At 69.0% G+C, this 44,268-nt stretch carries 42 protein-coding genes and 1 pseudogene; 20 read left to right on the top strand and 23 right to left on the bottom strand.

What is annotated here, in order from left to right:
• The first annotated feature begins 54 nt into the window (after nucleotides 1-54).
• Nucleotides 55-387, top strand: a complete 333-nt coding sequence (locus DI526_RS23405; protein WP_369692006.1) for an FAD-dependent oxidoreductase — start codon at nucleotides 55-57, stop codon at nucleotides 385-387.
• Here DI526_RS23405 and DI526_RS13020 read toward each other — a convergent pair.
• Both DI526_RS13020 and DI526_RS13015 read right to left on the bottom strand, forming a co-directional pair.
• The gene (locus DI526_RS13020; protein ID WP_304278518.1) at nucleotides 384-1,451 is read right to left on the bottom strand and encodes a SidA/IucD/PvdA family monooxygenase; all 1,068 of its coding nucleotides are present in this window, start codon (nucleotides 1,449-1,451) and stop codon (nucleotides 384-386) included. The genes DI526_RS23405 and DI526_RS13020 overlap by 4 nt on opposite strands.
• Nucleotides 1,452-1,506: 55 nt before the next feature.
• Nucleotides 1,507-3,045 carry an acyl-CoA synthetase gene (locus DI526_RS13015; RefSeq protein ID WP_304278515.1) on the bottom strand — a complete coding sequence of 513 codons (1,539 nt, stop codon included), beginning with the start codon at nucleotides 3,043-3,045 and terminating at the stop codon, nucleotides 1,507-1,509.
• A 36-nt stretch (nucleotides 3,046-3,081) separates the two neighbouring features.
• Here DI526_RS13015 and DI526_RS13010 point away from each other — a divergent pair.
• Nucleotides 3,082-3,195: pseudogene (locus DI526_RS13010) on the top strand (hypothetical protein); the annotation flags it as partial.
• 9 nt (nucleotides 3,196-3,204) lie between these two features.
• On the opposite strand, the gene DI526_RS13005 reads toward DI526_RS13010, so the two are convergent.
• Nucleotides 3,205-4,872: a GMC family oxidoreductase gene (locus tag DI526_RS13005; protein WP_304278513.1), complete on the bottom strand. Its 1,668-nt coding sequence runs from the start codon at nucleotides 4,870-4,872 to the stop codon at nucleotides 3,205-3,207.
• 164 nt (nucleotides 4,873-5,036) lie between these two features.
• On the opposite strand from DI526_RS13005, the gene DI526_RS13000 reads away from it, so the two are divergent.
• The 4 genes from DI526_RS13000 (at nucleotide 5,037) to DI526_RS12985 (ending at nucleotide 9,131) form a co-directional block, all read left to right on the top strand.
• Nucleotides 5,037-6,371 carry a cytochrome P450 gene (locus tag DI526_RS13000; protein ID WP_304278511.1) on the top strand — a complete coding sequence of 445 codons (1,335 nt, stop codon included), beginning with the start codon at nucleotides 5,037-5,039 and terminating at the stop codon, nucleotides 6,369-6,371.
• A gap of 226 nt (nucleotides 6,372-6,597) precedes the next feature.
• The gene (locus DI526_RS12995; protein WP_304278509.1) at nucleotides 6,598-7,482 is read left to right on the top strand and encodes a crotonase/enoyl-CoA hydratase family protein; all 885 of its coding nucleotides are present in this window, start codon (nucleotides 6,598-6,600) and stop codon (nucleotides 7,480-7,482) included.
• 541 nt (nucleotides 7,483-8,023) lie between these two features.
• Nucleotides 8,024-8,443 carry a MucR family transcriptional regulator gene (locus DI526_RS12990; RefSeq protein ID WP_304278507.1) on the top strand — a complete coding sequence of 140 codons (420 nt, stop codon included), beginning with the start codon at nucleotides 8,024-8,026 and terminating at the stop codon, nucleotides 8,441-8,443.
• A gap of 193 nt (nucleotides 8,444-8,636) precedes the next feature.
• Nucleotides 8,637-9,131 carry a PAS domain-containing protein gene (locus tag DI526_RS12985; RefSeq protein WP_304278536.1) on the top strand — a complete coding sequence of 165 codons (495 nt, stop codon included), beginning with the start codon at nucleotides 8,637-8,639 and terminating at the stop codon, nucleotides 9,129-9,131.
• A 23-nt stretch (nucleotides 9,132-9,154) separates the two neighbouring features.
• Here DI526_RS12985 and DI526_RS12980 read toward each other — a convergent pair whose 3' ends face one another.
• Genes DI526_RS12980 through DI526_RS12970 form a run of 3 tightly spaced genes read right to left on the bottom strand, consistent with a single transcriptional unit; the run spans nucleotide 9,155 to nucleotide 11,205 of the window.
• On the bottom strand, nucleotides 9,155-10,069 hold the full coding sequence (locus DI526_RS12980) for a ribokinase (RefSeq protein WP_304278505.1): 915 nt from the start codon (nucleotides 10,067-10,069) through the stop codon (nucleotides 9,155-9,157).
• 33 nt (nucleotides 10,070-10,102) lie between these two features.
• On the bottom strand, nucleotides 10,103-10,903 hold the full coding sequence (gene fliP / locus DI526_RS12975; RefSeq protein WP_304278533.1) for a flagellar type III secretion system pore protein FliP: 801 nt from the start codon (nucleotides 10,901-10,903) through the stop codon (nucleotides 10,103-10,105).
• A complete protein-coding gene (locus DI526_RS12970) occupies nucleotides 10,900-11,205 on the bottom strand; it encodes a flagellar biosynthetic protein FliO (RefSeq protein ID WP_304278502.1) in 306 nt (101 codons plus the stop codon). The genes fliP and DI526_RS12970 overlap by 4 nt, the downstream gene beginning before the upstream one ends.
• A gap of 105 nt (nucleotides 11,206-11,310) precedes the next feature.
• Here DI526_RS12970 and flgB point away from each other — a divergent pair, with 105 nt between their 5' ends.
• The 3 genes from flgB to fliE are packed head-to-tail and all read left to right on the top strand — an operon-like array spanning nucleotide 11,311 to nucleotide 12,507.
• Nucleotides 11,311-11,754 carry a flagellar basal body rod protein FlgB gene (gene flgB / locus DI526_RS12965; RefSeq protein WP_304278530.1) on the top strand — a complete coding sequence of 148 codons (444 nt, stop codon included), beginning with the start codon at nucleotides 11,311-11,313 and terminating at the stop codon, nucleotides 11,752-11,754.
• Between the two features lie 11 nt (nucleotides 11,755-11,765).
• On the top strand, nucleotides 11,766-12,185 hold the full coding sequence (flgC, locus tag DI526_RS12960; protein WP_304278499.1) for a flagellar basal body rod protein FlgC: 420 nt from the start codon (nucleotides 11,766-11,768) through the stop codon (nucleotides 12,183-12,185).
• 10 nt (nucleotides 12,186-12,195) lie between these two features.
• The gene (gene fliE, locus DI526_RS12955) at nucleotides 12,196-12,507 is read left to right on the top strand and encodes a flagellar hook-basal body complex protein FliE (protein WP_304278496.1); all 312 of its coding nucleotides are present in this window, start codon (nucleotides 12,196-12,198) and stop codon (nucleotides 12,505-12,507) included.
• Between the two features lie 20 nt (nucleotides 12,508-12,527).
• Here the strand turns inward: fliE and DI526_RS12950 are convergent, their stop codons facing one another.
• Complete coding sequence (locus DI526_RS12950; protein WP_304278493.1) at nucleotides 12,528-13,511, bottom strand: sodium-dependent bicarbonate transport family permease; 984 nt, start codon at nucleotides 13,509-13,511, stop codon at nucleotides 12,528-12,530.
• A gap of 118 nt (nucleotides 13,512-13,629) precedes the next feature.
• On the opposite strand from DI526_RS12950, the gene DI526_RS12945 reads away from it, so the two are divergent.
• Complete coding sequence (locus tag DI526_RS12945) at nucleotides 13,630-14,502, top strand: LysR substrate-binding domain-containing protein (RefSeq protein ID WP_304278490.1); 873 nt, start codon at nucleotides 13,630-13,632, stop codon at nucleotides 14,500-14,502.
• An 80-nt stretch (nucleotides 14,503-14,582) separates the two neighbouring features.
• Here the strand turns inward: DI526_RS12945 and DI526_RS12940 are convergent, their stop codons facing one another.
• Nucleotides 14,583-14,735, bottom strand: coding sequence for a hypothetical protein (locus DI526_RS12940; protein WP_304278486.1), 153 nt, complete (start codon nucleotides 14,733-14,735; stop codon nucleotides 14,583-14,585).
• A gap of 148 nt (nucleotides 14,736-14,883) precedes the next feature.
• On the opposite strand from DI526_RS12940, the gene DI526_RS12935 reads away from it, so the two are divergent.
• The gene (locus DI526_RS12935) at nucleotides 14,884-15,648 is read left to right on the top strand and encodes an ABC transporter ATP-binding protein (RefSeq protein ID WP_304278483.1); all 765 of its coding nucleotides are present in this window, start codon (nucleotides 14,884-14,886) and stop codon (nucleotides 15,646-15,648) included.
• Nucleotides 15,641-17,188: a glycine betaine ABC transporter substrate-binding protein gene (locus tag DI526_RS12930; RefSeq protein ID WP_304278480.1), complete on the top strand. Its 1,548-nt coding sequence runs from the start codon at nucleotides 15,641-15,643 to the stop codon at nucleotides 17,186-17,188. The genes DI526_RS12935 and DI526_RS12930 overlap by 8 nt, the downstream gene beginning before the upstream one ends.
• On the opposite strand, the gene hutH is transcribed toward DI526_RS12930, so the two are convergent.
• Nucleotides 17,185-18,729, bottom strand: coding sequence for a histidine ammonia-lyase (gene hutH, locus DI526_RS12925; protein ID WP_304278528.1), 1,545 nt, complete (start codon nucleotides 18,727-18,729; stop codon nucleotides 17,185-17,187). The two genes, DI526_RS12930 and hutH, sit on opposite strands and share 4 nt — an antisense overlap.
• A gap of 104 nt (nucleotides 18,730-18,833) precedes the next feature.
• On the opposite strand from hutH, the gene hutC reads away from it, so the two are divergent.
• Nucleotides 18,834-19,544, top strand: coding sequence for a histidine utilization repressor (hutC, locus tag DI526_RS12920; protein ID WP_304278525.1), 711 nt, complete (start codon nucleotides 18,834-18,836; stop codon nucleotides 19,542-19,544).
• A 226-nt stretch (nucleotides 19,545-19,770) separates the two neighbouring features.
• A complete protein-coding gene (locus DI526_RS12915) occupies nucleotides 19,771-20,037 on the top strand; it encodes a hypothetical protein (protein WP_304278477.1) in 267 nt (88 codons plus the stop codon).
• A 73-nt stretch (nucleotides 20,038-20,110) separates the two neighbouring features.
• Here the strand turns inward: DI526_RS12915 and DI526_RS12910 are convergent, their stop codons facing one another.
• Complete coding sequence (locus tag DI526_RS12910) at nucleotides 20,111-23,458, bottom strand: DEAD/DEAH box helicase (RefSeq protein WP_304278475.1); 3,348 nt, start codon at nucleotides 23,456-23,458, stop codon at nucleotides 20,111-20,113.
• Between the two features lie 418 nt (nucleotides 23,459-23,876).
• Here DI526_RS12910 and DI526_RS12905 point away from each other — a divergent pair, with 418 nt between their 5' ends.
• On the top strand, nucleotides 23,877-24,485 hold the full coding sequence (locus DI526_RS12905; RefSeq protein WP_304278473.1) for a YceI family protein: 609 nt from the start codon (nucleotides 23,877-23,879) through the stop codon (nucleotides 24,483-24,485).
• Between the two features lie 91 nt (nucleotides 24,486-24,576).
• On the opposite strand, the gene rutA is transcribed toward DI526_RS12905, so the two are convergent.
• From rutA to rutB, 4 genes are all read right to left on the bottom strand, one after another.
• The gene (rutA, locus tag DI526_RS12900) at nucleotides 24,577-25,641 is read right to left on the bottom strand and encodes a pyrimidine utilization protein A (protein WP_304278469.1); all 1,065 of its coding nucleotides are present in this window, start codon (nucleotides 25,639-25,641) and stop codon (nucleotides 24,577-24,579) included.
• Nucleotides 25,642-25,817: 176 nt separating this feature from the next.
• Nucleotides 25,818-26,621: a pyrimidine utilization protein D gene (rutD, locus tag DI526_RS12895; RefSeq protein WP_304278466.1), complete on the bottom strand. Its 804-nt coding sequence runs from the start codon at nucleotides 26,619-26,621 to the stop codon at nucleotides 25,818-25,820.
• Between the two features lie 7 nt (nucleotides 26,622-26,628).
• A complete protein-coding gene (rutC, locus tag DI526_RS12890) occupies nucleotides 26,629-27,018 on the bottom strand; it encodes a pyrimidine utilization protein C (RefSeq protein WP_304278464.1) in 390 nt (129 codons plus the stop codon).
• Between the two features lie 10 nt (nucleotides 27,019-27,028).
• On the bottom strand, nucleotides 27,029-27,748 hold the full coding sequence (gene rutB / locus DI526_RS12885) for a pyrimidine utilization protein B (RefSeq protein ID WP_304278461.1): 720 nt from the start codon (nucleotides 27,746-27,748) through the stop codon (nucleotides 27,029-27,031).
• Between the two features lie 109 nt (nucleotides 27,749-27,857).
• On the opposite strand from rutB, the gene rutR reads away from it, so the two are divergent.
• Nucleotides 27,858-28,610 carry an HTH-type transcriptional regulator RutR gene (rutR, locus tag DI526_RS12880; RefSeq protein ID WP_304278459.1) on the top strand — a complete coding sequence of 251 codons (753 nt, stop codon included), beginning with the start codon at nucleotides 27,858-27,860 and terminating at the stop codon, nucleotides 28,608-28,610.
• Here the strand turns inward: rutR and DI526_RS12875 are convergent.
• The 9 genes from DI526_RS12875 to DI526_RS12835 all read right to left on the bottom strand — a co-directional run bounded on the left by DI526_RS12875 (nucleotide 28,607) and on the right by DI526_RS12835 (nucleotide 39,374).
• Nucleotides 28,607-29,125, bottom strand: a complete 519-nt coding sequence (locus tag DI526_RS12875; protein WP_304278457.1) for a nitrate reductase associated protein — start codon at nucleotides 29,123-29,125, stop codon at nucleotides 28,607-28,609. The genes rutR and DI526_RS12875 overlap by 4 nt on opposite strands.
• On the bottom strand, nucleotides 29,122-29,895 hold the full coding sequence (cobA, locus tag DI526_RS12870) for a uroporphyrinogen-III C-methyltransferase (RefSeq protein WP_304278454.1): 774 nt from the start codon (nucleotides 29,893-29,895) through the stop codon (nucleotides 29,122-29,124). Before cobA ends, DI526_RS12875 begins: the two co-directional genes overlap by 4 nt.
• Nucleotides 29,888-32,542: a nitrate reductase gene (locus tag DI526_RS12865; protein WP_304278453.1), complete on the bottom strand. Its 2,655-nt coding sequence runs from the start codon at nucleotides 32,540-32,542 to the stop codon at nucleotides 29,888-29,890. Before DI526_RS12865 ends, cobA begins: the two co-directional genes overlap by 8 nt.
• Before the next feature lie 5 nt (nucleotides 32,543-32,547).
• Complete coding sequence (gene nirD, locus DI526_RS12860; RefSeq protein ID WP_304278522.1) at nucleotides 32,548-32,874, bottom strand: nitrite reductase small subunit NirD; 327 nt, start codon at nucleotides 32,872-32,874, stop codon at nucleotides 32,548-32,550.
• A gap of 5 nt (nucleotides 32,875-32,879) precedes the next feature.
• Nucleotides 32,880-35,336, bottom strand: a complete 2,457-nt coding sequence (gene nirB / locus DI526_RS12855) for a nitrite reductase large subunit NirB (RefSeq protein ID WP_304278450.1) — start codon at nucleotides 35,334-35,336, stop codon at nucleotides 32,880-32,882.
• A gap of 11 nt (nucleotides 35,337-35,347) precedes the next feature.
• On the bottom strand, nucleotides 35,348-36,571 hold the full coding sequence (locus tag DI526_RS12850) for a NarK/NasA family nitrate transporter (RefSeq protein ID WP_304278448.1): 1,224 nt from the start codon (nucleotides 36,569-36,571) through the stop codon (nucleotides 35,348-35,350).
• Nucleotides 36,572-36,904: 333 nt separating this feature from the next.
• Nucleotides 36,905-38,164 carry a CmpA/NrtA family ABC transporter substrate-binding protein gene (locus tag DI526_RS12845; protein WP_304278446.1) on the bottom strand — a complete coding sequence of 420 codons (1,260 nt, stop codon included), beginning with the start codon at nucleotides 38,162-38,164 and terminating at the stop codon, nucleotides 36,905-36,907.
• Nucleotides 38,157-38,738, bottom strand: a complete 582-nt coding sequence (locus tag DI526_RS12840) for an ANTAR domain-containing response regulator (protein WP_304278443.1) — start codon at nucleotides 38,736-38,738, stop codon at nucleotides 38,157-38,159. The genes DI526_RS12845 and DI526_RS12840 overlap by 8 nt, the downstream gene beginning before the upstream one ends.
• Before the next feature lie 75 nt (nucleotides 38,739-38,813).
• Nucleotides 38,814-39,374 carry a molybdenum cofactor guanylyltransferase gene (locus DI526_RS12835; protein ID WP_304278440.1) on the bottom strand — a complete coding sequence of 187 codons (561 nt, stop codon included), beginning with the start codon at nucleotides 39,372-39,374 and terminating at the stop codon, nucleotides 38,814-38,816.
• Between the two features lie 364 nt (nucleotides 39,375-39,738).
• Between DI526_RS12835 and DI526_RS12830 the strand changes: the two genes are divergently transcribed.
• Genes DI526_RS12830 through DI526_RS12815 form a run of 4 tightly spaced genes read left to right on the top strand, consistent with a single transcriptional unit; the run spans nucleotide 39,739 to nucleotide 44,121 of the window.
• Nucleotides 39,739-41,124, top strand: coding sequence for an alginate export family protein (locus DI526_RS12830; protein WP_304278437.1), 1,386 nt, complete (start codon nucleotides 39,739-39,741; stop codon nucleotides 41,122-41,124).
• Nucleotides 41,125-41,135: 11 nt separating this feature from the next.
• The gene (locus DI526_RS12825; protein ID WP_304278520.1) at nucleotides 41,136-42,428 is read left to right on the top strand and encodes a CmpA/NrtA family ABC transporter substrate-binding protein; all 1,293 of its coding nucleotides are present in this window, start codon (nucleotides 41,136-41,138) and stop codon (nucleotides 42,426-42,428) included.
• Between the two features lie 14 nt (nucleotides 42,429-42,442).
• Nucleotides 42,443-43,324, top strand: a complete 882-nt coding sequence (gene ntrB / locus DI526_RS12820; protein ID WP_304278436.1) for a nitrate ABC transporter permease — start codon at nucleotides 42,443-42,445, stop codon at nucleotides 43,322-43,324.
• 11 nt (nucleotides 43,325-43,335) lie between these two features.
• Nucleotides 43,336-44,121: an ABC transporter ATP-binding protein gene (locus DI526_RS12815; RefSeq protein ID WP_304278433.1), complete on the top strand. Its 786-nt coding sequence runs from the start codon at nucleotides 43,336-43,338 to the stop codon at nucleotides 44,119-44,121.
• Nucleotides 44,122-44,268: the final 147 nt, after the last annotated feature.

Raw genomic sequence — 44,268 nt, 5'->3', positions numbered from 1 at the left:
ACGGCATCTCCCCCTCCCGCCCTCCCACCTCCTCCTTCTTTCACCCTCTCGCCCTTGCACCCCCTGCCTGGTGCAGACACGGTTGTGGTTGGCGGGACAACGCAGAAGGGCGACTGGGACACCAAGGTACGACAGTCGGACACGGACCTGATCTTGTCCCGTGCGTACGCGGCGGTGCCATCGCTGCGTCGTGCTGAGATCGTCAAGGTCTGGGCTGGACTGCGGCCAGGTCGCTCCTCAGTGCGGCTCGAGGTAGAGCGAATCCGCATCCGTGGCCGAGAGATCCCCGTCGTCCACAACTATGGCCACGGCGGATCGGGCCTTACCATCGGCTATGGCACCGCGGGTGATGCCGTCGAGATTGCCGCGTGCACACTGAATCTCTAGAGGCTTCCGGTGGATGCTGCCTGGGTTGGATCTCCATGAAGAGGCCACGACGGACTCGCCCAGGGAGGCTGGGGACCGCTGAATCGACGATTGAGACGATCGATTGATTGGCGGCAAGACAACGATGGCGAACCCGGAGAGGATAATTGGATCGACGTGATTTCTCCCTGTCTGACCTCGACGTTCTTGGCCCGTCCCAGGACGTCCAGAACGCTTTGCCATACGGCGCCACGGGTCAGGCGTTCGGTGAAGCGTCTTCGATCGTCGAAGCTCAAGGACCGCCAGGCATCCTCGTCCCGGAACACGCGGTTTTCGAACGCGCTGTCCGTGCGAGCGAAAAGCGTGGGGCTGCGCCCCAAGATAACGATCTGATTGGGTATGCCGGCCCTCACAAGCCAACCGGCGCAAGCGGCCGCAGTTCCGCCCGAGCCCAGCACCACGATCGGCGACTCCGGCGCAGCTGCCGCCAAGCCAGGTAAGATGGTCAAAGCGTTCCAGAACGATCGCCCGTCGAAAAGGCGGCGATCTGTAAATGTCGAGATCCGCTTGGCTGGCCCTGTTCCGGTCACTACGACACCGTCGAACCCCTCCTTCGATCTTCGCGTTTTGGAAGCGGTCTCGTAGCCTACGCGCCACAATCCATCGGCGTGATCCAGGCTCACAACATCGCCGCTAACCAATCCCGCCTTGGAGCGCTTGACGCAGAAATCGAGGTAATCGGCGAACTCGCGATGGCTGGGGGGAGGGCGTCCGGAGTCCACCCAATCACCGTAGCGCTCCGTCGAGACCATGAACGCGGCCCAGGAAAAGTTAGCCTGCATCCGACTGGCCACTGCGTCGCCGTAAGTGGCCAGCTCATAGGGAAAGCCCAAATCTCTTTCGGCAGGCGTGCACAGCGATTGTCGGCCGTCGGTATAGCCATGTGAGCCATTCCAGTTCGCGCCGATGCGCGCGCGCTCGAAAATGACTGTTTCGATCTCGATCTTGCGAACGGCCTTGAGGCACGCCGCCTTGGCGGCGATCGCCGCAGCCTTCGCGCCACCGCCAACGATTGCGAGTCTCATGCGCCCCATACCTGATTATGGGGGGCGTTCTATCAATTTTGCAACTATTTGGTGTCTACACGATCCGGCTCTCGCCCTTGCCCCAATAGGCGTCGCGGATCAGGCGCTTGTAGAGCTTGCCGGTCGGGTGCCGGGGCAGTTCGGCCATGAAGTCGATGCGGCGCGGCGACTTCACGTGGCTCAGATTGGCGCGGGCGAAGGTCATCAGCTCCTCGGCCAGGGCGGCCTGGTCGTCGCCGAAGTTCAGCGGCTGGATGACCGCCACGACCTTTTCGCCCATCTCCTCGCACGGCGCGCCGACCACGGCGGCGTCGGCGACCTTGGGGTGGGTGATCAGCAAGTTTTCGATTTCTTGCGGATAGATATTCACCCCGCCCGAGATGATCATGAAGCTCTTGCGGTCGGTGAGGTAGAGATAGCCCTCCTCGTCGACCCAGCCCACGTCGCCCAGGGTGGTCCAGCCGTGCTTGTTGTAGCTCTCGGCGGTCTTTTCCGGGGCGTTGTGGTAGTTCACCGCCGGGCCGTTGGCGAAATAGACCGTGCCCTCGGTCCGCGGCGGGACGGGGTCGCCGTTCTCGTCGCAGATGCGCAGCTCGCCCAAGACGGCCTGGCCCACGCTGCCCTTGTGGGTCAGCCAGTTCTGCGAATTGATCCAGCAGAAGCCGTTGCCCTCGGTGCCGGCGTAGTATTCGTAGATCACCGGGCCCCACCAGGCGATCATCTGCTCCTTGACCGGCACGGGGCAGGGGGCGGCGGCGTGGATCGCCGACGTCATCGACGAGACGTCGTACTTGGCGCGGACGTCCTCGGGCAGCTTCAGCATCCGCACGAAGTGGGTCGGCACGAACTGGCCGCAGGTGACCTTGTGCTTCTCGATGAGAGCAAGGGCCGCCTCGGGCTCGTACTTCTCCATGACGATCACAGTGCCGCCCAGCTTGTGGACGACCATGCACCAGCGTAGCGGGGCGGCGTGGTACAGCGGCGCGGGCGAGAGATAGACGCTGTCGCCGGTGAAGCCGAACAGGCCCTGAGCCATCATCTGCAGGGCGTGGGGCGCGTCGATCGGCTGGTCGCTGAGCGCGGGCTTGACGCCCTTGGGCCGGCCGGTGGTGCCCGATGAATAGAGCATGTCCGAGCCCGCGCTCTGGTCGGCGATCGGCGTTGTCGGCAGGGGCGCGCGGGCGGTCTCGAAGTCGGCGTAGGGGCCGTGGGCGCCGCCGACGGCGTAGAGCTTGAGCCCCGGCAGCGCCTTGGCGATCTCGTCGATGACCGAACCCATGGCCGGCGAGGTGATGAAAACCATCGCCCCGCAGTCCTCGAGGATGTACTGGGCCTCGCCCGCCGTCAGCTTGGTCGAGACGCAGACGAAGTAGAGCCCCGCGCGCTGGGCGGCCCAGGCGATCTCGAAGTAGCGGGCGTTGTTCTCCATCATGATCGCGATCACGTCGCCGCGCCGCAGGCCCAGCGACCGGAACAGATGCGCCCCCTGGTTCGAGCGGGCGTCCAGCTGGCCGTAGGTCACGGTCTCGCCGGAGCCGGCCATGACGTAGGCGGCCTTGTCGGCCTGGGTTTGGGCGTGGTGGAAGGGGTGCATATCAGGGCCTTTGCGTCTGCTTCTCACGCTATTTCGATGTGTCATCCCGGCCGAAGCGGAGCGTAGAGCCGGGACCCAGGGGCGGTGCGCACCGCGCTCTGTCACCCCCTGGGTCCCGGATCGGCCCTGCGGGCCGTCCGGGATGACACGGGTTTGGTGCTAGGCGGCGACCGCCGTCCTCGCCGCCTCGCGGATCATGTCCGAGGCCTTCTCCGCAATCATGATGGTGGGGGCGTTGGTGTTGCCGGAGACCAGGCGCGGCATGACCGAGGCGTCGACCACGCGCAGGCCTTCCAGGCCGCGCACGCGTAGCTGGTCATCGACGACCGCCATCGGCCCGTGGCCCATCTGGCAGGTGCCGACCGGGTGATAGATGGTCGAGCCCGCCAGGCGCGCGAACTCCAAGAGCTGGGCGTCGCTGGCGACGGCGGCGCCGGGGTCCATCTCATGGTCGACGTAAGGCGCCAGAGCCGGGGCCTCGCCGATCTTGCGCGCCCACTTCAGGCCGGCGACGGCGACTTCCTGGTCCAGCGGATCGGCCAGGTAGTTGGCGAAGATGGCTGGATAGGCGCTCGGGTCCGGCGACTTGATGCGGATGTGGCCGCGGCTTTCCGGACGCAGCTGGCACGGCGCGATGGTCAGGCCCGGCGCGGCCTCCAGCTCCATTTTCTGTTCGTTGACCAGCTTATCGAGGTCCATGGTCGCCGGCAGGATGTGGAACTGGATGTCCGGTCCGGCGAGGTCGGGACGCGACTTGCAGAAGGCGGCGATGTGGGCGGCCGAGAGGGTGAGCAGGCCCTTGCGCTGGAAGAGGTACTTCAAGGCCTCGCCCGCCAGGCGGCCGCCCTTGCTCTGCTCGTTGACCGAGACCACGCCCGCCTTCAGGCGGTAGCGCACGCTCATCACGTAGTGGTCCTGCAGGTTCTCGCCGACGCCGGGCAGGTCGGCGACCACCTCGATCCCGTGGCGGTTCAGCAGCTCGCCGGGACCCACGCCTGACAGCTGCAGGAGCTGGGGCGAGTTGATCGCGCCGCCGGCCAGGATCACCTCGGCGTTGGCCATCGCCACGCGGTTGACGCCGTTCTGGCGGAACGCGACGCCGACCGCGCGCTTGCCCTCGAACAGGATCCGACCGGCCAGGGCGTTGGTCTCGACCTTCAGGTTCGGGCGGTTCATCGCCGGATGGAGGTAAGCCACCGCCGCCGAGCAGCGCTGCCCGTTCTTGACGGTCAGCTGATAGTACGTCGCGCCCTCCTGGCTTCCGGCGTTGACGTCGTCGTTGCGCGGGATGCCGGCCTGCTCGCAGGCGGCGATCACGGCGTCGGAGACCGGGTGCTTGGTCGTCACGTCCGAGACATTCAGCGGCCCGCCCGTGGCGTGCCAGTCGCAAGCGCCGCGCTCCTGGTGCTGGGCCCGGCGGAAGTAGGGCGCGACATCGTCCCAGCCCCAGCCCGCGCAGCCCAACTGCCGCCAGCCATCATAGTCCGCGTGCTGGCCGCGGATGTAGAGCAGGCCGTTGATCGAGGACGAGCCGCCCAGCACCTTGCCACGCGGCCAGACGTGGCTGCGGCCGCCGGTGCCGGGGTCGGGCTCGGTCGTGTAGAGCCAGTTGACCTTGGGATCCTTCAGCGTCGACGAGTAGCCGACCGGGATGTGGATCATCAGGTTCGAGGCGAACTGGGAGAGGTTCTTGGTGGGGCGGTCGTCGCCGCCGGCCTCCAGCAGCAGGACCTTGAACTTACCGCCCTCGGACAGCCGCGCGGCCAGCACGCAGCCGGCCGAGCCCGCGCCCACGATGACGTAGTCGGCCTCGATGATCCCGGTCATCGCTTCTCTCCCTTTACTGTCTCGCGTGTAGCCCGCGTGATCAGTGTTCAGTTGGCAGCATGCGCCCAGGTTCGGGGATCGCGCAAGTTGCCGTCGCGGCGCCGTTCCCGCGTCGTCTTTCCGCGCTATCGTCCCGCCATAACAATGTTCCAGGGAGACGCGTGATGGACCTGATCAGCCAGACGGTGGTGGATGGCGTGGCCGGCCCGGGGACGCCCCCGACCTATCCGACGCTGCAGGGCGTCGACCTGGCCGACATCTTCCGCTTCACCAAGGGCCAGCCCTTCGCCGACTTCGCCCGGATGCGCGAGCAGGCGCCGGTCATGTGGCACCCCGAGCCGATGGGCGGCCCGGGCTTCTGGGCCCTCACACGCTACGAGGACGTCCACCGCGTCAACGGCGATCCGGAGACCTTCTCGTCCCAGCGCGGCGGCATCCTGATGTCGATGGGCGCGCCGGAGAAGCGCCACGCCCTGCTGTTCCGCGCCTCGATGGACACGATGATCAACATGGACGCGCCGCATCACCTGCAGCTGCGCCGCGAGCACATGCCGTACTTCACGCCCGCGTACCTGCGCGGCCTGACCGAGCGGGTGAAGGCCGAGGTCACGCGCCTGCTGGACGCGATGGAGCCGAAGCTGGCCGGCGGGGCGGCGATCGACATGGTCGAGCACTTCTCATCGGTGCTGCCGCTGTTCACCCTGTGCGAGATCCTGGGCGTGCCGCCCGAGGATCGGCCCAAGTTCCTGACCTGGATGCACTATCTCGAGCGCGCCCAGGATCTGGCGGTCCAGCAGGCCAACGCGCCGCTGCAGCCGACGCTGGAGCTGATGCAGTTCGTCATGGACTTCAACAACAACGTCGAGGAGATGTTCGAGTACGGCCGCACCATGCTGCACAAGCGGCGGCTGGATCCGAAAGAGGATCTGATGACCGCCATCGCGCGGGCCCAGGTCGACGGCGCGGTGCTGTCGGACGAGTACCTGGACGGCTCGTGGCTGCTGATCGTCTTCGCCGGCAACGACACCACCCGCAACACGCTCTCGGGCGTCATGAAGCTCTTGACCGAGTTCCCCGAGCAGAAGCAGCGCCTGATCGCCGATCCCTCGCTGCTGCCCGGCGCGGTGGACGAGTTCATCCGCATGGTCAGCCCGGTGATCTACATGCGCCGCACGGCGACGCGCGATGTCGAGCTCAACGGCCAGCGCATTCGCGAGGGTGAGAAGGTGATCATGTACTACGGCGCGGCCAACCGCGATCCGGCGATGTTCCCGAACCCCGACCAGCTGGACGTGACCCGCGCCAACGCCGGAAAGCACATCGCCTTCGGCTACGGCCCGCACACCTGCGTCGGTAAGCGCGTGGCCCAGATCCAGCTGGAGGAGGCCTATCGCCAGATCCTGGCCCGCTTCCCGGACCTGACCTGGACCGGCGACATCGAGATCGCGCCGAACAACTTCGTGCACGCGATCAGCAAGCTGGGTGTCCGGCGGGGGTGATCGGGGAGAAGCGCCGACGCGAAGGGGGGCTTCGCGCCGGCGCCTGGGCAAGCGCCCGGTGGGGGCCCGGGCGTCATGACAATGGCTCAGCTTGCCGGGCTTGGCGTCGCGACGCGCTGCCGCAGGTGACCCAGAATGCGTAGCGACGCCTTTGGAGGAAAGCCTTGTGCTCGCGCTCGGCTGAGTCATACGATCGTTTAAAAGCAAAAGCCGGGAGGCCACCGCCATGTCGAAGCCGACTTTCGAGACCCTGCTCTATGACGTCGAGGACGGGATCGCGACGATCACCCTGAACCGTCCCGAGCGGATGAACGCCTTCACCGCCCGGATGATGAAGGACCTGATCGAGGTGTTCGACATCACCGACGCCGACGATGCGGTGAAGGCCGTGATCGTCACCGGCGCGGGGCGGGCCTTCTGCGCGGGCGCGGACCTGGGCGGGGGCGGCGCCACCTTCGACCGTTCCGCGCCCCAGGCGCTGGAGCGTGAGGAGGGCAAGGTGGGCGACATCTATCGCGACGGCGGCGGCCGCGTGACCTTGCGGATGTACGACAGCCTCAAGCCGATCATCGGCGCTATCAACGGCGCGGCGGTGGGCGTGGGCGTGACCATGCAGCTGCCGATGGACATCCGCATGGCCTCGACCGAGGCCAAGTTCGGCTTCGTCTTCGCCCGTCGGGGGATCAATCCGGAAGCCGCCTCGTCCTGGTTCCTGCCGCGCCTTGTCGGCCTGCAGACGGCGCTGGAGTGGTGCTACACCGGCCGGGTCTTCCCCGCGCAGGAGGCGCTGGAGCGCGGCCTAGTCCGCTCGCTGCACGCGCCGGACGAGCTGCTGCCCGCCGCCCGGGCCCTGGCCCGCGAGATCGTCGACAACACCGCGCCGGTTTCGGTGGCGATCACCCGTCAGCTGCTCTGGCGCATGGCCGGCGCGTCCCATCCGATGGAGGCCCACAAGGCCGACAGCCGAGCGATCCAGTCGCGCGGGGCCTCCGGCGACGCCAAGGAGGGGGTGACCTCGTTCCTGGAAAAGCGCGCGCCGGTTTATCCGAACAGGGTGTCGACCGACCTGCCGGACATCTGGCCGGAATGGGCTGACCCGGAATTCCGCTGAGCCGCCCTTAGCGCTTCGGCCCTGCTGCGGACCCCGCCAGCGCCCTTCGGGGTGTGTGGTGGCGCACACTGGCGCCGCCACGGCGGACTCCACCCAAAATGGGTACGATTGCTCGTCTCGCGTCTGCAGGCTTGGGTTGCCGGCCGCCGCCTTGGCGATCAAGTCAGCCTGCGTAATCCGGATGACACCGGTGGTCATCGTGGGGAGGCTTTAAGGGCCAAAAAGGCTCCATAAAGATGACGCGCGCGCGACATTCCAATACTCCGCGGCGAGGGGCCAGCGTTGTCACCGCTGTCAGGCGACTTCGAGACCTGAAATTCCGGATACCGAGGTTTTCTCATATCCGCGTTCTATAGCTTTCAGGAACTCGACTGACGCTTACATCCTGAGAAAGGCGTCAAGTAGCTCTCTTAGACTGGAGGTTTACAGCGCCTGTCCTTGAGCGCCCGTATTGCCCCGGACTAGCAATGTTTGTATGGACGCTGAGATTGCGTGTGTGAATCAGTTGCTAACCGCAAAAATGTTCGACGGGCGAGGGCATATGGAAGATCAATCCGATCTGATCGAGATGACGGCGGGTATAGTCTCCGCCTATGTCGGCAATAACGTGGTGGCGACGGCCGACCTTCCGGCTCTGATCAAGCAAGTGCACCAAGCCCTGGCCACCGTCGGTGCGCCGGCCGCCGAGCCGCCCGCGCCGCCCAAGGAGCCTGCGGTTCCGATCAAGCGCTCGATCACGCCCGATTACCTGATCTGCCTGGAAGACGGCCGCAAGTTCAAGTCGCTGAAGCGTCACCTGCGCACCAAGTACGACATGACGCCCGAGGATTACCGCGCCAAGTGGGGCCTGCCGAAGGACTATCCGATGGTCGCGCCCAACTATGCCGAGGCGCGCTCGAACCTGGCCAAGCAGATGGGCCTGGGGCAGGGCGGTCGGAAGCCGGCCCGCAAGGGCAAGTAGTCGAATCTTTGAAGGTAATCGTCGGAGGGGCCTCCGACATGGAAACGCCCGTCGTCCAGATCGGACGGCGGGCGTCTTTCGTTTCTGTTGACTCCCTGAGGAAAACTTGTCGCGAGGCCTGTTTTTCACTTGCTCGCGATTCGATCCTTAAGCGATAGTGAATCGAAGTGATTCCAAGGGCTTGTTGGGGACTCTGAAGATGTCCGCGCAATTGAGCGCATCTGCCACGGCCGCGCGCGCTCATCAGGAGATGTTCGCCTACTGGGCGTCGCTCCGCCGGGGAGGCAGCCTCCCGGGACGCGGGGATCTGCACCCCTCCAGCATGAAGCGCCTGTTGCCCACGGTGAGCCTGATCGATGTCGTGCGCGAGCCGCGCGACTATCGCCTGCGTCTGGCGGGCACCGGGCTTTACGGCGTCTATGGCCGGGAGATCACCGGCAAGAGCCTGGCCGAGGTCTACAACACCGCCGCCGCCGACTACTGGCGCAAGGAGCTGGACAAGGTCGTCGACGAGCGTCGGCCGGGCGTGGGTGTTCACAGCCTGGCCTGGCGCGGCGCGGCGCACATGTCGATCCTGTGGCTGCGGCTGCCGCTGGCCAGCAACGGCAAGGACGTCGACATGATCCTGGGCTACGACGCGGTGGTCGGCGCCCAGGCCGAAAGCAATTCCGGCATTCGCGCCGCCTGAGGCGTCGCCTCCGGCGCGCCTGCTCAGCCTTCTTCCAGGAAAGCCTCGACCTCGCGGCGCTTGGGCATGGACGGCGCCGCGCCAGGCTTCTGGACGGACAGGGCCGCCGCGGCGTTGGCCATCTCGACGGCCTCGCGCAGGTCCATGTTGGCGGCCAGGGCCGCGGCCAGGGCGCCGCAGAAGCAGTCGCCGGCGCCGACCGTGTCGACCGCCTTGACCTTGCGCCCCTCGACCAGGAAGGCTTCGTCGCGCCGCACGCCCGCCACGCCCGCCGCGCCCAGGGTGACGATGATCGTCTGGTCGGCGCGGCTCATCAGCTTGCGCGCCGCCAGCGAGACCTCCTCCAGCTTGACGGGCTCGTGGGGCAGCTTGGCGTAGGTCGCCAGCTCGGTCTGGTTCAGGATCAGGATGTCGGTCAGCGGGAACAGCGCCGCGCCCTGGGGTAGGGCGGGGGCCGCGTTGAGGATCCGCAGGGCCCCCTTGGCCGCCCCCGCCCGGAATAGCGCCTCGATGGCGGTGGGCGGCGTTTCCAGCTGGCACAGCAGCACCCGCTGGCCCTCGAGCGCGGCGCTCGCCACCTGCTGGGGCGTCACCAGGGCGTTGGCCCCGGCGGTGACGACGATCATGTTCTCGCCGCTGGCGCTGACCCAGACGTGGGCCTGGCCGGTCGGGACGTTCGGCATGGTCTGGACGTCGCCGACCTGGACGCCATAGCCCATCAGCTTGGTCTTCAAGCCCACGCCGCTGTCGTCGTCGCCGACGGCGCCCATCAGACGGGTCGGCGCGCCCATCCGCGCCGCGGCCACCGCCTGGTTTGCGCCCTTGCCGCCCAGAAAGAGCTCGAGCGACAGGCCCGCCACGGTCTCGCCCGGGCGCGGGAGGTCGTCGACCCGCGCGACCGCGTCGAGATTGATGGAGCCGAGAACAAATACCGTCATGGTCGTCTTCTGGTCTTCTTGAAGGCGAGGGGGCTAGCCCGCCCCGCCGCGCTGGAAGCTTTCGACAAGGCTGCCGGCGACGAGTCGCCATCCGTCCACTAGCACGAAGAAGATCAGCTTGAACGGAAGACTGATCGTCGCCGGGGGCAGCATCATCATGCCCATGCTCATCAGCACGCTGGCGACGACCAGGTCGATGACCAGGAACGGGATGAACAGCAGGAAGCCGATCTCGAAGGCGCGCTTCAGCTCCGAGATCATGAAGGCCGGCGTCACCACCTTGATCGGCGTTTCGGCGGCGGTCTTGGGCTGCGGGATCTTGGACAGGCGGACGAACAGGGCGAGGTCGTCGCGGTCGACCTGGCTCAGCATGAACTGCTTGACCGGACCGCTGGCGGCGTCGAAGGCCTCGGGCAGCTCGATCTGCTTGTCCAGCAGCGGCTTGATGCCCGCGTCGTAGGAGCGCTCGAAGGTCGGTCCCATGACGATGGCGGTCAGGAACAGGGCCAGACTGATGATCACCGGGTTGGGCGGGCTGGACTGCACCCCGATGGCGGTCCGCAAGAGGCCCAGCACCACCACGATCCGCACGAACGAGGTGGTCATGATCACGATCGACGGCGCCAGCGACAGGACCGTCATCAGGGCGACCAGCTGCACCACCCGGTCGGTCAGGCCCGCGCCGGTGCCCAGGTTGATGTTCACCGCCGACTGGGCCATGGCCGCGGCCGGCATGACCGCGCAGGCGATGGCCGCCAGGACCGAGATGATCGCGGCGCGACGCAGGTCTTCCGGCTTGGCGCCCGTCAGGGATTTGATCAGGTCGCGCATCAGGCCACGGGCTCCGGAGCGGAAACGGTCGAGGAGGCGGGGGATGGGGCGGGCGTCCAGTCCAGCAGCTTGCCGTCGCCCAGCAGCACCAGCCGCTCCTCGCCGTCCAGGCTGACCACCAGCAGGCGGCGGGTCGGATCGAGGGCGAGGCTTTCGACGACCTTCAGGCGGCGATCCTGGCGCGCGGCGATCAGCCGGCCCACGGCGTCCGGGCCGAACTTGCGCAGGGCCCAGGCGGCCAGGCCGATCAGGCCCAGGGTGATCGCCAGCGCCGCCAGGGCGCGGATGAATTCGATGACGGGCATGACGGCCGAGCGAGACAAGATGGCGCAGGGAAAGGCCCCCGACACCCCTGGTGTGCCTGACGGTTCTTAATGCCGAATTAACCCTGTTTCTTCACCATGATCGCCATGGGTCCGGATGACATTCCTCTTTTCGGCATGCTCAAGAGCCGCCTCGGTTATCTGACCGAGCGCCAGAAGCTTGTCGCCCAGAACGTGGCCAACGCCGACACGGCCGGCTATCGCCCCGGCGACCTGAAGCCCTTCAGCTTTCAGGCTTCGCTGATGAACCAGAGCGCGGGAGCGGTCTATCGCGGCGGCGTCGCCGCGCCGACCAACGGCGTGCGGATGATCGCCACCTCGGCCACGCATCTGGCGCCGTCGAACGCGCCCAGCGCCTGGCGCGCGACGGCGGGGACCGATTCGGAAGTCACCCTCGATGGGAACGCCGTGTCGCTCGAGGACCAGATGATCAAGATGACCGACGCGCGGATGAACTACGACGCGGCGATCAGCTTCTATCAGAAATCCCTGACCATGCTGCGCATGGCGGCGCGCAAGCCGAACGGCTGAGGAGCTAGGCGATGCCGGAGATCAAGTCTCAACCGATGGCGGCGATGTCCGTGGCCGCTTCGGCCCTTCGCGCCCAGCAGGGCCGGATGCGGGTCATCGCCGAGAACATCGCCAACGCCAATTCGACGGCGACGACGGCCGGCGGCGACCCTTACCGTCGCCAGGTGCCGATCTTCCGTCCGACCAAGGTCCAGGGCGCCGAGGGCGTGCAGATGGTCCGCGTCGACCCGGACGAGAGCGCCTTCAAGACCGAGTACGATCCCGGCAACCCGGCCGCCGACGCCAACGGCTACGTCAAGCTGCCCAACGTCAATTCGCTGGTCGAGGCCTTGGACATGAAGGAGGCGCAGCGCGCCTACGAAGCCAACCTCAACGTCATCGAGACGGCGCGCGCCATGGAATCGCGCACGCTCGACATCCTCAAGAAGTAGGGGCTAGGCCATGATCACCGCGCTCGCCGCCGCCAAGGCCTACGCCAACTCCGGCGCCATGTCGGTGGGCTCCGTCGGCTCGATCGGCGGCGGCCAGAAGAACGGCCTCGACTTCGGCGACATTCTGAAGTCGGCCATGACCGACGCGACCAAGGCCTCGAAGGTCGCCGAGCACAAGATCGCCGACCAGGTGGCCGGCAAGGCCGAACTGGTCGACGTCGTCACCGCCATTTCCTCGGCCGAGGCCAGCCTGGAGACGGTGATGTCCGTCCGCGACCAGGTGATCTCGGCCTACCAGGAAATCATGCGGATGCCGATCTAACAGCATCCGCCTGCGTTCCACTACCGGCTGAGTGCGAGCGCCAGCTGGGCGTATAGCGGGATGCCCAGCAGGATGTTGAACGGGAAGGTCACTCCCAGCGACAGCGTCAGGCACAGGCCCGCGTCCGCTTTGGGCAGGGTCAGGCGGATCGCGGCGGGCGCGGCGATGTAGGACGCCGACCCCGCCAGGGCCGTCAGGGCCGCCAGCTCTCCGTTCCTCAGGCCCAGCAGCCAGCCCAGGCCAAGCGCCAGGGCCGCGCCGACCAGCGGCAGCACTACGCCCATCGCCACGACCGCCGGCCGCACCTCGCGCCAGGCCCGCAGCCGCTCGGCCGCCGTCACGCCCAGCTCCAGCAGGAACAGGCACAGCACGCCCTGGAACATCGGGCCGACGAACACATTCAGCTTGGCCGCGCTGGGCGCCGTGGCCACGAGACCGATGGCGAAGCTGCCCAGCAGCACCACGGCGGCCGGGTTCAGCAGGGCCTCGTGCAGCAGCTTGCCGGTCGAGGCCGACCGCGCCTCGTTCGGCGACATCAGCTTGGCCAGGGTCACCGCGACCAGCACGCCGGGCGTCTCCATCAGCGCCAGCACGGCCGACATGTAGCCCGCTGGCTGATGGCCGATCGCGCTCAGGTAGCTTTGCGCCGCCGCGAAGGTGACCACCGACACCGAGCCGTAATGCGCCGCCACCGCCGCGCTGTTCAGGTTTGTAAGGCCGGCCTTCCGCATCGCGCCATAGGCCACGACGGGGAGCAGAAGCGCCAGGGTCAGGCCCGCGACGGCGGCGCTGACGAAGGTCGGGTCCAGGCCGTGGGCGCGGGCCTCGGCCCCGCCTTTGAAGCCGATGCACAGCATCAGGTACATCGACAGGAAGCTCATGGCGCCCTTGGGCAGTCGCAGCGGCGAGCCGGCCAGCGCCGCGCCCGCGCCGAGCACGAAGAACAGCACCGCCGGCTGGGTGAGATTTCCGGCGGCCTGCGCCAGACCCTGCGCCAAATCCATCGTCTCGAGCTCCTTGCCACGCCCCCCACTGAGGCGCGGCGTGCTGTAGCCAAGCTCGATGAATTCGATAAGATAATGGAATGCATCTTTATCATGATGAAATGTAATAGATCGCGCGATGCCGAACACGACAAACCTGGACCTCGACCTCGTCCGCGCCTTCGTGATGGTCAGCGAAAGCCGCAGCTTCACCCAGGCGGGCGAGCGCCTGGGCCGCTCCCAGTCCGCCGTCAGCCTGCAGGTGCGGCGACTGGAGGACCTGATCGGCGAGCCGCTGTTCCGGCGTGACGCGCGCCGCGTCAGCCTGACGGACAAGGGCGAGGTCTTTCTGGCCCAGGCCCGGCGTCTGCTGCGGGTCAATGACGACATCGTCGCCGCCCTGGCGGCGGACGAGGTGGAGGGCGAGGTGCGGCTCGGCGCGCCCGAGGACTTCGCCACCGCCCACCTGCCGGCGGTCCTGGGGGCGTTCGCCCGCAGCCACCCGAGGATCGCCCTGTCGGTGACCTGCGACCTGACCCTTCGCCTGCTGGACCGGATCAGCGCGGGCGAGCTCGACCTGGCGCTGGTCAAGCGCGAGCCCTTGGGCGGCGAACTCGGCGTGCGGGTTTGGCGCGAGCCCTTGGTCTGGGTGGGGCGCGACGGCGAGGACCTGACGTCCAGCCGGGTGGTGTCGCTGATCGCCGCGCCGTCGCCGTGCGTCTATCGCCGGCGCGCGACGACGGCGTTGGACGAGGCGGGCAAGGCCTGGCGCATCGCCTACACCAGCCCCTCGGTGGCGGGGCAGTTGGCGGCGCTGCGGGCGGGGCTCGGGGTCTCGGTGCTGCCGCGCGCCATGGTCCCCGACGACCTGGCGATCCTGGGCGGCGAGGCGCCGGCGCTGGCCGATGGTGAGATCGCCCTGATCCGCCATCGCGAGGCCGGACCGGCCGCCGATCGTCTGGCCGAGCACGTCCTGGCGGCGCTCGACCGGGCGGTCGCCCAGCGCGGCTGACGACAAAAAAGAAGCCGCGTCCAAGGCTGGACGCGGCCCTCAAGTCGCTTGGGGGAGAAGAAAACTACAAAACGCGACACTCACAGACGCAGGAAGGCGCAGGCGACCGAAACGAGGTCGCTCCAGATGATCACGTTCAGAACCGCGGCTACGAACACGGCGACGCCCAGCGGCCACTGGCGGGGCCGACGGACGCGGGGATCGAACGGACGGGTCTGCGACGCGGGGGGCATCGGGCGCTCCTTGACCATGCCCTCATGGTCCCGATTGACTCGGCCTGCGCGAACCTGACGACCTGTCGCGCGCCGCCTTGTCGCACCCGCGCTTTGATTTCCGGCTTGGAACCGGCGATGGTCGATTCCCGCGCCGCTCGGAGCCCGCATGACCGACGCCATCGTTCTCGACCGGGTGAGCAAGGCCTATGGCGGCCGGGCGGTTCTGGCGGAGACCAGCCTGCGCGTCGCGCGCGGACGCTTCGTCGCCCTGGTCGGCGGGTCTGGCGCTGGCAAGACCACGCTGCTGAAGCTGATCAACGGGTTGATCACGCCGACGTCAGGGCGTGTTCTTGTCGACGGCGCCGACATCGGCTCGCGGCCGGGCCCCGAACTGCGCCGGGGGATCGGCTATGTTTTCCAGGAGACGGGACTCTTCCCGCACATGAGCGTCGCCCAGAACATCGGGATCACGCCGTCCCTGCTGGGCTGGCCGCGCGAGGCGATCGCGGCGCGGACCGGTGAACTCCTGGACCTCGTGGCCTTGCCGCGCGACCTGGCGGAACGCGAGCCGGCGCAACTGTCCGGCGGCCAGCGCCAGCGGGTCGGCGTGGCGCGAGCCCTCGCCGCGCGGCCGTCGATCCTGCTGATGGACGAGCCGTTCGGGGCGCTGGATCCTGTGGTGCGCGTCACCCTGGCCGACGACGTCCGGCGGCTGCACGAGGCCTTGGGGCTAACCACCGTCATGGTCACTCACGACGTCGGCGAGGCCTTGCTGCTGGCTGACGAGGTGGTGGTGATGGCGAGCGGCCAGGTGCTGGCCCAGGCCACGCCCCGCGCGCTGCTCGCCGGCCATCCGGACCCGATCGTCGCCGACCTGATCGCCGCGCCGAAGCGCCAGGCCGAGCGCCTCGCGGAGCTGGCCCGTGACTGACCGTCTCGACGCGGCGCTGGCCGTCCTGCCCGAGCGCCTGGGGTGGCACGTCGCCCTGTCGGCCTCGGCGCTTATCCTGGGGCTCGCCATCGCCCTGCCGTTGGGAATCGCCGCCGCGCGACGCCCCCGCCTGAGGTGGCTCGCGCTTGGCGGCGCCGGCCTGGTGCAGACCATTCCCAGCCTGGCGCTGCTGGCCCTGTTCTATCCGGTGCTGCTGCTGATCTCCGGCCTGGCCGAGCGGACGCTGGGCCACGGCTTCCCGGCCCTTGGCTTCCTGCCGTCCCTGCTGGCCCTGACCCTCTATTCGATGCTGCCGATCCTGCGGAACGCCGCGGCCGGCGTCTCGGGCGTGGACCCGGCGGTGGTCGAGGCGGCCAAGGGCGTCGGCATGACCGATCGCCAGCGCCTTTGGCGGGTCGAGCTGCCGATCGCCGCGCCGGTCATCATGGCGGGCGTGCGGACGGCGGCCGTCTGGACGATCGGCGCGGCGACGCTGTCGACACCGGTCGGCCAGACCTCGCTGGGCGATTACATCTTCTCGGGGCTGCAGACCGAGGACTGGGTCGCGGTGCTGGTCGGCTGCGCGGCCTCGGCGGGGCTGGCGCTGGTGGTCGACGGGCTGCTGGGCCTGATCGAGGCCGGGGTGGCGCGGCGCGACGGCAAGCGCCTCCTGGCCGGCGGCGTCGGCCTGGCGATCGGCCTCGTCGCGGCCCTGGCGCCTCTGGCGCTCGGCGCGCTGGCGCAAGGGCGGCCGTCGTATGTGATCGGCGCCAAGAACTTCTCCGAGCAGTACATTCTGGCCGAACTGATGGCGGGGCGGCTGGAGCGCGAGGGCGCCAGCGTCCAGCGGCGGGTGAACCTCGGCTCGGCGGTGGCCTATCGGGCGCTCGCGGCGGGGGAGATCGACGCCTATGTCGACTACTCCGGCACCCTGTGGGCCAATGTGCTGAACCGCAATGACAACCCCGGACGCCAAGCGGTGCTGGAGGGGCTGCGGACCGGCCTGAAGGCCCGAGACGGCGTCTTGCTGCTCGCGCCCCTGGGGTTCGAGAACGCCTACGCCCTGGCCATGCGCCGCGATCGCGCCCAGCAGCTGGGGATCCGGTCCCTGGCCGACCTCGCCGCCCGCGCGCCGGACCTGACCATGGGCGGCGACCTGGAGTTCTTCTCGCGCCCCGAATGGGCGGCGGTCGAGAGGGCCTACGGCCTGCGCTTCAAGGCCAAGCGCCAGTTCCAGCCGACCTTCATGTACCGGGCCCTGGAGAGCCGCGAGGCCGACGTGATCTCGGCCTTCTCGTCCGACGGGCGGATCGCGGCGGATGATCTTGTCCTGCTCACCGACCCGAAGGGTGCGCTGCCGCCCTATGACGCGGTGATCCTGGTCTCGCCGAGACGGGCCGGGGACCCGCGCTTAATCGGCGCCCTGAAGCCATTGGGCGGCTCCATCGACGTCAAGGCGATGCAGGCGGCCAACTACGCCGTCGATCGCGACATCGGCAAGAAGAGCCCGGCCGAGGCCGCGGCGATGCTGGCGCGCTAGCCGCAGGCGACGCTTGGAAGGCCCCCCGCCGCCGCGATGACCGCCCCCGAGCGCACCAGGGCGTTAGCGGCCTCGAGGTCCGGGTGGAAGTGGCGGTCGTCTGTCAGGTGCGGAACCTTTTCCCGCGTCACGGCGCGGACCGCCTCCAGCACGGCGCTCGACCGCAGCGACGCGTGGAAATCGCAGCCCTGCGCGGCCGCCAGCAGCTCGATCCCCAGCACCGCGTCGGCGTTCTCGACCATGGCCAGCAGGCGGCGCGCGCCGTGGGCGGCCATCGAGACGTGGTCTTCTTGGTTGGCCGAGGTCGGGATCGAGTCGACGCTGGCCGGATAGGCCTTCTGCTTGTTCTCCGAGACCAAGGCGGCGGCGGTGACCTGCGGGATCATGAAGCCGGAGTTGAGGCCCGGCTTGGGCGTCAGGAAGGCCGGCAGGCCCGACAGCGCCGGGTCGACCAGCATGGCGATCCGCCGCTCGGCGATCGAGCCGATCTCGCAGACCGCCAGGGCGATCATGTCGGCGGCGAAGGCCACCGGTTCGGCGTGGAAGTTGCCGCCCGACAGGGCCTCGTCCGCTTCCGGGAAGATCAGCGGATTGTCCGAGACGCCGTTGGCCTCGGTCGCCAGGGTGGCGGCGGCCTGGCGCAGCACGTCCAGCGCCGCGCCCATCACCTGCGGCTGGCAGCGCAGGCAATAGGGATCCTGGACCCGCTCGTCCTCCTTCAGGTGCGAGGCGCGGATCGCCGAACCCGCCATCAGGGCGCGCAGGGCCTCGGCGGTCTCGATCTGGCCGGCGTGGCGACGCAGCTGATGGATGCGCGGATCAAAGGGGGTGTCCGAGCCCTTGGCGGCCTCGGTCGACAGGGCGCCGGTGACCAGGGCGGTCTGGAACAGCCGCTCGGCCTCGAACAGGCCCGCCAGGGCGTTGGCGGTCGAGAACTGGGTGCCGTTCAGCAGGGCCAGGCCCTCCTTGGGGCCAAGCGTCAGGGGCGACAGGCCCGCCGCGCTTAGGGCCTGGGCGGCCGGGACGCGCTCGCCGCCGACGAAGATCTCGCCGACGCCGATCATGGTCGCGGCCATGTGCGACAGCGGCGCCAGGTCCCCCGAGGCGCCGACCGAGCCCTGGCAGGGCACCACCGGCGTCAGGCCCTGGACCAGCATCGCTTCCAGAAGCCGCACGGTCTCGACCCGGACGCCCGAGGCGCCCTGCGCCAGGCTGGCAAGCTTCAGGGCCATCATCAGGCGGATGACCGGGACGGGGGAGGGCTCGCCGACGCCGGCGGCGTGCGAGAGGACGATATTGCGCTGCAGGGTCGCCAGGTCCTCGTCGCCGATGCGGACGCTGGCCAGTTTCCCGAAGCCCGTATTGATCCCGTAGATCGGCTCGCCCTTGGCCAGGATCCGCTGGACCGCCGCCGCGCTGGCGGCGATCACCGGCCAGGCGCTGTCGGCCAGCCGCGCGCCGGCGCCGCGATAGATCGTCCGCCAGTCGGACAGCGCGACGTCGCCGGGGTTCAGAACAAGCTCGGTCACTCGGGTCTCCAGCGCGTCGACAGCGGGCCTTGCAGGGCTCGCGAATATGTATAGTCATATTTGCGAACAGTGGGGCTTGTCCAGTGACCGACGCGCAGATCCGAGAGGCTCCGGGCCTGGCCGACGCGCCCCTGCACCAGCGGATCCGCGCCGAGATCGAGGCCCGCATCCGCTCGGGCGCCTGGCCTCCCGGCCATCGCGTGCCCTTCGAGGCCGAGCTGATGGGCCAGTACGGCTGCGCCCGCATGACGGTCAGCAAGGCCATGACCGCGCTGGTCGAGGCGGGCCTGATCGTGCGTCGCAAGCGCGCCGGTTCGTTCGTGGCCCAGCCCAAGGTGCACGCCCCGGTCCTCAACATCCCCGACATCCAGGCGGAGATCGAGGCGCGGGGGCAGGCCTACGCCTTCCGCCTGCTGGCGCGCCATGTGCGGGACGCGGATCCCGCGGCGGGCGGCGAGGTCGAGCTGGCGGGCGGCGGGCGGCTGCTGGCGCTGGACGGCGTCCACGAGGCCAACGGCCGTCCCTTCGCCCTGGAGCGCCGGCTGGTCGCCCTGGCCGCCGCGCCCGAGATGGAGGCCGCCGACTTCGCCACCATCACGCCCGGCGCCTGGTTGCTGGAGCATGTCGCCTGGACCGAGGCCGAGAGCCGCATCAGCGCGGTCAACGCCGATGTCGAGGACGCGCGTCTGCTGGCCCTGGACGAGGGCGCGGCCTGCCTGGTCGTCGATCGCCGCACCTGGCGCGAGGGGCGGGGCGTCACCCGCGTGCGGCAGGTTTTCCCCGGCGAGGTTTACGATCTGGTGGCGCGGTTCGGGCCGGGGGCTTGAGCTTAGAACTCGCAAACCCTTGCGAGGCAAGGGGTTGCAAGGTCGCGACACTGCGCAGGCGGCGGCAAGGTCCAAATACAGGTAAATAATGATCGGCGTGTTTACTGACGTCGCGCCGCCTGTGGCAATTCGCCTCGCATGTAGACCACCATTTTCATTGGGCCGTTTCGAACCGGCGAGGCAATATACTTGGGTGGCCGTTGCGACATGGAGCGTCGAGATGGATATGCCCGACCAACCCTCACTGCTGCAGATCCAGACGGGTCTGTTCGCGGCGCTCGTGGGGGTCCTGTCCGCCAAGGGCGCGGCCTCGCGGCAGGAGTTCGCCGAGGCGATGGACGTGCTGGCCCGCCACGAGCAGGACAGCCGGATCGCCGACTACTTCCACATGCTGGGCGAGGAGCTGCGCGGCTCGGGCGGCGCCGCGACGCGGCCGCTGCTGAAGCTGGTCGTCGGCGGACTGGACAACGAGCGCCCGCCCGTCTCGGCCTGAAGTCCAGGGAGTAGCGACTCTCGTCCCCACTTGAATGCGGGTTGCTCGCGCAGCGCTCCGTCCACTCCCGCGCCTAGCCGTTGGCGAGGATCGACAGCATCCGTTCGACCAGGGCGTGGCGCTTGACGGCGTCTTCGCTCGGCGCCGCGACGATGATCCGGCCGCCGTCGAGGCTCGCCTGGTATTTCGCCCGCGCCAGCCGCCTGGCCGCCGCCGCCACCACCTTCGGCGCGGCGACAAGCACCACGCCCTTCGGACCCGCGCGCACTTCGAAGATCCCTGCGATACGCGCCAGGGCGGTCAATCGCGCCGTGGCCAGGAGGATCTTCACGGCGTCCGGCGGAGCGCCGAAGCGGTCCTCCAGCTCTTCCTCGAAGGCGTCGATGGCGGCGGCGTCCTCGATCCTGGCCAGACGGGCGTAGAGGCCGATCCGCACTACGGGGTCGGGTATGTAGTCGGGCGGCAGGCCGCCGGTCTCGCCCAGCACCAAGCTTGGCGCCGGGGCGTCCGCCTCGGCCTCGCCACGCGCCACGGCGACGGCCTGGGCCAGCAGCCGCTGGTAGAGCGCCGCGCCGATCATCTTGAGGTGACCGGCCTGATCCTCGCCGACCAGGTCTCCGCCGCCGCGCAGATCGAGATCGCGCGCGCTGATCGCCAGTCCCGATCCCAACCGGTCGAACGCCTCCAGGGTCGACAGGCGCGCGCGGGTGGCTCCCGACAACTCGCTGTCGGGATCGGTGAGCAGGCAGGTCACGCCCTGGATCCGGCCGCGGCCCACGCGTCCGCGTAGCTGGTGAAGCTGCGAGAGGCCAAACCGGTCGGGCCGCCAGACGATCATCGTGTTGGCCCGCGGCACGTCCAGGCCGCTCTCGATGATGTTGGTCGCCAGGAGGACGTCGCCGTCGCCGTCGGCGAAGCCGACCATCACCGCGTCCATGGCCTCGGACGCCATGTCGCCATGGGCGACCCGCACGGACAGCTCAGGAACGGCCTTGGCCAGACGCTCGCCGATCGGGTCGATGTCCTCGATGCGGGGCACGACGACGAAGCTCTGGCCGCCCCGGCGCCTTTCGCGCATCAGGGCGGTCCGCAGGCTGGCGGCGTCGAACGGCGCGACGAAGGTCCGGACCGGTCGCCGCCGCGCGGGCGGGCTGGCGATCACGCTCACGTCCTGGATGCCGACCATGGCGGCTTGCAGCGTGCGGGGGATCGGCGTGGCGGTCAGGGTCAGCACGTGAGCGTCGGCGCACAATCCGCGCAGCTTGGCCTTCAGCGCCGCCCCGAACTTCTGCTCCTCGTCGATGATGAGCAGGGCCAGGTCGTCGAACGCCATGTCCTTGCTGCCCAGGGCCTGGGTGCCGATCACGATCTTGATCTCGCCGCTCTCCAGGCCCTGGCGCACGGCGCGGGCCTCGGCGGGCGTGACCAGCCGCGAGAGGTGGGCGACGCCGATCCCCGCGCCCTCGAAGCGCCGCCGGAAGGTCTCGACATGCTGTCGGGCGAGCACGGTCGTCGGCGCGGCGAGCGCGACCTGCCGGCCGGTCAGCGCCACGGCCGCGGCCGCGCGGAGCGCCACCTCGGTCTTGCCGTAGCCGACATCGCCGCAGACCAGTCGATCCATCGGACGCCCGGACGCGAGATCGCCCAGCACCGCCTCGATGGCCGCCGCCTGGTCCGGCGTCTCCGGATAGGCGAACCGGGCGGCGAAGCGGGCATAGGCGGCCTTGGGCGGCGTGATCGGTTCGCAGGTCCGCGCCTGGCGTTCGGCGGCGAGGGCCACCAGGCGACGGGCGGCGTCATCGACGTGGCGGCTGACCTCCGCGCGCCGTCGCGCCCAGGCGTCGCCCCTCAGCCGATCGAGGGTCACTCCCGCGGCCTCGCCGCCGTAGCGCCAGACGCGGCCGATCTCCTCGACCGGCGCCAGCACCATGTCGCCGCCGTGATACTCGAGATGCAGCACGTCGCGCGCCACGCCCTCGATCTCGACGGTCGACAGATCGCGAAGCACGCCGACGCCGTGATCCTCGTGCAGCACCACGTCGCCGATGCGCAGGTCCGGCTCGAGGACGAGATCGGCCGTCGAGGCCGCCCGCGACGCCAGCCGGCCGCCCAGGACGTCCGCCGCGGCGATGACCGCCAGGGCCGCGCCGGGATCGACGAAGCCGGACTCGAGGTCGGCTTCCAGGCTCGACACCGCGCCGGCCTCGGCCGACCTGGCGTCGTTCCAGTCGTCGGCGGGCCGAGGCTTCAGATCGAGACCGCGCGCCAGGGCCTTGGCGAGCGGCCGCAGTTCGTGCCGCAAGCCCGTGAGCACCACCCGGCGTCCGGCGTCGCGCTGGGCCTCGACGAAATCGCTGAAGGCCCGGCCGGGGCTCTTCGCGCCGCCGAAATTTGGAACGGCTTCGACGGCTTCCAGCGGCAAGGCCAGCGGCGTCCAGACCTCCATCGCGGTCCGCAGGTCCTCGGTCAGCAGGTAGAGGTCCGCCGGCGGCGGAGGCGGCGGCTCGGCCTTGGCGCCCAAGGTCAGCCGGGCGGCGTGGGCGTCGATCACATGGTCCTCGACCTCGACGAGCCGGTCTGGCGCCTTCGGGTCGGCGGACAGGCGCGCGCGGGGCAGGAGCTCAAACAGGCTGGTCAGCGCCTCGTAGTGGTCGGCGAGCGCGTGCTCGACGCCGGGCGGACGCGGCGGCCATGTGTCCGGAGGGCCCTCGGGCGTGGCGGCCTCGGGCAGGATCCATTCGCTGGCCGGACCCAGCAGGACGCTGTCGACCTCAGCCTCGGAACGCTGGGTCAGCGGATCATAGATGCGGATCTCGGCGATGACGCCGTCTTCGTCGACCACGATGCGCGCGGGCTTGGCGGCGTCGGGCGGAAAGACGTCCACGACTTCGCCGAGCAGGGCGATCTCGCCCGGCTCGTCGATCCGCTCGTCGGTCACATAGCCCGTGCGGGCGGCGAAACGCGCCAGGGCGTCGCGGTCGAGCGGGGCGCCGGTCCTCAGCGTCATGAAGGCCTCGGCGATCGCCGGACCGGGCGGCAGGCGCTGCGCCAGCGCCTCGGGCGAGGTCACGACGATCGCGCCGGCCGCGTCCCCGTTCGCCAGGCTGGCGACGACGCGCGCGCGTCGGCCCATCACGTCGCGCGAGGGCGAGGCGCGGTCGTAGGGCAGGCAGTCCCACGGGGGGAGAACCAGGACGCGCCTTCCCGGCGCGAAGGCGCTGAGCGCACGACCGATCTCGTCGGCGCGCCGGTCGCTGGAGGCCATGTGCACGACGACGTCCGCAGCCGATGTCGCGGCCAGGGCGGCGGCCACCGCGGCGGCGGGCGGCTGGCTGCTGGGCGTCCGGCGCGGCGCCGGGGCGGCGCCGGGCGTCAGGGTCTCGCCGGCGGGAGAGGCGGGGGGAAGGTCGGACAGGGCCATGGGGAACTCGCGCGGGGGCCGTCAGCAAACTCCCGCCGGGGCCGGCGGTTGCGGTCTGCGCGCAAAGCGTCGGGCAGGGACGACGCGAGGAACGAGGAACCGCGCGCCTCGTCCTGGACGAACTGGCGCGCAATCGCACCGGCGGCCTGGACGCCCCGTCCTGGCTGTGGAGCAGCGTGGTCGAACTCACCGCCGCCCATGAGGCGGCCTATCTTGAGCACCGCCGCCGCTATGCGCTGAACCTGTCACGCATTTGGCGAGGCGCTGGACTTCTGGGCGCCCAGGCGGAGGCTCGCGATCGCGCCAGGCGTCAGGTCATCCGCCGACCGCCGGGGACATGTGCTTATGGCATATGGCCATATGGCTGAGGGCTGCTATGGCCCTATGGGCGGCGCCTGGACGCCAAGAGGAGACCATCATGACCCGCACGCTTCGTCTTGTTCTTTGCCTGGCCGCGGCTCTTGCGGTTTCAACGGCCGCGCATGCCGCGCCGGATCGCAACCCAGCCGCCGCGCCCAGCGGCGACTACGCGCTGGACAAACGCCATGCGGCGCTCGTCATCCGAATCGATCACCAAGGCGGAGTCTCCAAGAGCGTCTTCCGCTTCGACCGCCTGGATGGGGTGCTCAAGTGGAACGGACAGAAGCCGGAGCAGTCGAGCCTGTCGGTGACGATCGACCCGAAGTCGATCGTCAGCAATGTGGCGGGCTTCGCCGATGAACTGGCTGGCGACAAGTTCCTCAAGAGCGCCCAATTCCCGACGATCGGCTTTGTGTCGCGTACGATCACGCTTGACGGGCCGACCTCGGGCAAGGTCGCCGGCGATCTTACCTTTCTGGGCGTGACCAAGCCCGTGGTCCTGGACGTCACGTTCGGCGGCGTCGGCAAGGCGCGAGACGGGGCCAAGCTTGGCTTTTCCGCCACGGGGCGGTTCGACCGACGCGACTTTGGCCTGACGACCCTGGTGGGGCCCGTGGGCGCCGAGGTGGATGTCGTGATCGACATCGAGTTCGATCAGATCAAATAGACCCGGAGCGCGCGTCAGGAGGTCGGCTTCTGGCGCGTCTTCCCCGTCCAGGCCCGCCACGCGGCAGGGCGGCGTCGGTGGCGTTCGAGGCTCACCGCGGCGCGCGGCTCTTCATCAGCGGCTGGATCTTGGTCCCGAAGTCTTCGACGCCCTGCACGAAGTCGTCGAAGGTCAGCAGCACGCCGGCCGTGCCGGGAACGTCCGCTATCTCGTCCATCATGCGGGCGATGCTTTCGTAGCTGCCGACCAGCGTGCCCATGTTCAGGTTCACCGCCGACTCCGGAGCCGCCAGTTGCTGGGTGTTGGTGGTCGCGCCGGCCTTGGCGTTGGGGGCCGCCTGCTGGGTCAGCCAGGCCAGGGCCTCCTGGTCGGCGCCGTCGCGATAGGTCTGCCACTTGGCCAGGGCCTTCTCGTCGGTCTCGTCGGCGATGACCATGAACAGGATGAAGCTGGCCACGTCCCTGCCGGTCTTGGCGGCCGCCGCCTCCAGGCGCTGGTTGACCGAAGCGAAGGCGGTCGGGGTGTTGACTCCCTTGCCCAGGGCGAAGCTGTAATCGGCGTGCTGGGCCGTGAAGGCCAGGCCCTCGTCGGACGAGCCGGCGCAGATCAGCTTGGTCTCCTTGGGATGAGGACTGACGCGGCAGTCCTCCATCTGGAAGTACTTGCCCTTGAAGTTGGAGACGCCGGTGTCGAGCAGGTCCTTCAGCACCGTCGCGTATTCGGCCAGGTAGTTGTAGCGGTCGGTATAGTGCTGCTCGCCGGGCCAGAGGCCCATCTGGCTGTACTCGGCCTTCTGCCAGCCGGTGACCAGGTTCACGCCGAACCGGCCGGGCGCGATCGAGTCGATCGTCGAGGCCATGCGCGCCACGATGGCCGGCGGGATGGTCAAGGTGGCCACGGTGGCGAAGATCTTGATCCTTGAGGTCACCGCGGCGAGGCCCGCCATCAGGGTGAAGCTCTCCAGATTGTGCTCCCAGAACTGCGTCTTGCCGCCGAAGCCGCGCAGCTTGATCATCGAGAGCGCGAAGTCGAAGCCGTGCTGTTCGGCCTTCTGGGTGATCGCCTTGTTGAGCTCGAAGCTCGGCATGTACTGCGGCGAGGTTTCGGAGATCAGCCAGCCGTTGTTGCCGATGGGAATGAAGACGCCGACCTGCATGGGTGGAGTTCCTGTTCTTCTATTTCCTTAAATCCGACCTCCCCGGCGAACGCCGGGGCCCAGATTCATCCGGAGCGTTTGGGGTGTTCTCGCCTTCGGGCCGGCCCAGCCGACCAAGGCCGCGGGTTCGATCTGGGCCCCGGCATTCGCCGGGGAAATCGGAGGACGGGCAACCATCACGTCCCCCCCAGAAACTTCACCAGGCCTTCGTTGAAGGTCTCCGGATCGGTGACGGTGAAGCCGTGGCCGCCCCAGGCGACCTGCTGGAAGTCGGCGTTGGGCAGGCGGGCGGCCAGGCGCTGGGAGCAGCGCATCGGGACCAGCATGTCGTCGGCGCTGGCGCTGACCAGGACGCGGTGGGGGATCGCCTCCAGGCGGGCGTCGATGTCGAAGACGAGCAGGGCGTTGATCCGCGCCAGCATAACCTCCCGCGGCGGAAAGCTGGCCACGTGATGCGCCTCCTCGGCCTGCAGCCGGTCGTGGTTCCGCGAGATCCAGTCGGCCGGGTAGAGGAAGATGGGCTGGGCGTGAACATAGGCTTCGGGGCCGCTGTCGTTCAGCAGGCGGATGCGCGTGTCGAAGCAGCGCTTGAGGTGCGGGTCGGGCTGGCTCCAGCCGTTGACGACCACCAGCTTGCCGAGCCGATCGGGATGGGACAGCGCCAGGGCCAGGCCCGCATTGCCGCCCGCCGCGTGGCCGACCACGTGCGCCTTGGCCAGGCCGAGCGCGTCCATGACCTTGACCATGTCCCGCGCCATGTCGCCGACGCCGTAAGGGCCGGGCGGCAGGGCGCGGACGCTGCGGCCCGTGCCGCGGTGATCGTAGGTGACGACCGGCCAGCGCGCGGTCAGGGCCGCCATCTGCGGCGCCCAGAAGGCTCCTGAGCCGCCCAGGCCCGACGACAGCAACACCACGTCCCGTCCGGCGACGGGACCGCCGTGGAGTTCATAGAAAACGCCGTCGACGACGCCCGTGGTCATCCGCGCGCTACTTCTTGCCCACGTGCGCGACCGAGGCGATCTCGACCACGAAACCCGGCTTCACCAGGCCGCACTGGATGCAGTAGCGGGCGGGCTTGTCGCCGGGAAAGTACTCGGCGTAGACCTTGTTCATCGGGGCGTAGTGAACCCAGTCGGTCAGGAAAATGTGGTTCATCACCACGTCCTCCATCGTGCCGCCGGCGGTTTCGATCACCGACTTGATGGTCTCCAGCACCTGGCGGGTCTGGGCCTCGGCGTCGTCCGGGAAGGCGACGTTGTTGTCCTTGTCGAAGGCCAGGGTGCCCGAGACATAGACGATCCCGTCGGCCATCGTTCCGGGCGAGAAGGGCGCGATCGGGGTCTGGGTTCCGGGCGGTGTGATGACGGTCTTGGGCATGGTCGCCTCCCTAGGTGCGTGGAGCCAGCTGTCCGAAAGTCCCCTTGAAATCGGTGGTGTTGGAGACCCAGCCGAAGAAGCTCTCGATGTTGAACAGGGCGGCTTTCTGGACGAAGTCGGGACCCGCCTGGTGGGTGGCGTCCTCCAGCACGGTCCCGAAATATTCGAGGAAGAAGCCGTCGCGCAGGGTCGACTCCACGCAGACGTTGGTGGCGATGCCGACGAAGACGAGGTGCCTGATCCCCCGCGCCCTCAGCACGCTGTCCAGCTGGCTGTTGAAGAAGCCGGAATAGCGGGTCTTGTGCAGCTGGATGTCGCCGGGCTGCGGCTTCAGCGCATCGACCAGTTCATAGTCCCACTGCCCGCGCGCCAGCAGCTTGCCCTGCAACTCGGGCCGGGCGCGCATGGTCTTCAGCGCGTTGGATTTCCACCAGTTGGGCGAGCCTGGCCCGCCCGCCTCGACATACTGGTCGTCCCAGCCGTTCTGGAAATAGATCACGGTCATGCCGGCCGCCCGGGCCACGGGCAGGATCTCGGCGATCTTGTCGATGACCCCGGCCGCCCCGGAGATATCGAAGCCCGCCAGGTCCAGATAGCCGCGCGGCGAGGCGTACGCGTTCTGCATGTCGATGACGATCACCGCCGTCGTCTTGGGATCGACCGGCAACGGCTCGGGCCGCGCGGGCAGCATCACGCAGTCGGGCGACAGCGGGGCGATCGGAGAGCTCATAAAGGCGGCTCCTTGTGATGTCCGGCCCGCATGGAATACCATCCCGGCGAACGTCGCAATCCGAACCATCTGGTCCAGGTTTGACCATTTGGTCCAAGTTCGAGAGCCGATGACCGGTCCCGCCGCCAAGTCCGTCAAGCCGCCGCGCAAGACCTCGGCGCGCGGCGGCGGCGCAGCGACCTCCGGCGCCCGCGCTCTGATCAAGGCCGCCCAATCGGCGGGCGAAGAGGCGGAGGCGGCTGCGTTCGGCGGCCGCCGCGCCCAGGCCGGCGAAGCCCGCAGGGCCTCGATCCTGGCGGCGGCGCTGTCGGTGTTCGCGCGCCTGGGCCTGGAGGGCGCCAGCGTCGACGCCATCGCCCGCGCGGCGGGACTGTCGAAGGCCAATCTGCTCTACTACTACCCTTCCAAGGACGCGCTTTACGTCGCGGTGCTGGAGCAGGGGCTGTCGCGATGGTTGGCGCCGCTGGCCAGTTTCCGGTCGGAGGACGACCCGGCGGAGGCGATCGGCGCCTTGATCGCGGCCAAGCTGGCGATGAGCCGCGACCATCCGGAGGTCTCGCGCCTGTTCGCCCTGGAGATGCTGCGGGGCGCGCCGCTGTTGAAGCCGGTCCTGGCCGGCCCCCTGAAGGCGGTGTTCGACGCCAAGGTCGCCGTGGTCCGCGCCTGGGTCGCGGCGGGCAGGCTGGCGCCCGTCGAGCCGACGCATCTGATCTTCGCCATCTGGGCCCTGACCCAGCACTATGCCGACTTCGCCGTTCAGGTGCGGGCGCTGACGGGCGCATCCCTGTCCGACAAGGGCTTCATGGAAGACACCGCGACAGCGGTCACGGCCCTGGTTTTGGAGGGCGTCCGGCCGCGCTAGCAGGCGACCGGTTCGCACGTCCCAACATCCAAGGCCCCGAGCCCAAACTCGCGCAGGGCGGGGGCGAAGTTGACGTTGTCGTGACCTTCGCGGCTGAGCTTCACGAGCGCATAGCGCTCCAGAAGCGCGAGGGCGCGCCAAGCCTCGAGTGGGGGCGGCGTCAATCCCTTCGACAGGGCGAAGGTCGCCACGGCCGCGGGAACTTCGCCGACCCTCTCCCAGGGGGCGTCATCGATGGGCGGCAAGGGCTTGATGGGCTCGTCGGCGCGCAGCGCCACGAGGGTCTCGAGCAGGGCGCGCCAACGCGCGACCTCGCGGTCGGACGAGCACGGACTGAGCAAAAGCTCCTGGCGGTCCTGGCGCGTGAGGCGGCTCCATTGGCGAAGCGTCAACTTGATCCCCACCCGGTCCAGCTTGAACCGCACGGCCATGGGGACGCAGCGCAGGCTGTCCACGAAGTCCTGCTCGAACGCGAACAGGCGGGCGTGCTGAGTCTGGGACGGCGAGCCCATCATGGCGCCGCCCGCTTGGCGCAGGGGAGGGCCGCGTCGGACCAGACCTCCGCACGGGCCACGACATCGCCGATGACGAGGACGACCGGCCCGGTCGGCGAGGCGGCGGCGAGGGCCTGCGCCGCGGTGGCCAGGGTGGTGGCGATCGCCCGGGCGTCGGGCGCGCCGGCGTTCTCGACGGCCAGGGCGGGGGTGTCGGCGCGACGGCCCTGAGCCATCAGCTCCGCGGCGACGGCCCCCACCTGATCGCGACCCATGTAGAGGGCCAGCGTCGTCTCGGGGTCCTTGGCGGCGCTCCAGCCGTCGATCAGGACCGAGCCGTTGTCGACGCGCGCAGTGGCGTAGAGGATCCGCCGCGCCTCGCCGCGATGGGTGAGGGGAAAGCCGAATTGCGCCGCCGCGGCGCTGGCGGCGGTGACGCCGGGGACGACTTCGCCAGACACCCCGTGGGCGCGCAGGAAGGCGAGCTCTTCGCCGACGCGGCCGAACACCGACGGATCGCCACCCTTCAGCCGCACCACTCTGAGCCCGCGCCGCGCCAGCCGCAGCATCAGCCGATTGATGGTGTTCTGCGGCATTGAGGTCTTCGCGCCGGCGCGCTTTCCGGTCTGGATGCGCAGGCATCGGGCCGGCGCCAGGGACAGGACCTCCTCGCTGACCAGGGCGTCATAGAGCAGCGCCTCGGCCTGTCCGATGATCCGCGCCGCGCGGAAGGTCAGAAGATCCGCTGGACCCGGCCCGGCGCCCACCAGCATGACCTTGTTCTCAAGCATCCGCGGCTTCCTTCTCTTTGATCAGGCTAGCGATTTCCACGCGGCAAGAGCCACAGCCGCCGCCGGCGCCGGTGGCCTTGGTGATGTCGTCGACGGTGTCCGCGCCGGCCCGCTGGGCGCGCGTGATCTGGTGAGCGCCGACATTCGCGCAGGCGCAGACCAGCGGGCCGGGATCGGCGCCGGCGCCAGGGGGGCGACCGGCAAGCAAGGCCGCGCGTTCGGCGGCGCCGATCTGGTCGGCCGAAAAGAGCCCGGCCAGCCAGTCACGCGGCGGCAGCGCGCCCAGGGTTATGAAAAGCGCGCGCTCGAGACGGCCGTCTTCGATCCAGGCGCGCCGAAAGACGCCTCTGGCCGGATCGTCGAGGCTGATCATCTCGCCGCCGGCCCCCGCCCCGAGCCGTCTGGCGACGTCCTGGCGCTCGGCCTCGTCGCCCCGGCCGGCGAATTCGTGCAGGTGGCAGCTTTCGCGAACGATACGTCGCCAGATCAGGGACGAACCTGCGGGGCAGTCGTATCGACGCCGGGCGAAGAACGCGCCGCGCCAGGTGTCGCGCCAGGCCGACAGCCGCGCCGGGGTGTGCTTGAACTCGGGCTGGCCCGAGGCGGCGTCTCGCTCGGGGCCGATCAGATGGTTGGTCCTGCCCTGCGCCGCGTGGGTCGTGGTCCAGTGCATCGGCATGAAGAGGGAGCCTGGGCGCTGGCGGTCGGTGACCTTGGCGATGGCGACGGCCTCGCCGCGCGGGGTGCGAACGCGCGCGAGCATGCCGTCGGCCAGGCCCGCCTCGCGCGCATCGACGGGGTGCATTTCGACATAGGGCTCGGGCGTGTGGCGGTTCAGCTCGGGCGCCAGGGCCGAGCGGTTCATGGTGTGCCATTGGTCGCGAACGCGGCCGGTGTTCAGCGCCAGCGGAAAGCTTCCGTCGGTCGGCGAGGCCGGCGCCGCCGGCAGCACCGGAACCATCCGGGCGCGGCCATCGGGGGTGGCGAAGCGGCCATCGGTGAAGAGGCGCGCCACGCCGCCGCCATCAGTGACCGGCCACTGGGTCGGCGGGAGCGCATCGTAATCGGCCCGCCCCAGGGCGCCGATGTCCAGGAACCGCTCGCCCCGGTTCTCGAACGCGGTCATGCGGGCGTATTCGCGGAACACCTCGGCCGAAGAGCGCCAGGAAAAGGCGTCGCCAAATCCCATCCGAGACGCGATGTCGGCGATGATCGCCCAATCGGCGCGCGCCTCTCCGGGCGGCGCGAACATCGGCCGCTGGCGCGAGATCCGGCGTTCGGAGTTGGTCACCGTCCCGTCGCGCTCGCCCCAGGTCAGGGCGGGCAGCTTTATGTGGGCGAAGGCCGTGGTGTCGGTCTCGGTTATGGCCTCTGAGACGATGACCAGCGGACACTTGGCGAGCGCTTCGCGGACACGTCCGGCGTCGGGCATGGAGACGGCCGGATTGGTGGCCATGATCCAGATGGCCTTGACCTGACCCTCGCGCATGGCCTCGAACATCTCGACGGCCTTCAGCCCCGGGGCGCTGGCGATCGTCGGCGACGACCAGAAGCGCTGGGCCTTGGCGCAATCCTCGGCGCTGAAATCCAGATGGGCCGCCAGGGTCGTGGCCATGCCGCCGGTCTCGCGCCCGCCCATGGCGTTGGGCTGGCCGGTGATCGAGAACGGCGCCGCCCCGGGCTTGCCGATCCGGCCCGTCACCAGGTGCGCGTTGATGATCGACAAGCCCTTGGCCACGCCCTGGGCGGACTGGTTGGCGCCCATGGAGAACAGGCTGACGGTCCTGGGCGTCTGGGCGAAAAGGTCGAAGAAGGCGCGCAGGTCCGCTTCGGCGACCCCGCAGTCGGCCGCCACGGCGCTCGGCGATTGGTCCGCCTGGGCGAGCGCGGTCTCGACGGCCTCGTAGCCGCTGACGTGGGCGGCGAGGTAGGCGCGGTCCACGGCGTCCCTGCGCATCAGGTCGGCCAGCAGGCCGTTCCAGAGCCGCACGTCGGTCTGGGGCGCGATGGCCAGATGCACATCGGAGGCTTCGGCGGTGTCGGTGCGCCGCGGATCGATGCAGACCCATCGCTGACCCCTGGCCCGCGCGGCCTCCATGCGCCGCACGAGCACGGGATGGGTCCAGGCGGCGTTGTGGCCGCTGAACACGATCAGGTCCGCCAGCTCGAGGTCTTCGTAGCAGCCGGGGACCAGGTCCGCGCCGAAGGCCTGCTTGTGCGCCATCACCGCGCTGGCCATGCAGAGACGCGAGTTGGTGTCGATATTGCCGCTGCCGATAAAGCCCTTCATCAGCTTGTTGGCGGCGTAGTAGTCCTCGGTCAGCAACTGGCCGGACACGTAGAAGGCCACGCTGTCGGGGCCATGCTTGGCGATGGTCCTGGACAGCGCCGAGGCGATCCGCGCGGACGCTCTGTCCCAGCTGACACGCCGGCCATGGATCTCCGGATGGAGGAGCCGGCCCTCCAGCCCGACGGTCTTGCCCAAGGCCGCGCCCTTCGAACAAAGTCGGCCGAGGTTGGACGGGTGGAGCCCGTCGCCTTCCACCACGATCGAGCGCCCGCCGACGCTGGCGGCGGCCACGCCGCAGCCGACCCCGCAATAGGGGCAGGTGGTCTTCACCAAGGTCGAGCGCGAGCCGTCGGCCATCGCGCCTAGCGTCCCAGATAGATGCGGCCGTCCTCGACGCGCACCGGAACACGCGGCGCGCAACCCTTGCCCGCGTCGGCGCCCAGCGCCTCGCCCGAGGCCAGGTCGATGTTCCAGGCGTGGAGCGGGCAGGTGACGGCGGCGCCATGCACGATGCCCTGGCTCAGCGGGCCGCCCTTGTGGGGGCACTTGTCGCGCAGGGCGAAGACTTCGCCGTCGCCGGTCCTGAAGACGGCGATGTCGCCATTCGGGGTGGCCACGCGTCGCGCGCCTCGGCGCGGGATATCGGTGACGGCGCCGACATCGATCCAGAAGTCTTGGGGAGACGGCATCAGGGTCATGCGTCGGCGAGCTCCATGCTGCGGGCCAGGGGGCTGAACTCGCCGGCGTCGCGGCCGGCCACGCGCTCGGCCCAGGGGTCCACGCGCGAGAAGCGTTGCGAGTAGATGAAGCGGTCGTAGTAGGCCCGGCGGCGCTCGGGATCTTCCATGGCCGAGCGGATGGCCTCCAGGCCCACCCGGTCCATCCACTTGTAGACCCGCTCCAGGTAGAACCCGCCCTCCCGGTACATCTGGGTGGCGGCGCAGATCACCCAGACGGCCTCGTCCTCCGTGGCCACCCGGGTCAGCAGTTGGGTCCCCTGGATATGCAGGCCCGCGGCGCCGCCGATGTGGATCTCGTAGCCGCTGTCGACGCAGATGACCCCGAAGTCCTTGCACGTCGCCTCGGCGCAGTTGCGGGGGCAGCCCGACACCGCGAGCTTGACCTTGGCCGGGGCCCAGGAGCCCCACATGACCTTTTCGAGGCGCACGCCGAGACCCGTGGAGTCCTGCGTGCCGAACCGGCACCATTCGGAGCCGACGCAGGTCTTCACCGTGCGCAGCCCCTTGGCGTAGGCGTGTCCCGAGACCATGCCGGCCGCGTTCAGATCGGCCCAGACGGCGGGCAGGTCATCCTTCTTGACGCCCAGCAGGTCGATGCGCTGGCCGCCGGTGACCTTCACCATCGGGATCTGGAACTTGTCGGCCACGTCGGCGATGGCGCGCAGCTCCGACGGCGAGGTGACGCCGCCCCACATGCGCGGCACCACCGAGTAGGTGCCGTCCTTCTGGATGTTGGCGTGCACCCGCTCGTTGATGAAGCGGCTCTGCTTGTCGTCGACATATTCGCCGGGCCAGGCGCACAGCAGGTAGTAGTTAAGGGCTGGACGGCAGGTCGCGCAGCCGTCGGGCGTCTTCCACTCCAGGGCCTGCATGACCGCCGGCAGCGACTTGAGGCCATCGGCGACAATGCGTTCACGCACCACGGCGTGGCCGTGAGACGAGCACTTGCAGATCGCCTTCGGGCCCGTCTCCTTCTGGAAGCCGTCCCCGAGGGTCAGGGCGAGCAGCTGCTCCACGAGCGGCGTGCAGGAGCCGCACGAGGCCGAGGCCTTGGTGACGGCCCGGACGCTGTCCAGGGTCTGGAGACCCGCATTGATCGCGGTGACGATCTGTCCTTTGCAGACGCCGTTGCAGCCGCAGATTTCCGCCGTGTCGGCCATGGCCGCCACGGCCGAGCTAGGGTCCAGGCCCCGAAGGCCCTCCGTGATCGCCTGGCCGAAGACCAGGGTTTCGCGGATGTCGGAGACGTCCGCGCCCGCGCGCATCAGGTCGAAATACCAGGCGCCGTCGGCCGCGTCGCCGAACATCACCGCGCCCGCCAGCTTGTTGTCCTTGATGACCAAGCGCTTATAGACGCCCCGCCCGGCGTCGCGGAACACCACGTCCTCGCAGCCCTCGCCGCCGGCGAACTGGCCCGCGGAGAAGACGTCGACGCCCGAGACCTTCAAGCGGGTCGACAGGACGCTGCCCTCGTAGGCCGCTTCGCCGTCGGTCAGCACCGTCCCGAGCGCGCGGCACATGTCCCAGATCGGCGCGACAAGGCCATAGGCCACGCCGCGATGCTCGGCGCACTCGCCGATCGCGAAGATATCCGGATCGGAGGTGCGCATCTGGTCGTCGACGACCACGCCGCGCGCGCAGTTCAGGCCCGCGTCCGCGGCCAGCGCGGTGTTGGGCCGGATCCCGACCGCCATGACCAGGATGGAGCAGGGCAGGACCCGCCCGTCCTTCAGCTTCAGGCCGGTGACGCGGCCGTCCTCGCCGAGGATCTCCTCCGACTGGGCGCCAAGCTCGGTCTTCACGCCGCGCGCGCTCAGCGCCTCGGTCAGAAGATAGCCGGCGGCGCTGTCGAGCTGCCGCTCCATCAGGACGTCCATCAGATGGACGACGGTGGCTTTCATGCCGCGACGCGCCAGGCCGTAGGCGGCCTCCAGTCCCAGAAGACCCCCGCCGATCACGACGGCCGCGCCGCCCGCGTCGGCGGCGGCGATCATCTTGTCCACGTCGTCCAAGTCGCGGAAGGTGACCACGCCGTCGAGCTCTCGTCCGGGCAGGGGCAAGCGCACCGGGTCCGAGCCGCAGGCCAGGATCAGCTTGTCATAGGGCGCGGCCGGCGCGCCGTCCGCCTCGACGATCCGGGCTTGGCGGTCGATCCGCGTGACCGTGGCCCCCTGGTGCAGGGTGATTTGGTTGTCGGCGTACCAGGCCGCGTCGTTGATGACGATCTCGTCGAAGCGCTTCTCCCCGGCCAGGACGGGCGAGAGCATGATGCGGTTGTAGTTCACCCGGGGCTCGGCCCCGAAGACGGTGATGTCGTAGCGGTCAGGATCCCGCTTGAGGATTTCCTCGATGGCCCGGCACCCGGCCATGCCGTTGCCGATGACGACCAGCTTTTGCTTGGCGTGTCCCATGCGACGCTCCTTCAAACCCGGATCAGTTCAGGGGGGCGGCCCGAGAGCCTCGGCCAGCGCTCGCGCCATTGGCCCTTGAGCCAGACGAGCGCGCCGAGGGCGACGAGGGCCAGGGCGGCGAAGCCGGCCAGTCCGGCCTGGTAGGAGCCGGTCAACTGCTTGGCCACGCCCAGGGTGGAGGCCAGGTAGAAGCCGCCGACGCCGCCCACCGCGCCGACCAGGCCGGTGATCACGCCGATCTCCGCGCCGAAGCGTTGGGGCGCCAGCTGAAACACCGCCCCGTTCCCGGCTCCCAGCGCCATCATCGACAGCATGATGATGGCCAGGGCGACGCCGGCGTGAGGCTGGTGCAGGCTTGCGAGCAGCAGGCCGGCGCCGGCCAGCGCATAGACCCCCATCAGGGCCCGGGCGCCGCCGACGCGGTCTGCGATCGCGCCCCCGACCGGCCGGACGAGAGAGCCGGCGAACACGCAAGCGGCCGTGAACAGTCCGGCCACGATCGGGTCCAGGCCATATTCGGCGTTGAAGTAGATGGTCAGCGAAGAGGCGAGGCCGGAGAACCCGCCGAACGTCACGCCGTAGAGGAACATCAGCCACCAGGCGTCGCCGCTCTTCAGCACGTCCAGATAAGCGCTCCAGCGCTTGGGCGGCGGCTGGTTCGGGGCGTCCTTGGCCAGGGTCACATAGACCAGGAAGGCCACGGCGAGCGGGATCGTCGCCAGGCCGATTACATTGGTCCAGCCGAACGATCGGGCCAGGGCGGGGGCGAACAGCGCCGCCAGGGCGGTGCCGGAGTTGCCGGCCCCGGCGATGCCGAGCGCCAGGCCCTGATGCTCGGGCGGATACCAGCGCGAGGCCAGGGGCAGGGCGACGGCGAAGGACGCCCCAGCGACGCCCAGCACGACGCCCAGCGCCAGAACGTGGCTGTAGTCATGGACGCCCAGTCTCCAGGCGGTCAGGAGCCCGGCGAGGACGATCAGCTGGCCGATGATCCCGGTGCGCTTGGGGCCGATGTGATCGACCAGCACGCCGTTCACGAGCCGCAAGCCCGCGCCCGCCAGCAGCGGCACGGCGACCATCAGGCCCTTCTGCGCGGGCGACAGCCCAAGGTCCTTGGCGATCGCCACGCCCAGCGGGCCCAGCAGGACCCACACCATGAAGCTGAAGTCGAAATACAGGAACGCGGCGAACAGGGTCGGCGCGTGTCCCAGTTTCAGGAACGAGCGCGGGATCATGGGCGGCCCGCCATGTTCTCGGAGGCCGCGACGACGGCTTTGCGCGCCGCCAAGGTTTCGAACGCCTTTCGATCCCAGACCATCGGACCGCGCCTTCCTGGCCAACAGGCCAAAAAAAAGCGCCCGGCCGGAGGTGGAAACCTCCGCCCGGACGCCATTGTCCAAACCGAGCCGGCATCAACGCCGACAGTGCGCGGGACGCCATTGCCCCGCGAATTCTCGATCAGGAGGACGCATTGCCGGCTGGTGAGCAATCCGTCCCGACCGCGCCGCGGGCCTCAGCGCAAAGATGCTCGAACAATGTGCGATCTGGCGGAGGCCGCGGCGCGAAAATCAGGCAGTCGTGTCTTCCGAGCCGCCCGTATAGCGCCCGATCTCGAAGTCGCAGGCGTAGGCCAGCGGCTTCTCCGGATCAAAGACACGGCCATCGAGGAAGACGTCGGGCGCCATGAGGATAGGGCCGCTGGCGTCCTCAAGCCGCCACGGCTGCGGGTGGGCGCCCTCGCGCTTGCGATCGCCCATGGGGACCGGTTCGCCCAGCGGCTGGATGGCGCTCCTGAAGAGATCGGGTCGATAGACGCTCGTGGCTACGGCCTGGAGATCGATCTCGGGTCCGATCTGCCCCCAGCGAAGCATCTGGCTGAGAAACCACAGGGCGTGGCTGCGCCAGGGAAAGCCCGCCGCATGTCGGTGGAAGACGATATCGGCTTGCGGCCGAGCCTCGTCGCCGCCGTCGGCGGGCGGCGCGAGGGACTGGGCGATCAGCGCCTCAGGCTCGCCGACGAATTCGGGGCGCGCGAGCAGGCGGGCCAGGGCGGGCCGATTGGCCGGCGTATCAGCCCAGGCGGCGGCTCTGGACAGCGCGCGGATCAGGGCTTGCAAGGCTTGCGGATGCGCGTTCGCCCAAGCCTGGGTGACGCCGAGGACCTTGTCGGGGCCCATGGGCCAGATTTCCGAAGCGCGGACGATGATTTCGCCCAGGCCTTCGGCGACGGCGATCGCGTTCCACGGCGCGCCGACGCAGAAGCCGTCGATCTCTCCAGCCCGAAGGCGCTCGGTCATCCGCGGCGGTGGGGCGACCACCAGGCGCAGGTCCCGGTCCGGATCGACGCCGGCGGCGGCCAGCCAGTAGCGAAGCTCGTAGGCGTGCATCGAATAGGCGAAGACGACCGCCAGGGTCAGCGGACGCTCGCCGGCCTCGCGACGGGCCGCGATCACCCTGGCGAGCGGCCGCGCGCTTCGCGGTCGCCGAGCCATCATCTCGGGATCGGCCTCCCACATGGCCTTGATCAATCCGGTGGAAAGCGTGATCGCGCTGCCGTTGAGGTTCAAGGAAAGCGGTACCGTCAGGGGCGTTCGTTCGCCGCCGACGCCCATCGAGGCGGCGAGGGCCATGGGCGCCAACAGGTGGCCGCCCTCCAGCGCGCCGACGGCGATCTTGTCGCGGACATTGGCCCAGGAGGCTTCGCGCGAGAGCTCGACCTCCAGCCCCTCGTCCTCGAAGAATCCGTGCGCCTTGGCGACCGCCAGAGGGGCGCAGTCGTTGAGCGGTATGAAACCAAGGTTCAGCTGGCGGCGATCCGGCTTACTCATGGCCCTTGCCCCTCAAGACGCCGGCGAACGCCAGCAGATCGGCCGCCACGGCGGCCAGCGGTCGGCCGGTGTCCATGGCCAGTTTGCGCAGAAGCCGGTAGGCCGCGTCTTCTTCCAGGCCTCGTTCCTTCATCAGGAGACCCTTGGCGCGATCGACCACCTTGCGGTCGGCCAGGTCGGCCTTGGCCTTTTTGAGATCGGAGCGCAGCTGCTGCATCAGCCCGAAGCGGCTCATCGCCACTTCGAGCACCGATCGGACGCGATTGACCTGCAGGCCGTCGACCACATAGGCCGCCACCCCCGCCTCGACGGCCGCCTCGGCCAGGCCCGGCGCCGACTTGTCGACGAACATCACGATGGGGCGCGGATTGTGGTCGTTGGCGTCGCGCAGAGACTCGAGCGTGTCGCGGTCGGGGCTTTCGCTGGCGATGACAATGACGTCGGGCCCGAAGGCCGCCGCCTCGACCTCGTCAAAGGCCGGCGCGCGAACGACCGTCAGCGGCTTAACACCCGCCAGCCCCTCGGCGACAAGCGCGGCCCGCGCCTCGTCGGGGTCGATGATCAAGACACGCATCGCCCGCTCTCTGCCGTCACCCGAGGGGGCTGTCGCGTGGAAAGCACGCTTGAGCGCCCGAAGAGCGCGCGTCGCCTAATCCGTGGGCGCCGGGTTCGACGCCTCCAGAGCCGCCTTCTCGGACGGGGTGTTGGCGCCGCGCAGGCGCAGCGCAAGCGCGTCGGTGGGGAAGAGCGCTTTCAGACCCAGGATCGAGACCAGCTTTCGGAGGGGAAGGCCGGCGGGGGCGTCCCAGGGCGTCCGGTCGATCGGCGCGAGAAACGGCAGCGGGAAGCCCTCATAGTAGGCCCCCTGGGCTTGGCCCAAGAGCGCGGCCAAATCCTCGGGCAGGATCGTGGGGGCGTCGACCGCGAGCACGAGCATGGCCGACAGCCCTTCGGCTCGCAGGGCTTCGGCGGCGGCGAGCACGCCGCCCGTGGGACCGCCAAGAGGGTCGGGGTCTTCCACGAACGGCAATCCGTAGTCTCCGCCGGACACCAGCACGCGCGCGGCGCCGGCGCCAACCGCAAGCTCGGCGACCCTGTCGATGGCGGGCCGTCCTCCCCAAGCCAGGCGAGCCTTGTCGGTCCCCATCCGGCGGGATCCCCCGCCGGCCAAGATGATCGCGCCCAGAAAGATGTCCTTGCTCCCGTGCATGGCTTCTCCAGCGACTTGGCGGGCGGATGCGGCGACGTCGAGTCCTTTGATCGTGTGAGGATGAAACGCCGTGAGGCGCTCAGAACGCGACAATAGCAGGCAAGCGCCGGAGCTTGGCTGCATGGTTGCTGGGCAAAAACCGTCGTTCGCCGAGTTTGCGCGGCGAAGAGCGGTGTTTTCCGTTGTTCGCTGAAAATCAGCCCGGCTTGTTTCGTGACGACGCGGGGGACAACGAGGTTCCCCGCAGGCCCGAAGGGGCCGCCGGCGGCGATGAAGCCGCCTGGTCGATTGGACAACGACGTCCGGAGAGATCGCTGATCGCGATCCCTCCGGGCGTTTTTTTTTGGCCTTGGGGGATGCAGGCATGAACTTGTTACGACCCGCGCTGCTGTCTGGCGTCGCCGTCCTGGCGCTGGCGGGCGGATCCGCGGCCCGCGCGCAGAGCGCGCCCGAACCAGCCTTGAAAAGCCCCGACGCGGCCGTCGAGGTGACCAGCGAGCCGTTTTCCGAGCCGCCGCCGCCGCCCGCGCCGCCGCCGACGATCAGCGATCAGATCGGCGCGGGAAAGCTGATCCTGGAAGTTCGCGCCCGGTACGAGGGGGTCGACCAGACCCGCACGGCCACCCTGCGTGACCGGGCGGACGCCTTCACGATCCGAACCCGGCTTGGGTGGGAGACGGCCGAATGGAACCGGCTGAGGGGCCTTGTCGAGTTCGAGGACGTCCGACAGGCGGGGGGCGAGCACTACGCGGTCAATGTGCCCGGCGCGAGCACGCCGCCGCTCAATGGGGCGGACAAGGCGCGCTATCCGGTGGTCAACGATCCCGACGTGACCGAACTCAATCGCGCCCAGGTGACCTGGACGCCCAGCGCGGCCTTGCAGGTCACGGCGGGGCGGCAGCGCATCCTGATCGACGACCAGCGGTTCGTGGGCAATGTGGGTTGGCGCCAGGACGAGCAGACCTTCGACGCCGTGCGCGCGGACATGGCCTGGGGCCGCTTCAAGGCGACCTACGCCTATGTCAGCCATGTGAATCGCATTCTGGGCGAACTGCGCGACTGGGACAGTGACAGCCACCTGTTCAACGCCATGTGGTCGCCGTCCGAGGCCCTGCGTCTCGAGGGCTTCGTCTACGCCCTGGACTTCGGCAATTCCGCCATCAACTCATCCATCACCAAGGGCGCCAAGGCGTCGGGCAAGACCTGGCTGGGGCTCTATCAGCTGGCCTACAACGCCACCTGGGCCCGGCAGTCGGACTACCATCACAATACGCCCGACTTCAGCCTCGACTATTTCGGTGCGGATCTGGCCGCGACCTTCGACATCTACACCGCCAAGGTGTCCTACGAGTCGCTGGAGGGAGACGGGACGCGCGGCTTCACGACGCCCCTGGCCACGGTCCACGCCTTCAACGGCTGGTCCGACGCCTTCGTCTCGCCGGGCGGCAACAAGAGCTTCGTCGACGGCCTGGAAGACCTCAACGTCTCGCTGAACGTCAAGCCGCGGTTCCGAGCGACCTATTTCTTCAACACCGATCTGGTCGCCCGCTATCACGACTTCGACGACCAGCGCACCGGCGCGAACCTGGGCCACGAGTGGGACCTGCAGTTCACCGCCGCCATCACGACCAAGCTCTCGGTCCAGCTGAAGTACGCGGATTTCCAGCGGGTGAAGAGCGTCCCGATCGGCACGGCCGCGCCGCCCGCCTCGCGGACCAAGACCTGGCTCACCCTCGAATACAAGTTCTAGCCCCAGGACGCCTGACCATGAGCAAGACCGACACCACCAAGTCCGGCCTGACCCGTCGCCACGCCCTGATGGGCGCCGCGGCCACGGTGGCGGCCGCCAAGGCCGCGTTCCCGGCCGGCGCCCACGCCGCCGGCGCAGGACCCGAGATCGCCAAGGCGCGTCTCGGTTTCATCGCCCTGACCGACAGCTCGCCGGTGATCATCGCCAAGGAGCGAGGCCTTTTCGCCAAGCACGGCCTGCCGGACATCGAAGTCGTCAAGCAGGCCTCCTGGGCGGCGACCCGCGACAACCTGGTCCTGGGATCGGAGCGCGGCGGGATCGATGGCGCGCATATACTGTCGCCGATGCCCTACCTGATGACTACGGGGGCGATCACCAACGGCGCGCCGACGCCGATGTATATCCTGGCCCGCCTCAATACGAACGGGCAGGGGATTTCGGTCGGCAACGACCTGAAGAGCGTCCAGGTCGGTCTCAACAGCGCCGGCGCCAAGCCCAAGTTCATGCAGCTGAAGGCCGCCGGAAACATCGCCAAGGTCGCCATGACCTTCCGCGGCGGGACCCACGACCTTTGGGTTCGCTACTGGCTGGCCGCGGGCGGCATCAACCCAGACGTCGACGTCGCGACGATCGTGATCCCGCCGCCCCAGATGGTGGCCAACATGAAGGCGGGCACGCAGGACGCCTTCTGCGTGGGCGAGCCGTGGAACGGCCAGCTGGTCAATCAGAAGGTCGGCTACACGGCCTGCCTCACGTCGGAACTCTGGATGAACCACCCGGAAAAGGCGCTGGGCATGCGCGCCGCCTGGGTCGACAAGTACCCTCGCGCCGCCGAAGCCATCACCGCCGCCGTGCAGGAAGCGCAGCTTTGGTGCGACAAGGCCTCGAACCTGCCGGCGATGTGCTCGATCGTGTCCGGCCGCCAGTACGTCAACGTGCCGATGGGCGACATCCTGCCTCGCCTGCAGGGGACGGTGGACTATGGGGACGGCCGGAGCCTCAAGAACTCGCCCCACCGAATGAAATTCTGGGCCGACAACGCCAGCTTCCCGTTCAAGTCCCACGACCTCTGGTTCCTGACCGAAGACATCCGCTGGGGCGTGCTGCCCCAGAAGACCAACACCAAGGCGCTGGTCGACAAGGTCAATCGCGCCGACATCTGGCGGGCGGCGGCCAAGACCATCGGCCAGGCCGGTCCCGCGGGCGACAGTCGCGGTGTCGAGCGCTTCTTCGATGGCAAGGTCTTCGATCCGGCCAATCCGGGCGCCTACCTCGCCAGTCAGCCGATCAAGAAGCTGGTGTGAGGCGAGGGCGCGCAATGACCTATCCGAAACCCACCTTCGTGACCGCCACCCCGATCGTCCCCGCGGTTCCCCCGACGCCAGCCAAGCCCCCGGTGCTGTCCGAGCTTGGCCGGCGCGCGAAAGCGGCCGCGGGGGTCGTGATCCCGCCGGTCCTGACCCTGCTGGTCATCCTCGTGGCGTGGCAGGCGATCGTCGGTGACTCCTACGCGGGGCTGCCGTCGCCCAAGCAGGTCTGGCTGGAGTCCAAGGACCTGATCCTTCATCCGTTCTATGACAACGGCGGGGTGGACAAGGGCCTGTTCTGGCACGTCTTCACCAGCCTCAAGCGCGTCGGGATCGGCTTCTCGATCTCGGCGGTGTGCGGGATCCTGCTGGGTGTCTTCGTCGGCTCCAACCGCTGGGCGCACCGGGGGCTGGATCCGATCTTCCAGGTCCTGCGGACGGTTCCGCCGCTCGCCTGGCTGCCGATCTCGCTGGCCGCCTTTCACCAGGCCCAGCCGTCGGCCTTGTTCGTGATCTTCATCACCGCGATCTGGCCGATCATCATCAACACCGCCGTCGGCGTGCGGAACATTCCGAGCGACTATGTCAACGTCGCGCGAGTGTTGCGCCTGTCGCCGGTCGAGTACTTCATCAAGATCCTGCTGCCCGCCACGACGCCGTACATCTTTACAGGGTTGCGCATCGGCGTCGGCATGAGCTGGCTGGCCATCGTCGCCTCGGAAATGCTGCTGGGCGGCGTCGGCATCGGCTTCTTCATCTGGGACCAGTATAACGCCTCGCGCATCGCCGACATCATCGTGGCCCTGGCCTGGGTCGGCATAACGGGCTTTTTCCTCGATCGTCTGGTGGCCCTGCTCGGTCACTTCGTCTCGCGCGGCAACGCCGTCAGCTAGGAGCGCAGCCCATGACCAAGGCCTATCTTTCCATAGAGAACGTCGCCGTCACCTTCGCCAAGGGAGCGGTGCGCACCGAAGTGCTGAGCGGCGTCGACCTGAAGATCGACAAGGGCGAGTTCGTCTCGATCATCGGCCACTCGGGATGCGGCAAGTCCACGCTGCTGAACGTGGTCGCGGGCCTGACGCCGGTGACGACGGGCGCGGTCATCCTGGATCGGCAGGAGGTCAACGCCCCCGGGCCCGATCGCGCCGTCGTTTTCCAGAACCACTCGCTGCTGCCTTGGCTCTCCGTGCGCGAGAACGTCGCCTTGGCGGTGGACAAGGTGTTCGGCGCGACGAAGTCGGCGGCCGAGCGCCGGGAGTGGACGCTACATAACCTGGACTTGGTCAAGATGACCCACGCCCTGGACAAGCGGCCCTCGGAAATCTCCGGCGGCATGAAGCAGCGGGTCGGCATCGCGCGCGCTCTGTCGATGGAGCCCAAGGTGCTGCTTCTGGACGAGCCTTTTGGCGCCCTGGACGCTCTGACCCGCGCGCACCTGCAAGATAGCGTCATGGAGATCCACGCCACCTTGAACAACACGGTCCTGATGATCACCCACGACGTCGACGAGGCCACGCTGCTGTCCGACCGCATCGTGATGATGACCAATGGACCGCGCGCGCGCGTGGGACAGCTGCTGGAGGTTCCGCTTGCGCGCCCTCGCGATCGCTTGGCGATGGCCGAGGACGCCAACTACGTTCACACGCGCGCCGCGGTGATCGAGTTTCTCTATGCTCGACGCGCCGCTTAGGAGGCGCGTGGTATACGGAAGGGGCGGACATCCCGCGCTAAAGCCGTGGCGCGGACCAGGCCAGACGGCCGTCCTGGTGGCGGGGGGCGGGATCGAACCGCCGACCTGTGGGTTATGAATCCACCGCTCTAACCATCTGAGCTACCC

This window comes from Caulobacter segnis (genome assembly GCF_003243465.1).
Lineage (GTDB): Bacteria > Pseudomonadota > Alphaproteobacteria > Caulobacterales > Caulobacteraceae > Caulobacter > Caulobacter segnis_A.
Note: the sequence above shows the minus strand (reverse complement) of the source record. Positions and strands in the feature narration are given on the sequence as shown.

What these genes read in the sequence shown, in the direction of transcription:
- DI526_RS13020 (WP_304278518.1), bottom strand. Translation starts at nt 1,451, where the DNA reads ATGAGACTCGCAATCGTTGGCGGTGGCGCGAAGGCTGCGGCGATCGCC.
- DI526_RS13015 (WP_304278515.1), bottom strand. Translation starts at nt 3,045, where the DNA reads ATGCACCCCTTCCACCACGCCCAAACCCAGGCCGACAAGGCCGCCTAC.
- DI526_RS13005 (WP_304278513.1), bottom strand. Translation starts at nt 4,872, where the DNA reads ATGACCGGGATCATCGAGGCCGACTACGTCATCGTGGGCGCGGGCTCG.
- DI526_RS13000 (WP_304278511.1), top strand. Translation starts at nt 5,037, where the DNA reads ATGGACCTGATCAGCCAGACGGTGGTGGATGGCGTGGCCGGCCCGGGG.
- DI526_RS12995 (WP_304278509.1), top strand. Translation starts at nt 6,598, where the DNA reads ATGTCGAAGCCGACTTTCGAGACCCTGCTCTATGACGTCGAGGACGGG.
- DI526_RS12990 (WP_304278507.1), top strand. Translation starts at nt 8,024, where the DNA reads ATGGAAGATCAATCCGATCTGATCGAGATGACGGCGGGTATAGTCTCC.
- DI526_RS12980 (WP_304278505.1), bottom strand. Translation starts at nt 10,069, where the DNA reads ATGACGGTATTTGTTCTCGGCTCCATCAATCTCGACGCGGTCGCGCGG.
- DI526_RS12970 (WP_304278502.1), bottom strand. Translation starts at nt 11,205, where the DNA reads ATGCCCGTCATCGAATTCATCCGCGCCCTGGCGGCGCTGGCGATCACC.
- flgB (WP_304278530.1), top strand. Translation starts at nt 11,311, where the DNA reads ATGGGTCCGGATGACATTCCTCTTTTCGGCATGCTCAAGAGCCGCCTC.
- flgC (WP_304278499.1), top strand. Translation starts at nt 11,766, where the DNA reads ATGCCGGAGATCAAGTCTCAACCGATGGCGGCGATGTCCGTGGCCGCT.
- fliE (WP_304278496.1), top strand. Translation starts at nt 12,196, where the DNA reads ATGATCACCGCGCTCGCCGCCGCCAAGGCCTACGCCAACTCCGGCGCC.
- DI526_RS12950 (WP_304278493.1), bottom strand. Translation starts at nt 13,511, where the DNA reads ATGGATTTGGCGCAGGGTCTGGCGCAGGCCGCCGGAAATCTCACCCAG.
- DI526_RS12945 (WP_304278490.1), top strand. Translation starts at nt 13,630, where the DNA reads ATGCCGAACACGACAAACCTGGACCTCGACCTCGTCCGCGCCTTCGTG.
- DI526_RS12940 (WP_304278486.1), bottom strand. Translation starts at nt 14,735, where the DNA reads ATGCCCCCCGCGTCGCAGACCCGTCCGTTCGATCCCCGCGTCCGTCGG.
- DI526_RS12935 (WP_304278483.1), top strand. Translation starts at nt 14,884, where the DNA reads ATGACCGACGCCATCGTTCTCGACCGGGTGAGCAAGGCCTATGGCGGC.
- DI526_RS12915 (WP_304278477.1), top strand. Translation starts at nt 19,771, where the DNA reads ATGCCCGACCAACCCTCACTGCTGCAGATCCAGACGGGTCTGTTCGCG.
- DI526_RS12910 (WP_304278475.1), bottom strand. Translation starts at nt 23,458, where the DNA reads ATGGCCCTGTCCGACCTTCCCCCCGCCTCTCCCGCCGGCGAGACCCTG.
- DI526_RS12905 (WP_304278473.1), top strand. Translation starts at nt 23,877, where the DNA reads ATGACCCGCACGCTTCGTCTTGTTCTTTGCCTGGCCGCGGCTCTTGCG.
- rutA (WP_304278469.1), bottom strand. Translation starts at nt 25,641, where the DNA reads ATGCAGGTCGGCGTCTTCATTCCCATCGGCAACAACGGCTGGCTGATC.
- rutD (WP_304278466.1), bottom strand. Translation starts at nt 26,621, where the DNA reads ATGACCACGGGCGTCGTCGACGGCGTTTTCTATGAACTCCACGGCGGT.
- rutC (WP_304278464.1), bottom strand. Translation starts at nt 27,018, where the DNA reads ATGCCCAAGACCGTCATCACACCGCCCGGAACCCAGACCCCGATCGCG.
- rutB (WP_304278461.1), bottom strand. Translation starts at nt 27,748, where the DNA reads ATGAGCTCTCCGATCGCCCCGCTGTCGCCCGACTGCGTGATGCTGCCC.
- rutR (WP_304278459.1), top strand. Translation starts at nt 27,858, where the DNA reads ATGACCGGTCCCGCCGCCAAGTCCGTCAAGCCGCCGCGCAAGACCTCG.
- DI526_RS12875 (WP_304278457.1), bottom strand. Translation starts at nt 29,125, where the DNA reads ATGATGGGCTCGCCGTCCCAGACTCAGCACGCCCGCCTGTTCGCGTTC.
- cobA (WP_304278454.1), bottom strand. Translation starts at nt 29,895, where the DNA reads ATGCTTGAGAACAAGGTCATGCTGGTGGGCGCCGGGCCGGGTCCAGCG.
- DI526_RS12865 (WP_304278453.1), bottom strand. Translation starts at nt 32,542, where the DNA reads ATGGCCGACGGCTCGCGCTCGACCTTGGTGAAGACCACCTGCCCCTAT.
- nirD (WP_304278522.1), bottom strand. Translation starts at nt 32,874, where the DNA reads ATGCCGTCTCCCCAAGACTTCTGGATCGATGTCGGCGCCGTCACCGAT.
- nirB (WP_304278450.1), bottom strand. Translation starts at nt 35,336, where the DNA reads ATGGGACACGCCAAGCAAAAGCTGGTCGTCATCGGCAACGGCATGGCC.
- DI526_RS12850 (WP_304278448.1), bottom strand. Translation starts at nt 36,571, where the DNA reads ATGATCCCGCGCTCGTTCCTGAAACTGGGACACGCGCCGACCCTGTTC.
- DI526_RS12845 (WP_304278446.1), bottom strand. Translation starts at nt 38,164, where the DNA reads ATGAGTAAGCCGGATCGCCGCCAGCTGAACCTTGGTTTCATACCGCTC.
- DI526_RS12840 (WP_304278443.1), bottom strand. Translation starts at nt 38,738, where the DNA reads ATGCGTGTCTTGATCATCGACCCCGACGAGGCGCGGGCCGCGCTTGTC.
- DI526_RS12835 (WP_304278440.1), bottom strand. Translation starts at nt 39,374, where the DNA reads ATGCACGGGAGCAAGGACATCTTTCTGGGCGCGATCATCTTGGCCGGC.
- DI526_RS12830 (WP_304278437.1), top strand. Translation starts at nt 39,739, where the DNA reads ATGAACTTGTTACGACCCGCGCTGCTGTCTGGCGTCGCCGTCCTGGCG.
- ntrB (WP_304278436.1), top strand. Translation starts at nt 42,443, where the DNA reads ATGACCTATCCGAAACCCACCTTCGTGACCGCCACCCCGATCGTCCCC.
- DI526_RS12815 (WP_304278433.1), top strand. Translation starts at nt 43,336, where the DNA reads ATGACCAAGGCCTATCTTTCCATAGAGAACGTCGCCGTCACCTTCGCC.